The organism is Aliidiomarina sanyensis (assembly GCF_003987175.1).
Lineage (GTDB): Bacteria > Pseudomonadota > Gammaproteobacteria > Enterobacterales > Alteromonadaceae > Aliidiomarina > Aliidiomarina sanyensis.
In genome coordinates, this window is the sequence record NZ_PIPM01000008.1 from 57,013 (window position 1) to 108,377 (window position 51,365).

At 50.8% G+C, this 51,365-nt stretch carries 48 protein-coding genes and 2 tRNA genes (1 of these 50 running past the window's edge); 25 read left to right on the plus strand and 25 right to left on the minus strand.

Translation table 11 applies throughout. The annotated features are described in order from the left end of the window. On the minus strand, positions 1-119 hold the start of the coding sequence (locus CWE11_RS08490; protein ID WP_206750184.1) for an FAD-dependent oxidoreductase. 1,081 nt of this gene lie to the left of the window's left edge; only the first 119 of its 1,200 coding nucleotides appear in the window; its start codon is at positions 117-119; its stop codon lies beyond the left edge, outside the window. Between the two features lie 161 nt (positions 120-280). On the opposite strand from CWE11_RS08490, the gene CWE11_RS08495 reads away from it, so the two are divergent. The 23 genes from CWE11_RS08495 (at position 281) to CWE11_RS08605 (ending at position 24,216) form a co-directional block, all read left to right on the plus strand. After that, positions 281-1,138, plus strand: coding sequence for a DMT family transporter (locus CWE11_RS08495; protein ID WP_275540961.1), 858 nt, complete (start codon positions 281-283; stop codon positions 1,136-1,138). A gap of 106 nt (positions 1,139-1,244) precedes the next feature. Continuing rightward, the gene (gene miaB, locus CWE11_RS08500) at positions 1,245-2,684 is read left to right on the plus strand and encodes a tRNA (N6-isopentenyl adenosine(37)-C2)-methylthiotransferase MiaB (protein WP_126777193.1); all 1,440 of its coding nucleotides are present in this window, start codon (positions 1,245-1,247) and stop codon (positions 2,682-2,684) included. Between the two features lie 18 nt (positions 2,685-2,702). Then, positions 2,703-3,698 (plus strand): PhoH family protein, encoded by a 996-nt coding sequence (locus tag CWE11_RS08505; protein ID WP_126777194.1) that lies wholly within the window; start codon positions 2,703-2,705, stop codon positions 3,696-3,698. Next, on the plus strand, positions 3,695-4,228 hold the full coding sequence (gene ybeY / locus CWE11_RS08510; protein ID WP_241971761.1) for an rRNA maturation RNase YbeY: 534 nt from the start codon (positions 3,695-3,697) through the stop codon (positions 4,226-4,228). Before CWE11_RS08505 ends, ybeY begins: the two co-directional genes overlap by 4 nt. 6 nt (positions 4,229-4,234) lie before the next feature. After that, the gene (gene corC, locus CWE11_RS08515) at positions 4,235-5,089 is read left to right on the plus strand and encodes a CNNM family magnesium/cobalt transport protein CorC (RefSeq protein ID WP_126777195.1); all 855 of its coding nucleotides are present in this window, start codon (positions 4,235-4,237) and stop codon (positions 5,087-5,089) included. A 24-nt stretch (positions 5,090-5,113) separates the two neighbouring features. Further along, the gene (lnt, locus tag CWE11_RS08520) at positions 5,114-6,658 is read left to right on the plus strand and encodes an apolipoprotein N-acyltransferase (protein WP_126777196.1); all 1,545 of its coding nucleotides are present in this window, start codon (positions 5,114-5,116) and stop codon (positions 6,656-6,658) included. Between the two features lie 72 nt (positions 6,659-6,730). After that, on the plus strand, positions 6,731-6,943 hold the full coding sequence (locus CWE11_RS08525; RefSeq protein WP_126777197.1) for a hypothetical protein: 213 nt from the start codon (positions 6,731-6,733) through the stop codon (positions 6,941-6,943). 107 nt (positions 6,944-7,050) lie between these two features. Further along, the gene (leuS, locus tag CWE11_RS08530; protein WP_126777239.1) at positions 7,051-9,633 is read left to right on the plus strand and encodes a leucine--tRNA ligase; all 2,583 of its coding nucleotides are present in this window, start codon (positions 7,051-7,053) and stop codon (positions 9,631-9,633) included. Next, positions 9,623-10,141: an LPS-assembly lipoprotein LptE gene (locus CWE11_RS08535; RefSeq protein WP_126777198.1), complete on the plus strand. Its 519-nt coding sequence runs from the start codon at positions 9,623-9,625 to the stop codon at positions 10,139-10,141. The genes leuS and CWE11_RS08535 overlap by 11 nt, the downstream gene beginning before the upstream one ends. Before the next feature lie 8 nt (positions 10,142-10,149). Further along, the gene (gene holA, locus CWE11_RS08540) at positions 10,150-11,220 is read left to right on the plus strand and encodes a DNA polymerase III subunit delta (protein ID WP_126777199.1); all 1,071 of its coding nucleotides are present in this window, start codon (positions 10,150-10,152) and stop codon (positions 11,218-11,220) included. Next, the gene (gene nadD / locus CWE11_RS08545; RefSeq protein ID WP_126777200.1) at positions 11,210-11,860 is read left to right on the plus strand and encodes a nicotinate-nucleotide adenylyltransferase; all 651 of its coding nucleotides are present in this window, start codon (positions 11,210-11,212) and stop codon (positions 11,858-11,860) included. The genes holA and nadD overlap by 11 nt, the downstream gene beginning before the upstream one ends. Before the next feature lie 66 nt (positions 11,861-11,926). Beyond that, positions 11,927-12,247 (plus strand): ribosome silencing factor, encoded by a 321-nt coding sequence (gene rsfS, locus CWE11_RS08550; RefSeq protein ID WP_126777201.1) that lies wholly within the window; start codon positions 11,927-11,929, stop codon positions 12,245-12,247. Between the two features lie 6 nt (positions 12,248-12,253). Then, positions 12,254-12,724 (plus strand): 23S rRNA (pseudouridine(1915)-N(3))-methyltransferase RlmH, encoded by a 471-nt coding sequence (gene rlmH / locus CWE11_RS08555; protein WP_126777202.1) that lies wholly within the window; start codon positions 12,254-12,256, stop codon positions 12,722-12,724. A 2-nt stretch (positions 12,725-12,726) separates the two neighbouring features. Continuing rightward, entirely contained in the window at positions 12,727-14,643 is a 1,917-nt protein-coding gene (gene mrdA / locus CWE11_RS08560; protein ID WP_126777203.1) for a penicillin-binding protein 2, read from the plus strand. Next, entirely contained in the window at positions 14,630-15,751 is a 1,122-nt protein-coding gene (gene rodA / locus CWE11_RS08565) for a rod shape-determining protein RodA (protein WP_126777204.1), read from the plus strand. Before mrdA ends, rodA begins: the two co-directional genes overlap by 14 nt. Positions 15,752-15,809: 58 nt before the next feature. After that, positions 15,810-16,817, plus strand: a complete 1,008-nt coding sequence (gene mltB, locus CWE11_RS08570; protein ID WP_126777205.1) for a lytic murein transglycosylase B — start codon at positions 15,810-15,812, stop codon at positions 16,815-16,817. Next, complete coding sequence (locus CWE11_RS08575) at positions 16,817-17,596, plus strand: septal ring lytic transglycosylase RlpA family protein (protein WP_126777206.1); 780 nt, start codon at positions 16,817-16,819, stop codon at positions 17,594-17,596. Before mltB ends, CWE11_RS08575 begins: the two co-directional genes overlap by 1 nt. A 118-nt stretch (positions 17,597-17,714) precedes the next feature. Further along, the gene (locus tag CWE11_RS08580; RefSeq protein ID WP_241971762.1) at positions 17,715-18,890 is read left to right on the plus strand and encodes a D-alanyl-D-alanine carboxypeptidase family protein; all 1,176 of its coding nucleotides are present in this window, start codon (positions 17,715-17,717) and stop codon (positions 18,888-18,890) included. Next, positions 18,887-19,756: a D-amino acid aminotransferase gene (locus tag CWE11_RS08585; protein WP_126777207.1), complete on the plus strand. Its 870-nt coding sequence runs from the start codon at positions 18,887-18,889 to the stop codon at positions 19,754-19,756. The genes CWE11_RS08580 and CWE11_RS08585 overlap by 4 nt, the downstream gene beginning before the upstream one ends. Further along, on the plus strand, positions 19,740-20,003 hold the full coding sequence (ybeD, locus tag CWE11_RS08590; protein ID WP_126777208.1) for a DUF493 family protein YbeD: 264 nt from the start codon (positions 19,740-19,742) through the stop codon (positions 20,001-20,003). Before CWE11_RS08585 ends, ybeD begins: the two co-directional genes overlap by 17 nt. A 53-nt stretch (positions 20,004-20,056) precedes the next feature. Continuing rightward, positions 20,057-20,710 carry a lipoyl(octanoyl) transferase LipB gene (gene lipB / locus CWE11_RS08595; RefSeq protein ID WP_126777209.1) on the plus strand — a complete coding sequence of 218 codons (654 nt, stop codon included), beginning with the start codon at positions 20,057-20,059 and terminating at the stop codon, positions 20,708-20,710. After that, positions 20,703-21,668, plus strand: coding sequence for a lipoyl synthase (gene lipA, locus CWE11_RS08600; RefSeq protein ID WP_126777210.1), 966 nt, complete (start codon positions 20,703-20,705; stop codon positions 21,666-21,668). Before lipB ends, lipA begins: the two co-directional genes overlap by 8 nt. A 127-nt stretch (positions 21,669-21,795) precedes the next feature. Further along, positions 21,796-24,216, plus strand: coding sequence for an alpha/beta hydrolase family protein (locus tag CWE11_RS08605; RefSeq protein WP_126777211.1), 2,421 nt, complete (start codon positions 21,796-21,798; stop codon positions 24,214-24,216). Between the two features lie 48 nt (positions 24,217-24,264). Here CWE11_RS08605 and CWE11_RS08610 read toward each other — a convergent pair whose 3' ends face one another. The 17 genes from CWE11_RS08610 to rlmE form a co-directional block, all read right to left on the minus strand. Continuing rightward, a complete protein-coding gene (locus tag CWE11_RS08610) occupies positions 24,265-25,131 on the minus strand; it encodes a hypothetical protein (RefSeq protein ID WP_126777212.1) in 867 nt (288 codons plus the stop codon). A gap of 46 nt (positions 25,132-25,177) precedes the next feature. Next, the gene (gene nlpI, locus CWE11_RS08615) at positions 25,178-26,095 is read right to left on the minus strand and encodes a lipoprotein NlpI (protein WP_126777213.1); all 918 of its coding nucleotides are present in this window, start codon (positions 26,093-26,095) and stop codon (positions 25,178-25,180) included. Between the two features lie 125 nt (positions 26,096-26,220). After that, positions 26,221-28,329 carry a polyribonucleotide nucleotidyltransferase gene (gene pnp / locus CWE11_RS08620; protein WP_126777214.1) on the minus strand — a complete coding sequence of 703 codons (2,109 nt, stop codon included), beginning with the start codon at positions 28,327-28,329 and terminating at the stop codon, positions 26,221-26,223. A 207-nt stretch (positions 28,330-28,536) separates the two neighbouring features. Further along, positions 28,537-28,806, minus strand: coding sequence for a 30S ribosomal protein S15 (gene rpsO, locus CWE11_RS08625; protein ID WP_126777215.1), 270 nt, complete (start codon positions 28,804-28,806; stop codon positions 28,537-28,539). Positions 28,807-28,901: 95 nt separating this feature from the next. Next, a complete protein-coding gene (truB, locus tag CWE11_RS08630; protein ID WP_126777216.1) occupies positions 28,902-29,831 on the minus strand; it encodes a tRNA pseudouridine(55) synthase TruB in 930 nt (309 codons plus the stop codon). A gap of 71 nt (positions 29,832-29,902) precedes the next feature. After that, a complete protein-coding gene (gene rbfA / locus CWE11_RS08635; protein WP_126777217.1) occupies positions 29,903-30,292 on the minus strand; it encodes a 30S ribosome-binding factor RbfA in 390 nt (129 codons plus the stop codon). Positions 30,293-30,357: 65 nt separating this feature from the next. Next, positions 30,358-33,030, minus strand: coding sequence for a translation initiation factor IF-2 (infB, locus tag CWE11_RS08640; RefSeq protein ID WP_126777218.1), 2,673 nt, complete (start codon positions 33,028-33,030; stop codon positions 30,358-30,360). Between the two features lie 23 nt (positions 33,031-33,053). Further along, the gene (gene nusA / locus CWE11_RS08645; RefSeq protein ID WP_126777219.1) at positions 33,054-34,553 is read right to left on the minus strand and encodes a transcription termination factor NusA; all 1,500 of its coding nucleotides are present in this window, start codon (positions 34,551-34,553) and stop codon (positions 33,054-33,056) included. A gap of 24 nt (positions 34,554-34,577) precedes the next feature. Continuing rightward, positions 34,578-35,033 (minus strand): ribosome maturation factor RimP, encoded by a 456-nt coding sequence (rimP, locus tag CWE11_RS08650; protein ID WP_157981329.1) that lies wholly within the window; start codon positions 35,031-35,033, stop codon positions 34,578-34,580. Between the two features lie 191 nt (positions 35,034-35,224). After that, positions 35,225-35,301, minus strand: a tRNA-Met gene (locus tag CWE11_RS08655). 115 nt (positions 35,302-35,416) lie between these two features. Then, a tRNA-Leu gene (locus CWE11_RS08660) sits at positions 35,417-35,503 on the minus strand. Positions 35,504-35,527: 24 nt separating this feature from the next. Then, the gene (gene secG, locus CWE11_RS08665) at positions 35,528-35,842 is read right to left on the minus strand and encodes a preprotein translocase subunit SecG (protein ID WP_126777221.1); all 315 of its coding nucleotides are present in this window, start codon (positions 35,840-35,842) and stop codon (positions 35,528-35,530) included. 8 nt (positions 35,843-35,850) lie between these two features. After that, complete coding sequence (tpiA, locus tag CWE11_RS08670; protein ID WP_126777222.1) at positions 35,851-36,594, minus strand: triose-phosphate isomerase; 744 nt, start codon at positions 36,592-36,594, stop codon at positions 35,851-35,853. A gap of 149 nt (positions 36,595-36,743) precedes the next feature. After that, on the minus strand, positions 36,744-38,078 hold the full coding sequence (gene glmM, locus CWE11_RS08675; RefSeq protein ID WP_126777223.1) for a phosphoglucosamine mutase: 1,335 nt from the start codon (positions 38,076-38,078) through the stop codon (positions 36,744-36,746). 5 nt (positions 38,079-38,083) lie between these two features. Further along, on the minus strand, positions 38,084-38,908 hold the full coding sequence (folP, locus tag CWE11_RS08680; RefSeq protein ID WP_126777224.1) for a dihydropteroate synthase: 825 nt from the start codon (positions 38,906-38,908) through the stop codon (positions 38,084-38,086). A gap of 99 nt (positions 38,909-39,007) precedes the next feature. Continuing rightward, on the minus strand, positions 39,008-40,963 hold the full coding sequence (ftsH, locus tag CWE11_RS08685) for an ATP-dependent zinc metalloprotease FtsH (RefSeq protein WP_126777225.1): 1,956 nt from the start codon (positions 40,961-40,963) through the stop codon (positions 39,008-39,010). Between the two features lie 58 nt (positions 40,964-41,021). Beyond that, positions 41,022-41,651 (minus strand): 23S rRNA (uridine(2552)-2'-O)-methyltransferase RlmE, encoded by a 630-nt coding sequence (gene rlmE, locus CWE11_RS08690; protein ID WP_126777226.1) that lies wholly within the window; start codon positions 41,649-41,651, stop codon positions 41,022-41,024. 150 nt (positions 41,652-41,801) lie between these two features. On the opposite strand from rlmE, the gene yhbY reads away from it, so the two are divergent. After that, positions 41,802-42,098: a ribosome assembly RNA-binding protein YhbY gene (yhbY, locus tag CWE11_RS08695; RefSeq protein WP_126777241.1), complete on the plus strand. Its 297-nt coding sequence runs from the start codon at positions 41,802-41,804 to the stop codon at positions 42,096-42,098. Between the two features lie 56 nt (positions 42,099-42,154). Here yhbY and CWE11_RS08700 read toward each other — a convergent pair whose 3' ends face one another. Then, the gene (locus CWE11_RS08700) at positions 42,155-42,631 is read right to left on the minus strand and encodes a helix-turn-helix domain-containing protein (protein ID WP_126777227.1); all 477 of its coding nucleotides are present in this window, start codon (positions 42,629-42,631) and stop codon (positions 42,155-42,157) included. A 96-nt stretch (positions 42,632-42,727) separates the two neighbouring features. Here CWE11_RS08700 and CWE11_RS08705 point away from each other — a divergent pair, with 96 nt between their 5' ends. Continuing rightward, a complete protein-coding gene (locus tag CWE11_RS08705) occupies positions 42,728-42,997 on the plus strand; it encodes an XRE family transcriptional regulator (RefSeq protein WP_206750185.1) in 270 nt (89 codons plus the stop codon). Positions 42,998-43,069: 72 nt separating this feature from the next. Here CWE11_RS08705 and greA read toward each other — a convergent pair whose 3' ends face one another. The 6 genes from greA to CWE11_RS08735 all read right to left on the minus strand — a co-directional run bounded on the left by greA (position 43,070) and on the right by CWE11_RS08735 (position 51,176). Next, entirely contained in the window at positions 43,070-43,546 is a 477-nt protein-coding gene (gene greA, locus CWE11_RS08710) for a transcription elongation factor GreA (RefSeq protein ID WP_126777229.1), read from the minus strand. Further along, positions 43,543-46,770, minus strand: coding sequence for a carbamoyl-phosphate synthase large subunit (gene carB / locus CWE11_RS08715; protein WP_126777230.1), 3,228 nt, complete (start codon positions 46,768-46,770; stop codon positions 43,543-43,545). The genes greA and carB overlap by 4 nt, the downstream gene beginning before the upstream one ends. 16 nt (positions 46,771-46,786) lie before the next feature. Then, positions 46,787-47,953 (minus strand): glutamine-hydrolyzing carbamoyl-phosphate synthase small subunit, encoded by a 1,167-nt coding sequence (gene carA, locus CWE11_RS08720; protein ID WP_126777231.1) that lies wholly within the window; start codon positions 47,951-47,953, stop codon positions 46,787-46,789. Positions 47,954-48,093: 140 nt separating this feature from the next. Next, positions 48,094-48,909: a 4-hydroxy-tetrahydrodipicolinate reductase gene (gene dapB / locus CWE11_RS08725; protein WP_126777232.1), complete on the minus strand. Its 816-nt coding sequence runs from the start codon at positions 48,907-48,909 to the stop codon at positions 48,094-48,096. Then, a complete protein-coding gene (locus CWE11_RS08730; RefSeq protein ID WP_126777233.1) occupies positions 48,906-50,189 on the minus strand; it encodes a dicarboxylate/amino acid:cation symporter in 1,284 nt (427 codons plus the stop codon). Before CWE11_RS08730 ends, dapB begins: the two co-directional genes overlap by 4 nt. A 150-nt stretch (positions 50,190-50,339) precedes the next feature. Then, a complete protein-coding gene (locus tag CWE11_RS08735) occupies positions 50,340-51,176 on the minus strand; it encodes a M48 family metallopeptidase (protein WP_126777234.1) in 837 nt (278 codons plus the stop codon). Positions 51,177-51,365: the final 189 nt, after the last annotated feature.

Here is a 51,365-nt window from a genome sequence, read left to right on the forward strand (position 1 = left end):
TCTGCCTCTGGCTGAGGCTCAAGAACATCCACAGAAAAGCCCGACTCAGCGAGGGCGAGTGCTGCCGCTGCACCAACCATGCCGCCGCCGACAATGACGATGGGTTTTGTTCTTTGCACCACAGTAAGAATCCTATTCGAAAACCTATATCTCGCCCTATTATGCCTCAATGATCCATTCGCTGCATTGATCACTATCATGCTAAACTCTGCGCACGACCGCAGCAGATACCCGTGTAAAAAGGAGAGTTTTTCTGAATCCGATAGTCGCCGCCTCCCTTCTGCTACTTTTTGCCGAACTTTGCTTCGCCGCCACCAGCGCGATGGTGAAATATCTTGCTCCCGATATCCCCGCGACGCACCTAGTTTTTTTCCGGAATTTTTTTGCACTGATTGTTCTTCTTCCATGGCTATACAAACGCCGCCAAACCGCATTTCGCACCTCTCAACTCAAATTACACCTGTTGCGAGCGGTGACTGGAATCGCGGGTATGTACCTCTTTTTCTACGTGATCACCCAGGTGGCATTAGCGAAAGCTACGTTGGTACTGCTTATGGCTCCATTTATCATTCCCGTCATTAGTTGGTTTTGGCTCAAGGAACGGATCGGCCCTGCCCTCTGGTTTGCAATCGCGCTCGGGTTTTTAGGTGTGTTGATCTTTTTGAATCCGTTTGCAGGCGGATTTCCAGCGGTCATGTTATTTGCATTTCTCGCAGCATTCTTGGCGGCTTGGGCCAAGACTGTAATCCGAAAGCTATCGAAAACCGAATCACCGAGTAAAATTGTGTTTTATTTTTCCTTTTTCGCCACCGTGATGACTGCGATCCCCGTCTTGATCAATTGGCAGCAGCTCTCGTGGCAACTCTGGATGGGTGTGATGTTGATGGGAGTTTTTGCCGTGTTAGGTCAACTCACCATGACCCGTGCATTTAGTATGGCCCCGCCTTCGCAAATTGGCGTATTCACCTATAGTTCGGTGCTGTTTGCTGCATTGATTGGTTACTTAATTTGGGGCGAGGCGTTTACGGTTCATATGCTCGTGGGAACAGCAATCATCATGAGTGCTGGCTATTTGACCATACGGCAAAATCGAAGCCCCGCGATAAAAATCCCGCCAAGCGGTACCACAAATCCCTGATGAGGCCACCAACACACACATTCAATTCGGGACAAAGGTGGCGAGTGCGCGTGGAACAGGGTAAAATATGTGCCCTTGATCACGCGCGGTAAAACGAAGTCAGAGCATGAGTAAAAAAGTCTATATCAAAACTTGGGGCTGTCAGATGAACGAGTATGACTCGGGCAAAATGGCAGATTTACTCCACAGCCATCTAGGCTATGAGTCCGCGGCCGAAGCCGAGGATGCCGATTTGATTTTGCTAAACACCTGCTCCATCCGCGAGAAGGCGCAAGAGAAGGTGTTTCACCAGCTCGGACGTTGGAAGCAGCTCAAACAGCACAAACCTGATCTAGTCATTGGTGTCGGCGGTTGTGTCGCTTCTCAGGAAGGTGCTGCTATCCGTGAACGAGCGCCCTTTGTCGATCTCGTGTTTGGTCCTCAGACGCTCCACCGCTTACCTGCAATGCTGAAAGAATTGGGTGAAGGCAAAGAGTCCGTCATTGATATCTCATTTCCAGAAATTGAAAAATTTGACCGCTTGCCAGATCCGAAAGCCGAAGGACCTACCGCGTTCGTATCCATCATGGAAGGCTGCAGTAAATATTGCACATTCTGCGTGGTGCCATACACCCGTGGTGAAGAAGTCAGTCGTCCACTTGATGACGTCCTTTATGAGATCGCACAACTTGCGGACCAAGGGGTGCGCGAAGTGAACTTACTCGGTCAAAACGTCAATGCGTATCGAGGTGACCGCCACGACGGAACGCTCTGTACCTTTGCCGAACTGCTCCACTATATCGCAGCCATCGATGGCATTGACCGCATTCGCTATACAACATCGCACCCTGTTGAGTTTACCGACGATATCATTGCAGCCTATGCGACGATTCCAGAGCTTGTAAGCCACCTCCATCTGCCGGTGCAAAGCGGTTCTGACCGTATCCTTGCGCTCATGAAGCGAGGCCATACTGCACTCGAGTACAAATCGCAGATTCGCAAACTACGGAAGGTTCGCCCTGACATCGCAATGTCGTCAGATTTTATTATCGGTTTTCCAGGTGAAACCGATGCTGACTTTGAGCAAACCATGGACCTCATACAAGCCGTAGATTTCGATTTGAGCTTTAGCTTTATCTACAGCGCGCGTCCTGGCACACCGGCGGCAGATCTACCGGATGATGTTCCTGAGAGCGTCAAAAAAGAACGTTTACAGCTTCTTCAGCAACGGATTAATCAGCAGGCCCAGCGTCACGCACGGCAAATGCTCAATACTGAACAGCGGATTTTGGTCATCGGCCCTTCACGGAAGAACCCTATGGAGTTGAGTGGTCGAACCGAGAATAATCGGGTCGTGAACTTTGAGGGGCGTCCAGACATGATCGGAAAATTTGTCGATGTCCGAATTACCGAAGCCCTCCCGAATTCACTTCGGGGCGACGTCATTCGTGAAGAGCACGAAATGGGTCTACGTGTTGACACGGCCCCAAAGAGTATTCTGACACGGAATCCTGAGCCGACGCCCGATGCGTTGGGTGTGAGTCAGTTTGATCCCATGCAATCTTAAGCAGAGAGACTTGACCGATTGAGTAAATCAGTAGAAACCATCGACCTCTATTTAGAACCCGCAAACAGTCAACGGTTGGCAAACCTGTGCGGCCCTTTCGACGACAACATTCGCCATCTTGAGCGTCGTTTAGGGGTTGAGGTCGTGTACAAAGACAATCACTTTCGAATTATCGGTCAAGGCGCTCCTGTCCGCGCGACCGAAGACATCCTGAAACACCTGTATGTCGAAACGGCGCCGGTTCGCGGTCGCATGCAAGCCGTTGAGCCCAATCAGGTTCATCTCGCAATCCAAGAAACGCGTGCACTGGAACAAAATGAGGGGCCAGACGACGATGACCCCATGACGTTGATTAAAACCAAGCGTGGGCTCATCAAGCCACGGAATCGGAATCAACAAGAATACGTACGCGCCATCTTGACCAATGACATTAATTTTGGTGTTGGTCCTGCGGGAACCGGAAAAACCTATCTGGCGGTTGCTGCTGCTGTCGACGCGTTAGAGCGCCAAGAAATTCGCCGGATCCTGCTCACACGCCCTGCAGTCGAAGCAGGAGAAAAGCTGGGGTTTCTACCAGGTGATCTCGCACAGAAGGTCGATCCCTACTTACGTCCGTTATACGACGCTCTGTTTGAAATGCTCGGATTTGAAAAAGTCGAAAAACTAATCGAACGGAATGTCATTGAGATTGCGCCCCTCGCCTACATGCGTGGTCGTACCTTGAACGATGCATTTATCCTTTTAGACGAAAGTCAAAACACCACGCAAGAACAAATGAAAATGTTTTTGACGCGGATTGGCTTTAATTCAAAAGCTGTGATCACCGGGGATATTACCCAAATCGATCTTCCCCGCGGACAAAAGTCGGGTTTGCGTCAAGCCATTGAAGTCCTGAATGACGTTGAGGGCATCAGCTTTACCTTCTTCACAGCCAAAGATGTCGTGCGGCATCCGGTCGTCCAGCGGGTTGTTCAAGCCTACGAGTCATTTGAGGCGGAGCAAACCCGCTCGTGAACTACTTCATCGATATCCAAAACGTTGAGCTTCTTCCAGCACGCGAGTCGGACAGCAGCCCTTCATCATCGGACCCTCTGGCTGCGAACGCTGAAGCCATTGTGCAGATTGTCGAACACACCCTCGCCACATTACAAATAGCCGAGGCTGAGTTAACGGTCCGCTTTAGTGATATTTCAGAAGTACAAGCTCTCAATCGCGAGTATCGCGGTAAAGACCGCCCGACCAATGTCCTGTCCTTTCCGTTTGCAGACACGTTGCCTGAAGGTGTTGAGCTTGATGTTCCGTTGCTCGGAGATATCGTTATTTGTGTTCCGGTTGTGGCGGATGAGGCACATGCACAAAACAAGTCGTTTACCCAACATCTGACGCATTTAGTTGTTCATGGAACCTTGCATTTGCTAGGTTATGACCATATAAACGATGATGAAGCCGAGGTCATGGAAGCACTTGAGATACAATTGCTCGGGGAACTTGGCCTTCCGAATCCCTACGTGCATCAACACTTGCCAGACTCGAGGAGTGAGTAACCGTCAATGAGCGATGACAAACCCCAGCCCGGTTCGGGGAACTCAAGGAAATCGTGGGCGCAAAAACTTCTTCAAGCGTTCACAGGAGAACCGACGAGTCGCGAAGAGTTTGTTGACATGATTCAGGACGCGGAGCATCGCGACCTGATTGACCTCGATACGAAAGAAATGATTGAAGGAGTGCTTGATGTCGCCGAGTTAAAAGTTCGCGACATCATGATTCCGCGCTCGCAAATGGTCACCATCGAGAAAGACGCGACCGTCGAAGAGTTCCTTCCCATTGTCATTCAAACTCAACACTCTCGTTATCCGGTCGTCAGTGAAAATAAAGACCATATTGAGGGAATCCTGCTCGCAAAAGACTTACTTGCATTTGGATTTGGACTGGTACAGCAACCCTTTTCTCTTGAGCAAGTCATGCGCCCGGCCGTGATTGTTCCAGAGAGTAAGCGTGTCGACGCGCTGCTCAAAGAGTTTCGATCAAAACGCTATCATATGGCCGTTGTGGTCGATGAATATGGCGGTGTGAGTGGTCTTGTGACAATCGAAGATATCTTAGAAGAAATTGTCGGTGATATCGAGGATGAAACGGACGACGAGGAATCACGTTCAGATATTCGGAAAGTAAGTAATTCGAAGTTCTTGGTGAAGGCTTTAACCACCATCGAAGACTTTAATGACTATTTTCACACCCAATACGGCGATGATGAGTACGATACCATCGGGGGACTCGTAGCGCACACATTCGGCCATCTACCCGAGGTCGGCGAGACCGTCACGATGGGCGAGTTGCATTTTAAGGTCACCGCTGCTGATCGCCGTCGTATTCAACAATTGCAGGTCACGATTCCAAGCGAGTAAGGCTTGGGCTGAGGAGAGAATTTGATGCTCACGTTGATTCGAGCAAAGCTTCTTCATCCGCGGTGGCGTCGTGGGCTCGCTATGCTGCTTGGTGCACTCACGGTGTTTACCTATGCACCTTTTTATCAATCATGGCTTATGCCCATCTTGCTTGCCGGCTGGCTTATTTTGTTGGCGCACGAGCAAGCGCCGAAACCTGCGTTTTGGAACGGATTTTTCTTCGGTTTTGGTTGGTTCGCTGCGGGCATCAGCTGGGTCTACGTCAGTATCGATCAGTTCGGCGGCTTGCCGTTTCTCCTCTCTGTTTTTGTCATGGCACTACTGTGTGCTTATTTGGCGCTATTCCCCGCACTCGCAGCCGCACTTTGGCTAAAAATACGCGCGCGCGCTCGGGCTGCCGCATTGCTTTTTTTCCCACTGATTTGGCTTGTGACGGAGTTTCTCCGAGGGTGGCTTCTCACCGGATTTCCTTGGCTTGGTCTGGGCTACTCACAGACCGGGTCGACACTCGGAAATTTTGCTCCACACATCGGTGAAGTGGGTATTACGGTCATTCTCTGGGCAAGCGCAATTGGACTCGCCTATACATGGCTGCGTAGACGGTTGGAGTGGTTGCTTATTCCCGCTCTGTGCCTTGTTGTGGCGGTCAGCGCCGATCGGTTGAATCCAATGCAACTTACCGGTGAGACGACCCACGTTGCCCTCGTCCAAGGGAATGTGGTGCAAGAGCTGAAATGGAACCCTGATGAACAATGGCCTAACTTTCACACCTACTTGGATTTGACCGAACCGTTTCTCGACCATGATTTGATCATTTGGCCAGAGTCAGCGATCACCTTTATCGAGCCTATGGCACAACCTCAACTCAGCGATCTCGATGCGTACCTTCGTGAAAATCAAACGACGCTTATTAGCGGAATTATTGATATGGATCGTCGCAGTGGCGAGTTCTTTAACAGTATGATTGTTCTCGGAGAGCAATCCGGTGGTCATTGGTATTACGGTCACGCAAATCGCTACAGTAAACACCAACTTCTCCCGATCGGTGAGTTTGTACCTTTTGAGCAAGTACTGCGACCCTTGGCCCCGCTGTTCGATCTTCCCATGTCATCGTTTTCACGAGGACCGTTTATCCAAGAGAATCTCGATGCCAACGGACTCATGATCGCAGCGAATATTTGTTATGAAGTGGTCTTTAGCCGGCAAATACGAGCCAACGTGAACGCCCGCACCGACATGTTACTCACGATCAGTAACGACACATGGTTCGGTAACTCACATGGTCCGCACCAGCACATGGAAATTGCACGCATGCGTGCTCGTGAACTCGGTCGGCCGATGCTTCGCGCCACAAATAACGGGATTACTGGAATCTACAATGAGCAAGGGGTTCGAATCGTGCAGGTACCGCAATTTGAAGCCGCGGTTGCCAGTGCGCACGTCGCGCATGTGACGGGGACAACTTTTTTTAGCCGCTTCGGTGCAGGCCCCGCTTGGTTGCTTTCATTGCTACTTTTTTTCTGTGCCAGGCCGCAAATCATCTCACGAAGCAACGCGAGCAAGGCGTAGTCAAAAAGCCTTAAAAACTATACACTATCGAGCTAGACCAGCCGAATCAGTTCAACTCATAGGAAAACAACCATGAACGAGATATTTGGTGCCATTCTATTCACCGTATTTGTGGCCTCTGCAGGCCTCGGAATTGCAAGTATTGTGTGTGCGGTTTTGCCGTCAACGGTCACAGAGAACGAACAAGAGCGTGCCCGTGATAAAGTCGAGTACGTGTTTTTTGGAGCGGCCGGCGTCATCATTGCGTTGGTGATGGTGCTCGCAATGGTATTTAACGCCAGCTAATCAAAGCACCGAGGGCTGTATCACGCCTCTTTGTTGGACCTTTGACTTTTGATAAAAGCGAAGTTCGAGAAAAAGAATCAACAGGTAGTAATTTAATGACGCGGAAAATCGACGAGCAATATCAACCATCAACTCTAGAAGCTGAAGTTCAGGAGCGCTGGGAACGCGAGCAGGTGTTCTCTGTGCAAGAAGACAGTGCGAAAGAAAAATTTTATTGTCTTTCCATGTTTCCCTACCCAAGTGGCAAACTCCACATGGGTCACGTCAGAAACTACACCCTGAGCGATGTTGTTTCCCGATATCAGCGTCTCCACGGTAAAAACGTGCTGCACCCAATTGGCTGGGACGCGTTTGGATTGCCCGCAGAAAATGCTGCAATTCAACACAAAACAGCACCGGCACACTGGACCTACCAAAATATTTCCGAAATGCGCAAGCAGTTGAAAACGCTTGGGTTTGGCTACGATTGGAGCCGTGAAATTGCAACCTGTCATCCCGAGTATTATCGATGGGAGCAATGGTTCTTCACCAAACTGTATGAGAAGGGGTTGGTCTACAAGAAAAATGCAACCGTGAACTGGGATCCAGTCGATCAAACCGTGCTTGCCAATGAACAGGTGATCGATGGTCGCGGATGGCGCTCAGGAGCGCCTGTTGAGCAGCGCGAAATCCCGCAGTGGTTTGTTCGTATCACCGCCTACGCTGAGGAATTGCTGAATGACTTAGACCAACTCGATGGGTGGCCCGATCAAGTCAAAGCGATGCAGCGCAACTGGATTGGGCGCTCCGAAGGTGTTGAGATCACCTTCCATGTAGACGCCTTAGATCGGGACCTCAAAGTATACACCACACGCCCTGATACCTTTTTCGGGGTGACCTATATGGCCGTGGCAGCTCAGCATCCAGTCGCACAGCATGCTGCACAACAGACACCAGAAGTTGCGGAATTTGTTGAATCCTGTAAGCAACAAAAGGTTGCTGAGGCCGATCTTGCAACCATGGAAAAGCGAGGGATTGCCACTGGATTCACCGCAACCCATCCATTGACCGGCGAGCAAATCCCAATTTTCGTCGCTAACTTTGTCTTGATGGATTACGGGACCGGCGCCGTTATGGCAGTTCCCGCACATGACCAACGAGATTTCGAGTTTGCCACCACCTATCAATTACCCATTAAGGCCGTGATTCAAGGTGAAAGCGAACATGATTACAGCACCGGTGCGATGGTCGAGAAAGGTACCCTCATCAATTCTGATGAATTCGATGGACTCTCGTCTGCAGACGGATTTAACGCGATTGCCGATAAGCTACAAGCAATTGGCAAAGGCGAACGTCAAGTGAACTATCGCCTCCGCGATTGGGGTGTCTCGCGCCAGCGTTATTGGGGCACTCCCATTCCGATGTTGAACTTAGGCAATGGCGAATCTGTCCCAGTACCGGAGCACGATCTGCCGGTTAAACTGCCTGAAGACGTGGTCATGGACGGTGTGACCTCGCCCATTAAAGCAGACCCAGAATGGCGTCAAACCACCTATCAAGGATTGCCAGCAGAGCACGAAACGGACACCTTTGATACCTTTATGGAGTCAAGTTGGTATTACGCGCGCTACTGTTCACCGCGCCATGAAGATGGGATGCTCGATCCAGACAAAGCCAATTATTGGTTGCCGGTCGATCAATACATCGGTGGGATTGAACACGCGATTTTGCATCTTTTGTATGCGCGTTTCTTCCACAAACTCCTGCGTGATACCGGCTTTGTTCAATCCGATGAACCTTTCAAGCGTCTCTTGTGTCAAGGTATGGTGCTTGCTGATAGTTTTTATCGAGAAGACAGTAAGGGTGGTAAAACATGGTTCTCTCCTGCCGATGTTGAGATAACCAAAGGCAATGAGAGAGGGGAAGTCCTCGAAGCGGTCTATGTCAAAGATGGCAAACCTGTATTCCATGCGGGTATCAGTAAGATGTCGAAATCGAAGAACAACGGGATCGATCCGCAAACCATGGTTGATCGGTTTGGGGCTGACACGGTTCGCTTGTTCATGATGTTTGCTGCGCCACCTGAGCTCACGTTGGAATGGTCAGATGCAGGCGTTGAAGGCGCCCATCGCTTCCTTCGCCGTTTGTGGAAATTGGTCTATGACTTCCAAGACTTTGCCGGACATTATCCAGTTGATGCGTCGTTATTGAATAGTGCGCAGAAAGCACTGCGACGGGAAACCCACAAGACCATCGCAAAAGTGAGCGATGACATGGGCCGTCGGCAAAATTTCAATACCGCGATTGCCGCCATTATGGAATTGTCGAATCATCTTCAGAAGGCACCACTTGCAACGGATGCAGATAAAGCGCTCATGCAAGAAGCATTGAATGCGATAGTGGTAATGCTCTCACCGATTACGCCCCATATTTGTGATCACATGTGGCGGGCACTCGGGCATAGCAGTGACCTCAATTTCGCGCAATGGCCAGACGTTGACCAAGATGCATTGATTGAAGATGAGAAGCTCATTGTCCTGCAAATCAATGGGAAAGTTCGCGCGAAGATCACGGTTCCTGCGGATATCGATAAGTCCACCATCGAAACGTTAGCCTTAGAGCAACCGCAGATACAGAAATACACCGCGGAAGGCACGGTACGTAAAGTTATTTATGTACCCGGTAAATTGGTGAATATCGTTGTTGCCTAAACGTCACCCATATTTCATCCAGCAACGAGTAACGCGGATCGGCGCGTTGCTCGCACTGATGTTCTTGCTGGTCGGCTGTGGGTTTCAGCTCCGCGGTGATTATCAAGTATCCGCCCAAATCGAGCAGCTTGCACTGGAGGGGCAACGAGGCAGTGAAATTTTGCTCCGCATTGAAGAAAATTTTGTTCAACGTGGCATCACCTTGGTTGAACCGGCTCCGGGCGTCACCCATGTCGAACTCGGTTCCGACCGGCTTGATCGACGTATCCTTTCCATGTTGTCTTCGGGACAGGTCGCAGAATATGAACTCATCTATGTGTTGCCTGTGACCATCACAACGCAGTCCGGGGACACGCATCAACACGAGATACAAATTCTACGAGACTATCAAGATGACCCTGACTTTGCGTTGGCAAAACACCGGGAGCTCGAGCTGTTAGTTAGCGAGATGAGGAGTGATGCCGCTCGCCGTCTTCTTCTCCTCCTGAATCGAATCACGTGGGAGTAGTGTTGACAATGCAGATACAGGGAACCCAGCTCACCACGCATCTGCAACACGACCTAAAGCCTGTTTATATGGTATTTGGGGATGACCCTTTTTTACTGAATCAAGCCCTCGATACAATTCGCGCAGCCGCCAAACGGCATGGGTTTGACGAGCGTCAACGCTTTACCCAAGACAAAGCGTTCGCTTGGGAACAGCTGAATGAGGCGGGTCAGGTGATGTCCCTCTTCACAACCAAGCAATTAATTGAGCTTGAACTGCCCGATGCCAAACCCGGCCGTGATGGTGGACAAGCATTGCAGGCATTTATCGAACAGCAATCGGAAGACCAATGTCTCTTGGTTTTCGGACCTCGCCTGCGCAAAGATCAGCAAAAAGCAAAGTGGTTTACCTCCTTAAGCCAACGGGGCGTGTTCGTTCCGCTCTATACACCTGAGAGACGCCAACTCCCCCAGTTTATTCGCGAGCGCGCAGCCTTTCACGAAGTTACCTTACTGCCGGACGCCATTGAGCTCCTGAGCGATTGGTACGAAGGCAACTTACTTGCTCTCGATCAAGCGCTCGCGCGGGCCGCCTTGGTCGGTACATCCGAGCCCATCCATGCCGATATTATTCGTAAGACGAATGAAGACAACAGTCGTTTCGATATTTTTGGTTTGCGGGACGCACTGCTTGCAAATCACTATGCGCAATACCTGCATTGTTTAAATCGACTCCTCGAAACAGGCACCGAACCGACGCTTATTCACTGGACATTGCAAAAGTTACACCAAGCGGTGGGAGCAATCCGTCGTGCCCAACTGGCAAACACGCCCTTGCAGTCCTTATGGCAGCAAGAACAAATATGGCCTTCTCAGCAATCGGCATTTCTCGCCTTAGTACAAAAACAAAGTCCCCAAGCACTTCTTGCTCAAAGTCAGTTGCTTGATCGAATTGAACGAGCCATCAAACGCGACTCTGGAGAGAGCATTGCAACGCTGGCAGCCCATTTTGGCCTGATTATGACTCAGCCAAACCTAACGGAGAACTTGGCTCCATTGGCCGGTATTCAGCGAAGCAAAGGGGTAAGATATGCAGAGTAACGCGCCCCGCAAAGTTGCTATTTTAGGGGGAACATTTGATCCGGTGCATTGGGGGCATCTAAAACCCGCGCTCAGACTTGCAGATAGCTGCGGATGGGATGTTATCCATCTGCTACCGACCTGTGCTCCGCCGCATCGACAACAGCCGGAAGTTCTTAATACGCATCGACTCGGTATGCTGGACGCGGCAGCAGGACTGGATCCTCGCCTAGTCGTAAATGATTGGGAGCTTCGTCAAGGCCTTCCTTCTCGTACCTTGCCGACTCTCAAACACTTTCGTGAGCGGTGCCCAAATGCAACGCTGGTCTTTATTATCGGCATGGATAGTTTGTTAAACCTGCCGGATTGGCTTCATTGGGAGCGTTTGTTTGATTATGCTCACTTTGTCGTGATGCCTCGTCCTGGATATACACTCGAAGATGCCCGTCCCGAAGTAGTCGACCTCCTCGCAAAGCGACGCATCAGCATGTCAGAACTTGAGTCAGGGCACGGAGGCATTTTCCTTGCTGAAGCCTATGACGTCCCCATTTCTGCAACGGAACTTCGAGCTCAACTCGCCGGTCAGACAGAATGTCCCGAATTTCTGCCCGAACCTGTGTGGCAGTACATTCAAAAGCACCACCTTTACGGTGTTCGCTAGCTGCACGATAACAACGACTCGTGGTACACTTGCGCGGTTAACAACCCCCATAGGAGAGCATTTGCTTTGCAAACTGAAGAATTACGCGATTTCGTTCTCGATAAGATCGACGATTTAAAAGCCCGGGATGTGCAAACCCTGGATGTACGAGGTAAGACCGATGTCGCCGACTTTCTCGTGATCTGTTCAGGAAATTCAAAAACCCATGTTCGGAGTATCGCCAGCCATGTTGCGGTCGAAGCGAAACATGCGGGAGAAAAACCGCTAGGCGTGGAGGGTGAGTCTGACGGCGAGTGGGTTTTGGTCGATTTCGGAACCGTCGTTGTTCACATCATGCAAGATAGCACACGCGATTTTTACCAACTTGAGAAACTTTGGGGTCATTAAGCGACCATGCGTTTACAGCTCATCGCCGTGGGACAGAAGATGCCCTCATGGATTCATGAGGGATATCATGAGTATGCTCGGCGAATGCCTCCAGAGCTCCCTCTCGACCTCGTCGAGATTGCCGCTGGGAAGCGCAGTAAAAAGGCAGATATTCAGCGTTTGACGGTGCAAGAGGGTGAGAAAATGCTCGCCGCAATCAAGCCAGGAACCCAGGTTGTCGCTCTGGAAGTCGATGGTAAGCCATGGGATACCCACCGGCTATCAGAGCGCATGCAAAAATGGCAACTTGATGGTCGCGACGTCGCGTTTCTCGTGGGTGGTCCAGAGGGTCTGGCCCCAGAGTGTAAAGCACGGGCTGATGAAACATGGTCCTTGTCCCCCCTAACCTTGCCCCACCCGATGGTCCGTGTCATTATCGCTGAAGCGCTCTTTCGGGCGTGGAGTCTTTTAAATAATCATCCGTACCACCGCGAATAATTATGAATAGAAAACGGGTCCCGATACGGAATCATCAGGCAGAAGCAGCACTTTTTACTCGCCGAGCGATTGTATCGATAGGCATCGTTTTTATCGTGTTTGCGGTATTACTGACTAATCTGTACAAATTACAAGTGACCAGTTTTGCAGAGTTTCAAACTCGGTCGAACAGTAATCGCATCACGGTCCTGCCTGTGGCTCCGAACCGCGGTCTCATTTATGACCGTAATGGCGTGCTCCTCGCCGATAATATCCCCGTTTATTCACTCGAGGTTTCCCCGTTAGAGGCCCGCAATTTGCAGGATACCCTGCAGCGGTTGCAAACTCTTCTCGAATTGCCCGAAGGCGTCATTTCTGATTTCAACACGCGGCTGAGACAAGCGCGCCGTTTCCCGAATGTGACCTTTGTCGATAACCTCACGGAAGACCAAGTTGCACGCTTCGCGACCAATCAACATCATTTTCCAGGGGTAACGATTGAAGGCCGTTTGCAACGGTTTTATCCACATCGCGACCTCTTTACGCATACCATCGGTTATGTAGGCCGTATTAATCAACAAGATGTCCAAATGCTCCGTGAACAAGAGCGGTACGCAAACTACGCAGCAACCCGCACCATCGGCAAATTAGGCATTGAGCGGTTTTATGAAACCAAGCTCCACGGCACCGTCGGCTACCAAACGGTTGAGGTAAATAATCGGGGGCGCGTTGTTCGTACACTAGATTTCACGCCACCAAAACCAGGCACAGACCTTCATCTCGAGCTTGATATTGGCATGCAAGAAATTGCCCGCGATCAACTCCGTGACCGGCGTGGCGCCATTGTAGTGATGGATGCCAATACCGGTGGCGTGCTAGCGATGTACTCCAATCCAAGCTACGATCCCAATCTTTTCGTGAGTGGGATCTCGACCGTCGATTATCGCGCCCTGCTGAATAATCCAGCCAACCCATTAATCAATCGCGCAACCCAAGGACGCTACCCACCCGCATCGACAATTAAACCTCACCTCGGATTGTTGGCACTGCACGAGGGCGTTATTACAGCTGAGACCCGTATTTGGGATCCTGGGTACTTTCGGCTCGAAGGGGTCAACCGACGCTTCAGAGATTGGCGGCCTCACGGCCATGGCTGGGTGACCGTGACGCGAGCCATCGCAGAATCTTGCAACGTCTTTTATTACGACGTGGCCAACCAGCTTGGTATCGACTCAATTTCCAGCTTTATGCGCGAGTTTGGCTTTGGTCAACAAACCGGAATTGATATTCGTGAAGAAAGTGCTGCGATCATGCCGGACCGAGGATGGAAGCGTGCGCGGTTTAACGAGCCATGGTATGCCGGAGAAACCTTATCGGTGGGAATCGGTCAGAGTTTTTGGACGGTAACGCCTATTCAACTGGCCTACTCGACCGCTATTTTGGCGACAAACGGCAACCGCCCACAACCCCGCTTGTTGCGAGGAACCGGCGAACGGCTTGTACCTGAGTTAATCGAACCCTATCATCTGCCTCCCATTGAGAACGTGGCAGACCGCCATTGGATGACCATTCGCAAAGGGATGGAGGAAGTCATTACCTCCCGGCAAGGAACCGCTTGGACTGCATATCGTGGTGCAACGTACACAACCGGCGGTAAAACCGGCACGGCACAAGTCGTCCGCATCGGTGACGATGTACAACAGCGTCCCGATGTTGAAGAGGTCGAAGAGCGATTCCGTGATAATGCCACCTATATTGGTTATGCACCTGCGGATAAACCCGAGATTGTCGTGGCCTTAGCTATCGAAAACGTGGGTGGTGGTGGACGCAATGCCGCGCCGGTGGCGCGTGCGGTAATGGATTTTTACTTCGCCGATGAGGCCACGCGACAACTCAAATTACAGGAAATCAGAGCACGGGAGGCGTATGCAAACGACTGAAGAACGGCAACGCAACCCGTGGTTAGCAAAGCTACACATTGATGGCCCACTGCTCTTGGGGATTCTGGCCCTTGGTATCGTCAGCCTATTTGTGATCTATAGTGCCGGAGGCCAAGATGTCGGCCTCGTTTACCGTCAGGCCATTCGCCTCGGCGTCTCGCTTGTGGTTCTCGTCGTGGTTGCTCAAATCTCGCCTCAAACGTGGCGTACATACGCCGTCCCGTTCTACTTAATTGGCGTGGTATTACTCATCCTCGTGTTGTTTTTCGGAGAGGTTGGAAAAGGAGCGCAACGCTGGCTCAATATCGGTATCACACGGATTCAACCCTCTGAGATTCTTAAATTGGCGGTTCCGATGCTTTTGGCTTGGTACTGTTCAAAAAGCCAGATCCCGATTCGTTTCTTCCATGTATTCGCGGGCCTCGTGTTTGCATTGATCCCCACCCTATTGATTGCCCGACAACCGGATCTAGGGACTGCGATTTTGGTCGCGAGTTCTGGGATTTTTGTGCTGTTCCTCGCGGGCATGAGTTGGCGTCTCGTATCTGTGGGCGGTGCACTTGCAGCGGCGAGCTTGCCCCTGTTCTGGTTTTTCTTGCTGAGAGACTATCAACGGCAACGTATCTTGACCTTCTTGAACCCCGAAAGCGACCCTTTAGGGAGTGGCTATCATATTATTCAATCGAAAATCGCAATCGGTTCAGGTGGTCTCGAGGGCAAGGGGTGGCTCCAAGGGACCCAGTCTCAACTCGAATTTCTTCCCGAACGACACACGGATTTTATATTTTCTGTATTCGCTGAGGAATTTGGCTTCTTTGGTGTGGTCGGATTGTTAATCCTATATGGGTTTGTCATTTTTCGTGGCATGCTAATTTCGATGCGAGCACAAAGTAATTTTGGACGTCTGCTTGGGGGCAGTCTTATTCTGACGTTCTTTATCTACGTACTCGTGAACATTGGGATGGTTTCAGGGCTCCTTCCTGTCGTCGGTGTCCCACTTCCGCTGATTAGCTATGGCGGCACATCCATGGTGACCATGATGGCAGGATTTGGCATGTTGATGGGTATTGCGACGCACCGACGTCTGGTTATAAGTCAATCCGGATAGTTCGCGCTCGCAGTCACTTGGCGTTTTAAAAATATAACCATTACAACAAAGGTGAAGTATGAAAGCGTTGCTTGGGGTTTTCGTGGCGACTCTCGCCATCCTATCAATCATGTTTACAGCGTTTCCCGCCTTCGGCGATTGGTCGGAAGCGGAACGTCAATTCATCCAAGAAATGCATGAAAAGCATCAGATTCCTCCAGAAGAAACTGAAGCGTTGCTACGCGCAGCAAACAAGAGCCAGCCGATCCTCGATGCGATTAGTCGTCCTTGGGAAGCGCGTCCTTGGTATGAGTACTACACCATCTTTCTTACTGAGCGTCGGCTCCAAGAAGGGTTAGCCTTCTGGGATAAACATGCGGATACCCTTGAACGAGCCCGTAAAGTGTATGGAGTTCCGGAAGAGGTTATCGTTGCAATTTTAGGGGTAGAGACGTACTACGGCGGTGTCATGGGGCGTCACCGAGTTCTTGATGCACTCTATACCCTTGGCTTCCACTTCCCCCCTCGCCAAACTTTTTTCCGTAGTGAGCTGGCTCAATTTATGCTGCTGACCCGTGAAGAAAATCTTCCGGCCCACGAATTGATGGGATCCTATGCCGGCGCTATGGGATTTGGACAATTTATTTCCTCGAGTTACCGACACTATGCAGTCGATTTTGATGGGGATGGTCAGCGAGATTTATTGACCAACGTGGTCGATGCAATCGGAAGCGTTGCCAACTACTTTGCGCGGCACAACTGGCGTGATGCTCAACCCATTGCAGTGCCGGCCTGGGTAAGCGCTGACACGGACGTGAGTGCCTTGACGAGTGGGCGTGGCACGGTTCTAACGCACACTGTTGATGAACTTCACAAGCAAGGCGTTCGCTTTATCACGGCACTCCCCGGTGAATCACGCGCACGCCTCTTTGCCTTCGCGGAAGAAGACGGCAGCTATTCCTACTGGGTTGGATTTCAGAATTTCTATGCGATCACTCGGTATAACCACAGCCCACTTTATGCCATGGCGGTCTTCCAACTCGCAGAGCAACTGCGTGCGCATCGCGTGACACAGGATGCACAGTAATGCGCGGTATTGGGTGTTTATTTCTATCGTTAGTCGCGCTAGGACTGGTCGGCTGTAGCAGTCAGCCCGAGCAGGGGCGCTATCGTCTTGCAAGCGACGAAGCGCCTCTCAGAACACCGACTGCAGCAGAACTCTATCCTCTGACCCCCCGTCCTGAAGCAATTGGTCGACGTGGCAACCTACCCTATGAAATAAATGGCCAACACTATCGTGTGCTTTCCGATGCGAATGGTTTTGTGGAAGAAGGTATTGCAAGTTGGTATGGCCAAAAATTTCATGGGCACCTGACGTCTCTCGGCGAGCATTACGACATGTATAGCTTGTCAGCAGCACACAAGACGCTTCCTCTGCCCACATGGGTTCGGGTGACCAACCTTGAAAATGGTAAAAGTGTGATTGTGCGTGTGAATGATCGGGGGCCATTTCATAGTGATCGGGTAATCGATCTCTCGTTCTCTGCCGCGTACGCTATCGATATGCATCGACGCGGTACGGCACCGGTTCGCGTTGAGGCCATCACCTTTGATCAGCCTGGTTTTGATGATATCCCCGCGCACTTTATTCAAATTGCTGCAGCGCGCGAGCAATCAAACCTCGAGCGACTTGCAACTCAGTTAAAAGAAAATTATCAACTGAGCGCAACTACCCGGTATCAAAATGGTCTGAATCGTCTGTATATCGGGCCCTTTACTGAGCGACAAACCATACACTGGATAAATCAATTGCAGCAGGACGGGTTTCAAGGCATTTTTCGTGTCCCCGTGGAAAACCTGCCGTAAATACCATGTGAAGACGTTCCGATACAGACCATAAATTGCTATACTCGTGCCCCTTTTATCGCCACATCCACTCGGCAGAAAGGCGCGCAAGAACCTGATTCTAACAATGAGACGAGAGATGAAGACTGACATGAACAGCCGCAAAATTCTGTTTACTCCGCTGGTTGCTATGGTGGCATTCCTATTAAGCGTTTTTACCGTCCATGCGGTTACTCCACCGGTCCCTCCTGTCAATGCGCGCGCGTACGTGATGATGGATTACACGACGGGTCATATCATCGCGAGCGAGAACGCGGACGAACTTCACGGCCCTGCCAGTCTCGTCAAAATGATGACAAGCTACATTATTGGTCGGGAGTTACAGAATGGCCGCATCGCGCTCGATGATACCGTAACCGTCAGCCAAAATGCCTGGGCACGTAACTTTCCAGGCTCGAGCCTGATGTTTATCGAAGTCGGGCGTGAGGTTCAAGTCGAGGACCTAAATCGTGGCATTATCATTGCGTCAGGAAACGATGCCTGTGTCGCGATGGCTGAGCATATTGCAGGGACCGAAGATGGGTTCGTCAATCTTATGAATGCATATGCACGCGAATTAGGCATGACTCAAACTGTATTTTCTAACAGCCACGGTCTGACTAGCGAGGGTCAGCAAACGTCGGCGCGCGATATGGCCATTCTTGCCCGCGCGCTCATCCGCGACGTACCGGAGCAACATGCGCTTTATTCTGAGCGTGAATTTACCTTCAATGGAATCCGTCAGTACAACCGAAACTCACTCCTGTGGGACCGGACGTTGAATGTTGACGGCTTAAAAACTGGTTACACTCGTGAATCAGGGTATCACCTTGTGACAACCGCTACCGAAGGGGATACGCGCCTTATTACTGTCGTCCTTGGGACCGCAAGCGAAACTGTGCGGGCCGCTGAATCGAAAAAATTATTAAACTACGGCTTCCGCTTCTTTGAAACGGTAAAAGCCTACAGTGCGGGCGAGAAACTCGCATCGCAGCGGATTTGGGGCGGCTCGGTTGATGAAATCGCGCTGGGTACGGGTGAGGATGTTGTGGTCACCTTACCACGTGGACAACGTCAGAACGTCCGAGCAAACTTCGTATTAGATCGGAGTCTGGAGGCACCTCTTGCTGCTGGCGAACACGTGGGGACAGTCAACTTGACGCTGGGTGATGAGGACATTGCAAGCTTCCCGTTGGTCACCCTGGTTGAAGTAACCCAAGGAGGGTTCTTTAAACGGATTATGGATAGTATTCGCAAGAGTTTTAGCGACGAATGAGTTATGTCTGGTTAAACGGAGCAATTGTTCCGGCGACTGAAGCAAAAATCTCCGCTTTCGACCGGGGATTTTTGTTTGCCGATGGTATTTATGAAGTGGTGCCTATCTATTCTGGCCAACCATTCTTATTTGATGCGCACATGGAACGTCTCGAGCGGAGTCTTCGCGAAGTTGAGATACCGCAGCCGGTCAGCCGAGCACATTGGCTTGAAATCATTGCACAGTTGCATGCGCATGCCCCTCTTGAGCATGCAGTACTCTACATCCATATTACCCGTGGTGCTGAATTTCCGCGCAATCATTTACCCTCGCCCAATTTACAACCGACCGTGATGGCGACATTATCTGCATTTACCCCGCCGGTCGGCTCAATAGCGCCTGCACGGGCAACATTGATGGAAGATATTCGTTGGCTCCGTTGTGACATTAAAAGTATCAGTCTGCTCGGAAATATTATGGCGAAGATGGCGGCTCAGCAGGACGGTTCAATTGAGCCTTTACTCCATCGAGCTGGTCGTGTGACAGAAGGTGCTTCGAGTAACTATTTCATCGTGAAAGATGACGTGCTGATTACCGCTCCAGCGGATACATTAATTCTGCCTGGCATTACACGAGATTGGGTTCTGAAGCTCGCCAAAAAGAACGGTATTTCCGTTGAAGAGCGGCCATTTTCTGTCGCGGAACTCTATGCCGCTGATGAGTGTTTCCTCACCAGCTCGACCCGTGAAATCGTCCCCATTGGCACTGTGAGCGGTCAACTGATCAACGACGGTCAATGTGGTCCCATCACTGAAAAATTAATGACGTGTTTTCGAAATAGCCGCCCAAAAGCAGTAAAAAAGGTCAAACATGAAAACCAAATTTGATGAATTACTCGAGTTTCCTTGTGACTTCACTTTCAAAGTGATGGGCGTCGCTTCAGGCGATCTCGCCGACCAAGTGATTGAGGTCATTCAGGCACATGCACCCGGCGATTATAGCCCCGAAATCCGTCCCTCAAGTAAAGGCAACTATTACTCCATTTCGGTTTCTGTCGTGGTCAACAGCAAAACCCACATTGAGACGTTGTATCGAGCCCTTGCCGATATTGATGACGTCCGATACGTTTTGTAAGCCCCTACGTTTTGTCCGGTGTTGCGGACGTAAAAGCACGGTATACTAACCCCATGCATAAACTAGTCATTCGACAACTGCATGACATGCCCTATGAGCCGGTGTGGCGTTCTATGCAAGCATTCACCGACGCGCGCGATGAGCATGCACTTGATGAGCTTTGGATCGTGGAGCACCCTCCTGTATTTACGCAGGGGCAAGCAGGCAAGGCGGAACACCTGTTGGCGCCCGGAGATATTCCCGTGGTTCCTGTCGATCGTGGCGGACAGGTGACCTATCATGGTCCAGGACAGCTTGTGGTATACTTTCTGCTCGATATTCGGCGCCGCAAGATTGGCGTGAGAGAGTTGGTCACAGCGATCGAAAGTAGCATTGTCGACGTTTTAAAATCTTATGGGATCGAGTCCGCTCCGCGTGCCGACGCGCCGGGTGTCTATATCGGCGAAGAGAAAGTCTGTTCCGTTGGATTGCGGATCCGTCGGGGTTGCTCATTCCATGGGTTGGCGATGAACGTCAATATGGACCTCTCGCCATTCTTGCGGATCAACCCCTGCGGCTACGCTGGGATGGTCATGACGCAAACGAGTGCTCATGGCGGCCCAACATCGGTCAAAGAGGCCGCAGATAAAGTGGTTGCTGCCTTTGCTCAGCAGCTGAATTACACTGAACTTGATGCAACAACAGGACTTCCTGAAGCCTATGTCTAAAAGTGCAAACATTGAAGCCGGAGTAAAGCTCCGCGACGCCGACAAAATGTCACTCATCCCAGTCAAAGTGGTTCCCACTGAGCGGGAGCAAATGTTGCGCAAACCAGAGTGGCTCAAAGTCAAATTGCCTGCGTCCACTGAAAAGATCGATCACATTAAGAAAGCGATGCGCAAACATGGTCTTCACTCGGTATGTGAAGAAGCAAGCTGTCCTAATTTGCCCGAGTGCTTTAATCACGGGACGGCGACCTTTATGATTTTAGGGGCTATTTGCACACGACGCTGTCCATTCTGTGATGTCGCGCATGGTCGCCCACTCGCCCCAGATCCCGACGAGCCCGTTAAACTCGGGATGACGATTCGCGATATGGGTGTGCGCTATGTGGTGGTGACCTCGGTGGACCGAGATGATCTCCGCGACGGAGGTGCACAACACTTTGCCGACTGTATCCGAGAAATTCGTGCACACTCGCCAAACATTCAGGTTGAAGTACTGGTTCCTGATTTCCGCGGGCGGATGGATATTGCACTCGACATCCTAGAGGCTGAAGCTCCGGATGTATTTAATCACAACCTAGAGACCGTTCCCCGTCTTTATAAAGCGGCACGCCCGGGTGCAAATTACCAATGGTCACTGGATTTGCTGAAGAAATACAAAGCGCGTCGCCCAGACGTTCGGACAAAATCAGGCCTGATGGTGGGGCTCGGTGAAACCAACGAAGAGATTCTTGCCGTCATGGAAGATTTGCGACGTCATGACGTCGACATGTTGACTATCGGTCAGTATTTACAACCGAGCCGTCATCACATCCCGGTCACCCGTTACGTGACTCCGGATGAGTTTGCGATGTTTAAGGAAGCAGCTGATAAAATGGGCTTTACCCAAGCGGCATCAGGCCCACTTGTTCGCTCTTCTTATCACGCCGATTTACAGGCAGCAGGCATTGAAGTCTCTTAATCGTCTCGAATCCACTCGCGACGTTGGGCAATAATCGACTATCACTCCCCGATGGTCGCATTTTGCTGGTAATCAAGCTCCGTTCACGCTGTGATGTAGTTCATTACAGAAGAAACGGAGCTTTTTTATGCGCACGTCTGCACAACGCCTCGCAACGACGCTTGGTATTGCCAGTTTTATCCCGTTGGTTGCTCTCGCGAATCCGGTCAATATCGGTTATCAAGAACCAGCTCAAGAAATCATTGATATCGTCGATGCCGCACCTGCACCCGGTGCAAATCTGAGTCCAGGTGGCGATTTCTTGCTGATACTCGACTACCCCGCACTCCCAACTTTGCGTGATCTTGCCGCACCAGAGTATCGACTTGCCGGTCGACGGATCAACCCCGCGAATAGCACGATCAGCCAAGCACGATATATCGAAGACTTTCGCTTGATTGAAACAGAGTCCGGTGATGCACGAACCATCGAGAATCTGCCAGCCGACTTGCGCGCAATTGGCGTGTCGTGGGCACCATCGGCAGACTATTTTGCTTTTATCCACATGGAAGAAGACGCTGCGACCCTATGGAAAGTCAGCCTAAGAGAGAACCGAGCACGCCAATGGAGCTCGCTTCCCGTCAACAGCGTCTGGGGTACTCAACTCGAGTGGAGTGCGGATAGTCAGAGCATTCTCGTAACACTTGTGGATCCTGCTCGTGGAGCCGAGCCACAGCGCCCCATCGTCCCTGCCGCACCCGTCATCACGGAGACTCGTGGACGCAGCGCGCCCGCGCGTACCTACCAGGATCTTCTGAGTGATGAGCATGACGAGGCCCTGTTTGACTATTATTTCAGCAGTCAAATTGCTCGTGTGCACACCTCCGGCGACGTCGATCTTATCGGGAGTCCGGGGGTCTACAATGACGTTCAATGGTCTCCGGACAATCAATATATTCTTGTGACTGAACTGCAGCGCCCATACTCCTACGCGGTGCCGCAGTTCCGATTTGCGCGGACAACAGATGTTTGGAATTTAAACGGTGAATCCGTCTATCAGGTGGTGGATCAACCGCTCGCTGATAATCTTCCGATCGGGTTTGATGCGGTCGTTGAGTCGCGCCGCAACATCAGCTGGCGGAACGACGCAGATGCAACCTTAGTCTGGGCTGAAGCCGCCGATGGCGGAAATCCGCGCGCTGAAGCAGAAGTACGTGACCGGGTGTATCAACTCGCAGCACCTTTCGAATCAGATCCAAGCCATCTACTCGATTTGAATTTTCGCTTCTCTCGCTTACTCGCAGCAGATGGTGATACCGCATTAGTATGGGAGCGTTGGTGGGCGGATCGCGAAGAACGGGTATGGAACATCAATCCAGATGGTGATCGTGCTCCTGAGCTCGTTTGGGAGCGTTCATGGGAAGACAGTTACAATGACCCCGGAAATCCGCTCATGACGCGGGTTGATGGTCGTCGCGTGTTACTGATCGATGATGGACACATCATTCTCACCGGAACCGGCGCCTCCGACGAGGGCGATCGTCCATTCATCCACCGTCGTCATCTGGGCACTGGAGAAACCGAGCAACTCTGGCGCTCGCAATCCCCTTACTTCGAGCGCCCAGTCGCTCTCATCAATTGGTCTGAGCGTCGTTTTCTGACTCAACGGGAATCAATCAACTCGCCACCCGATTTCTATCTGCGCGAGCTAGGCAATAATGATCTGACCGCTCTCACTGAAACGCCTCACCCAATGCCTGACACCTTGGGGATCTCCCGAGAACTGATTCATTATGAGCGGGAAGATGGACTGCCTATGTCAGCCACGCTGTTTCTTCCTGCCGGATACGATGCCGAACGCGATGGTCCCTTACCAACCATCATTTGGGCCTATCCACGGGAATTCAGAAGTTCAGCGGCCGCAGCCCAGGTCAGCGGTTCTCCCTATGAATTTAATCGGATTAGCTATTGGCGACCGCAGTTCCTTGCGACGCAAGGGTATGCAGTCCTAGATAATGCAACCATGCCCATCGTCGGTGAAGGGGAACAGCTGCCAAATGACACATTTATTGAGCAGTTGATCATGAACTCAAGAGCAGCCATCGACGCGGGCGTTTCCCGCGGCGTCACCGACCCCAATCGAGTGGCTCTCGGTGGGCACAGCTATGGCGCCTTCATGACCGCTAATGTCCTAGCCCATAGCGATCTTTTCCAAGCAGGAATCGCCCGAAGCGGCGCTTATAACCGCTCGCTTACCCCGTTTGGTTTCCAGCGGGAGGAACGGACAATTTGGGATGATCCTGCATTGTACCAACGGATGTCACCGTTCTTTTCTGCCCATCAGATTAAAACACCGTTGTTACTCATTCATGGTGCAGAAGACAACAACTCGGGAACCTTCCCGATGCAAAGCGAACGGATGTATCAGGCGATCAAAGGGAACGGCGGAATTACCCGTCTGGTGATGCTCCCTCTGGAATCACATGGATATCGCGCGCGCGAAAGTGTTCTACATATGCTGTGGGAGACAGTCGAGTGGCTTGACGAGTTCGTCAAACACGCGGAATAGCCTTTCGCTGATAAAAGGCCCCATCCGAACATCACGGATGGGGCTTTTTTATTCGAGCCGTTCGTCGATCAGCTTGAGGTATAAGTCTGGAACCGAACCAAGTTCGTGATGTTCCATGAAAGTCACTTCAGCTAACGGCTTCCACGCGAACGTCGCAGTCGCATCACAGGTCGCGGCGGGAAAAAGTCCAATTTGCTCCTCATACGCTTCCGGTGTTCCGAGAGTCCAGAGCCCATCGTCTCGCTCCGTGGCGATTGGGGCCTCCAGATGAGCAATCCACGGAATACGATTGCGTAGCATTTGCTTCTCTTCGTACGTCATGACATCTGAGGAAGTTAAGACCAAATTGAGCGGTTGAAAGGAAAAGCTGCCGCTACAAAATGCTTCAGCGAGACGGGCTCGCATCGGATATTCATCCGCAAGTCCCAGTGCATGTCCAATTTCATGTTGGAGCAGCAAGCCAGACGCCTGCTCGGGAACGAATACAATCCCATTTCGCGTATTGGCGACTCCACGACCCGAGGCAACCAAAGTCACCGTATGCATGCCTTCCACTGGTTCAGGGAGCGCACTCCAATCGAGGTCGCACTCAACTCGCCGCGAGCTACCATTACATTGCGCAATATCATCTGCAGGAAAATGTGTTGCACAAATTGAGAGCCCGCCATGTGCAAATTGTTCTTGGACGTAAGACAGACGTTCAATAAAGTGCTCCCGACGATGAAGCGGTGCAATCAACTGGAGCTGGAGGCGGCAAGATGTGTCGGAGACCAAGGCTGAGCCATCCATCACAGCTGTTGGTATTGATTCGTCTTCAAATTTAGCGCTGGGTGAAAATTGCCACACTGCAAAGCTCACCGCAGCTGCGAAGAGTGCGGCGGTGATGGCCGCTTCAAGCGGCCCAGATGTTTTCATTTGAGGTGTATCTTGAGTCATAGATGTGCGCGATGGATAACAAACATTATTGAACGCGTAATTGGTCTCGAACTCGATTTAATTCAGTTCGCGCATAACGATGCTCTAAATACGGGAAGACGTTGGTGGATAGGGACAATTTAAAATAATTCATCGCCTGATAGTAAAGCCCCTGCTGTGCAGCAACTTTACCAAGATAAAAATAGGCTTCACAGAGCTTGTAGGCGAGCTCCCGCTGATCCGACGCATTCTCAAAAGCTGCCATCACTAAGGTTTCATCATCAATCTCGCCGACCAAGAACCTTAGAATCATTTGCCCCCATGCGTTGCCATCGGCAAACTCCCATTGTTCGGTGAGCTGCTCATAAGCGCGTCCAGGATTTAATTGATATGCAGCAAAATAATGCCAAATGACACGAAAGGGATCACTCGGCTCTTGAAAGTAGTAATCTGCGAAATCACCGAGCGCAAGTTCATACTGCCCATTGTAATAAGCAGCGAGTCCGCGATTTAAATAGACGAACTCATGATCTGGCTGCAGCTCAATCACACTATCGAATGCTTCGAATGCGCCCTGATACTCGCCGGCCTGCGCATAATAAATTCCCAGTGAGTGGTAGGCTTCCGCCATTCCCGGCTTCAGCTCGAGCGCTTGATTAATATCCACTAGAGCGAGTGTTGGCAAACCAAGATAATCAAAGGTCATCGCTCGTCGATGAAGAAGTTGAGCGCGTTGCTCATCGTCAAGCTCTGCTTTGTACAACAGCTCGGTGAGTTGCAGCAGCTCAAATTCGAGATTCTGATCGGCTGGGAGCGGCTCGACCAAGTATAGTTGGGCCGCTGAATCCCTCACTTCAACTTCGTTTCGATCGGTAACGTCCCGCGCAGGATGATCCGGAGTGGTAGCGCAGGCACTCAACAGAACAACGATACCGCTGGTTATCAATAGTTTTCGCAACAACATGTATTTCGGATACTCCAAGGCGAGGTGATATCTCCATTACATCATATTCAATGTCACTGGCAAAGAGGCAAAAAAATGGCTACCGCAAAGGTAGCCATTTCGAATGGACTGAACAGCCGGAGGATTTATTCTTCCGACGTCGTTTCCTCGGTGCTTTCCTGCGCTTCTTTCATGCTAAGGCGCACACGACCTTGGCGGTCAATTTCCAGAACTTTTACGTTAACCATTTGACCAACAGAGAGGTAATCATTTACGTCCTCAACACGCTTGTCGCTGATCTGAGAAATATGAACCAATCCATCCTTGCCTGGCAGCACGGTGACAAAAGCTCCGAAGTCAACGATACGAGCGACTTTCCCCTCGTAAATACGACCCACTTCTACTTCCGCAGTCAGTGCTTCGATACGTTTTACCGCAGCCTGCGCTGATGCTTCGTCCGTCGCCGCAATCTTGATGGTGCCATCATCGTCAATCTCGATCGAGGTGCCAGTTGACTCGGTCAGCTCACGAATAACCGCTCCCCCTTTTCCGATCACATCCCGGATTTTCTCAGGATTGATTTTCATAATGTGGAAACGAGGAGCAAAGTCAGACACGTCATCACGCGCTGAGCTGATTGCTTGGTCCATAACGGTCAGAATATGCAAACGAGCGGCTTTTGCCTGTGCCAAAGCTTGTTGCATGATATCTTTCGTGATGCCCTCAATTTTAATATCCATTTGTAAGGCGGTCACACCCGTTGCGCTTCCGGCAACTTTAAAGTCCATGTCGCCCAAGTGATCTTCATCACCCAAGATATCCGAAAGGACCACGAACTTGTCGTCTTGCTTCACAAGACCCATTGCGATTCCAGCCACTGATGCCTTGATCGGCACTCCAGCGTCCATCAGCGCAAGCGAAGTGCCACATACTGATGCCATTGAGCTTGAACCATTTGACTCAGTAATCTCAGAGACCACTCGAATGGTATACGGGAATTCTTCCGCAGAGGGCATGACTGCGAGGACGCCACGCTTGGCCAATCGACCATGACCGATCTCACGTCGCTTCGGTGAACCCACCATCCCCGTCTCGCCAACACAGTACGGAGGGAAGTTGTAGTGCAGCATGAAACGATCGGTCCGAGCACCCATGATTTCATCGATATTCTGCGCATCACGCTCCGTTCCAAGCGTTGCGGTAACCAATGCTTGCGTCTCGCCACGGGTAAATACTGATGAACCATGAACACGCGGAAGTACACCGGTCGCAACGTCAAGCGCACGAACCATATCCGGTTCACGACCATCAATACGAGGCTCCCCAGCGAGAATCCGACTGCGAACGACATCCGACTCCAACGCATGGAAAATATCACCGATCTCTTTTTCATCAGCCGCTTCGTCGTTCGCGTGAATTTCTGCAATGACTTCTTTGAGTGCGACAGACAATGCATCGCGACGCTCGGACTTGTCAGTAATGCGATATGCTTCACCGATCTTACTTTCCGCAGCGGCTTTCACAGCAGCAATCAAAGGCTCATTTTTAGGAGCCGGTGACCAATCCCACTTCGGAGTATTTACTTCTGCGGCAAGCTCATTCACAGCAGCAATAACCGCTTGGGATTGCTCGTGACCATATACAACTGCGCCAAGCATCACTTCTTCACTGAGCAGATTCGCTTCTGATTCCACCATCAATACGGCAGATTCGGTGCCTGCGACTACGAGGTCGAGGTCAGAACTTTCAAGTTCAGTTTTCGTGGGGTTCAAAACGTATTCGCCGTTTTGGAAACCTACGCGCGCTGCGCCGATTGGGCCATTGAACGGAATGCCAGAGATTGCCAACGCAGCGGAAGTACCGATTAGCGCAACAATGTCAGGGTTCACTTCTGGGTTCAATGAAACAACGGTCGCGATGACCTGGACTTCGTTATAAAAGCCGTCCGGGAACAAAGGACGGATCGGCCGGTCAATCAAGCGGCTTGTCAATGTTTCGTTTTCTGAGGGACGTCCTTCACGCTTAAAAAATCCACCTGGGATTTTACCTGCAGCGTAAGTACGTTCTTGATAATTTACGGTGAGCGGGAAAAAGTCTTGTCCGGCCTTCGCTTCTTTCTTACCGACAACGGTGACCAACACGGTGGTGTCATCCATGCTTACCATTACAGCACCGTTGGCCTGCCGGGCAATTGCTCCGGTTTCCATCGTGACTGTATGCTGACCATATTTAAACTGTTTAATAATCGGATTCACGTTTACATTTCCTTCAACTTACTTGCGTTTTGCCCGTCGCTTCTCAGGGCCATCTCTTTTTACAACTTGCTTTTAATCTGAACAGTATACCTAAAGGAACACTGACGGGAGAACCGTTTTTTACGATTCGCCCCGTTTTGAAACGATTCTTTCATGTGCCGCGGATTAAAAAAATAAAGGGGCCCTAGGCCCCTTTACCAAAACCGCTTAGCGGCGCAGTTCTAGACGCTGAATCAAGTCAACGTAGCGCGCTTCGTCTTTACGCTTCAGGTAGTCCAACAGCTTACGACGCTGGCTTACCATGCGAAGCAAACCACGACGTGAGTGGTGGTCGTGCTTATGCTCTTTGAAGTGACCTTGCAAGTGGTTGATTTGGGCAGTTAACAGTGCAACCTGAACTTCAGGTGAACCCGTGTCGCCTTCGGCACGTGCATAGTCAGAAACGATTTGTGCTTTTTGAGCTGCAGTTAGTGACATAAATAAACTCCAAAAGGTTAATAATGCTAGAGCCAATCACTAATTCAGCCCCAGCGGAAGCGCGCATTATACGCACCCATGCGTGTAAATACAAGCTAACTCAGGGTTAGCACACGCTTCGGCCAATATCGACCATCGGCACGCAAATAAGCGACCCCAAGAAATCCTTCCGGGCTTTTGACACGAATAAGACCACCGAGATTATCCGTCTCTTCTGCCAGCGGTTGGCCATGCAGTAATCCCTGACCTTGCTCTCGATCGACAAAAACCTCCGGTAATTCAGCAACCGGTGAATCCGTGGGCAATAATAGTGCATCTAACCCACTGTAATCCCAGGTTTCGGGGGTTTCTCGCCCCTGAACCATGGCTTCGAGTGCTTCAAGGGTGTGCATCTGATTCGTCGGATATTGCCCCACTTCCGTTCGGTGCAAAGTTTTGACGTGCGCTCCGCAGCCTAGCGCTTGCCCTAAGTCGTCTACCAGTGACCGGATATATGTGCCTTTACTGCAGCGAACATGCATCGTCACATAAGGCAGATCAACGGATTCCACTTCGATAGAATAGATGGTTATTGCGCGGGCCGGTCGTTCAATTTCAATTCCTTTACGAGCGTATTCATACAAGGGCTTCCCTTGATACTTTAATGCTGAAAACATCGAAGGAATTTGATGAATCGGCCCTTTAAACTGAGCCAAGGCCTGATTCAATTGTTCCGAGGTAAATGTTACCGGGAGCTGAGCAACAATTGTGCCGTCCGCATCACTTGTATTGGTACGAACACCAAACTCCGCAACCACGCGGTACGCCTTGTCCGCATCGAGCAAAAATTGCGCAAACTTCGTCGCTTCACCAAGGCAAATAGGCAACATCCCAGTTGCTAATGGGTCGAGCGCGCCTGTGTGCCCCGCTTTTTGCGCATAAAAAATACGTTTAACTTGCTGTAGAATACGATTGGATGAGGCGCCGGTCGGCTTGTCCACCAAAATAACACCATCAATAGGACGACCTCGCGTTTTTCTTGCCACGGCTGCTCTACCCTCACTTAGAAATTTTTTTCTACACCTAGAAAAACGCCGGAACAAGTCCGGCGTTTTGCTTATTCTTTGTTGTTCGACTCATCCTGTTTGGATTCGTCTCGCTCACGCGCTTCTCGAACCAGCTTAGCCATCCGAATCCCTTCAAGAAGAGAGACATCATGTACAAATCTCAGATCGGGCGTAATTCGTGACTTGATTCGTTTCCCAAGAAGCGAGCGAATGTAACCAGAGGCTTCATTTAACACTTTCAGAGCCACCTTAACCTGCTCTTCATCATCTTGAAGAAACGTCACAAAGACTTTCGCGTACGCCAGGTCTTTTGAAACCTCAACGTCAGAAACCGTGGGCATCACAACACGGGGATCTTTGATCTCCCGTTGCAATATCATCGCGATTTCTCGTTGCATCTGCTGCGAAAAACGGTCGGTACGACTGAATTCTTTCTTCATAATTTCACTCCTATTTCGCAAGCACATCGTGCTGAGCAGTCCATCTGGACTGCTCACACTGCATGTTACAGAGTACGCTCAACCTCGATGGTCTCGAAGACTTCAATCTGGTCACCGACGCGGACATCGTTGTAGTTCTTCACTCCGATACCACACTCCATACCATTTCGAACTTCTTGCACATCATCCTTAAAGCGACGCAACGACTCCAATTCACCCTCATAAATCACGACATTGTCGCGCAGAACGCGAATTGGGGCTGAACGCTTCACGACACCTTCTGTCACCATACAGCCAGCGATTGCGCCAAGTTTTGGTGATTTAAAGACATCGCGAACCTCTGCCAAGCCAATGATGACCTGCTTAAACTCAGGAGCCAACATCCCGGTCATTGCCTGCTTGATTTCATCAATCAAGTCATAGATGACGCTGTAATAACGGAGCTCAATACTCTCGTTTTCACTGATACGACGCGCCGTTGCGTCGGCCCGAACGTTAAAGCCGATTACGATGGCATTCGAGGCACCCGCCAAACTGATATCTGTCTCGGTGATTCCACCAACACCTGAGCCGATGATGTTAACTTTCACTTCATCAGTTGAGAGCTTCGTCAATGATTCAACAATTGCCTCAAGTGATCCTTGAACATCCGCTTTCACCACCAAGTTCAGATCTGAAACGTCACCTTCTTGCATGCTGTTAAACATGTTTTCAAGTTTCGCTTTCTGTTGACGGGCAAGCTTCACTTCGCGATATTTGCCTTGACGATAGTTCGAGACTTCGCGCGCTTTCCGCTCATCTTTCACCACCGTGACTTCGTCACCGGCTTGGGGAACTCCCGACAATCCAAGAATCTCGACCGGGATTGATGGACCTGCGCTTTGAACTTCCTGACCAATTTCATTGCGCATCGCCCGAACACGTCCATACTCCAGACCACACAAAACAATATCACCCCGATTGAGTGTACCGCTTTGCACAAGGACTGTCGCAACGGGTCCGCGACCTTTGTCGAGACGTGATTCAATCACGATACCGTGAGCCATGCCGCCATGCGCTGCTTTCAAATCAAGTAATTCAGACTGAAGCAAAATCGCCTCGAGCAGGCCATCGATGTTCTCGCCTGACTTCGCAGAGACGTGTACAAACTGCGTATCGCCGCCCCATTCCTCAGAGAGGACATTGTGTTGGGCGAGCTCGGATTTCACACGATCAGGATCCGCTTCTGGCTTGTCAATCTTGTTCACCGCAACCACTAGAGGAACGCCGGCAGCTTTCGCGTGTTGAATTGCCTCAACGGTCTGTGGCATCACCCCATCGTCTGCTGCGACCACAAGGATAACGACGTCCGTCGCACTTGCACCACGAGCACGCATCGAAGTAAACGCCGCGTGACCTGGAGTGTCAAGGAACGTAATCATGCCATGACCAGTGTCAACGTGATACGCACCGATGTGCTGCGTAATTCCGCCTGCTTCACCCGCGGCAACCTTCGCCTTCCGGATGTAATCCAGTAATGATGTCTTACCGTGATCAACATGACCCATCACGGTAACAACCGGAGCACGCGCGGTCAGTTCACCGACATCGCCCCGATCTTGAAGGACTGACTGTTCAAGTTCATTGTCATTCACCAAGACGAACTTATGCCCCATCTCTTCAACCAGCAATGATGCAGTCTCCTGATCAAGGACTTGGTTGATGGTCACCATTTCGCCCATTTTCATCATGGTTTTAATGACTTCAGATGCTTTAATAGCCAATCGGTTTGCTAGGTCAGCGACCGTAATCGTCTCCGGAATCCGCACTTCGCGCTCAACTGGAGAGGCAGGCTTATTGAAGCCATGCTGCATCGAACTTGGACTCCGCTTACTGCCCTTACGACGGCGTTCACGACGTGGCGCTTCATCTTTGTCGTCATCTTTACCACGGCGCTTCGTTTTCTTCGCTGTGCGACGGCCACGACGCTCTTCTTCCGTGTCCTGTTGCTCTTCAGCAAATTTCGCGGTGGTCGAGGTCGTAAAGTGGACATCCTCTTCTTCAAGCTTCTTACGACGGGCTTCTTCTTCTTCCCAACGCGCTTGGTTCTCTTCTGCTAAACGACGCGCTTCTTCGGCTTGTCGCTTTGCTTCTTCTTCAACTTTCTTCGCAGTTTCCGCTTCTTGAGCTTGACGTAGACGCTCTGCTTCGACCCGTGCAGCTTCTGCTTTCGCTCGCTCTTCAGGCGACTTTTCTACAGCCGGCTTTGCAGCGGCTTTCTGTTCACCTGCTTTGCGTTTCTCTTCTGCAGCTTTGCGTTCTTCTTCCCGGCGCTTCGCTTCCGCTTCTGCTTTCGCTTTTGCTTCTGCCCGTGCTTTCTCTTCAGCCTCAAGACGCGCTTTTTCTTCAGCTTCTGCGGCTAAACGCTCCTCTTCCTGCTGACGCGCTTCCTCTTCAGGACTCCGCTTCACGTATGTCCGCTTCTTCCGCACTTCAACCTGAACCGCTTTGGCGCGGCCCGGACCTGCGTTAATGCTCAACGTACTGCGTGTTTTCCGCTTTAATGTCATCCGACTCGGTGCAGCATTCCCATCGCCACCATGCGCTTTATTTAAATGCGCTAGGAGGGCCGCTTTTTCGTCTTCTGTTACAGTATCGCCTACCGCTTTCTCAATGCCGGCATCGCTGAACTGCTTCAACAAGCGATCAACGGAGGTTCCGATATCACTGGCAAGTTTTTCAAGTTTGACTTCTGCCATCTAATTCATACCTCACTTTTCAATTATGCTTCATCACTAAACCAGCAAATATTTCGGGCCTTCATGATCAATTCGCCCGCTTGCTCTGGTGTCAGTGACTCAATTCCTTCCAGATCGTCTGTTCCCTGCTCTGCAAGGTCTTCCAAGGTTTTTACACCCATTGCTGCCAGCTCATAAGCGAGGTGACGATCCATACCTTCTAAATCGAGCAACGTTGAATCAGGTTCCGCACCTTCCAACGACTCTTCGGTTTTCAGCGCTTTAGTGGTCAGATAATCACGAGCACGATTCCGCAGCTCTTCAACAATATCTTCGTCCATACCATCGATTGACAAAAGTTCTGCAACCGGGACATAGGCGATCTCCTCAAGCGATGAGAACCCTTCGTCAATCAGGACAGTTGCAAAATCTTCATCGATTTCGAGACCTTCAGTGAATAACTGCAATAAACGCTCTGACTCCGCTTCATTGCGCTCATTGAACGCTTCAACGGTCATCACGTTTAGTTCCCAACCGGTCAACTGACTTGCCAGACGGACATTCTGTCCATTCCGACCGATTGCTTGCGCTAGATTCCCTTCTTCTACTGCGATATCCATGGTCCGAGTTTCCTCGTCCATTACAATCGAGACGACTTCCGCAGGCGCCATTGCATTAATCACGAATTGCGCTGGGTTATCATCCCACAATACGATATCCACACGCTCGCCGCCCAGCTCGCCTGATACGGCTTGAACACGCGCACCGCGCATACCAACACAGGCACCCACAGGATCAATGCGACGGTCATTGCTCTTCACTGCAATTTTGGCTCGCGATCCCGGATCACGCGCAGCACCTTTTACTTCAATCATTTCTTCGCCAATTTCCGGCACTTCAATGCGGAATAGCTCAATTAAGAAGTCTGGGTGGGTCCGGCTCACAAACAATTGAGCACCACGTGCTTCAGGACGAACGGCGAATAGTAACCCACGCACACGGTCCCCTGGACGAACACTCTCACGCGGGAGCATTTCGTCGCGGAAAATAACCGCCTCTGCATTATTGCCCAGGTCGAGAATAATATTATCCCGCGTGGCTTTCTTCACGATCCCACTAATCAGCGTACCCACTTGGTCCTCATACTGCTCAACGACCTGTGCACGTTCGGCTTCACGAACCTTTTGCACAATCACCTGTTTCGCAGTCTGCGTGGTAATCCGATCGAATTGAATCGATTCGATTTGCTCTTCGATGTAGTCACCAACTTTAATTTCGGGATCATCAATCTGAGCCGCAGATAATGAAATCTCCGCGTACGGGTTCTCAAGACCGCCATCCGGATCTTCCACAACACGCCAGCGACGGAATGTATCGAAACCACCGGTGCTCCGATTGATAGCCACCCGAACGTCAATATCCCCGTCGTATTTCTTGCGAGTCGCAGTCGCAATCGCAATTTCTAGGGCCTCAAAAATTTTCTCGCGCGGCACCGCTTTTTCATTCGATACCGCCTCTGCAACCAGCAAAATCTCTTTACTCATCTCTTGCCTCGTCAACGCTGAATCTTAATCAAACTTTGGTACCAGGTTCGCTTTCTTAATCGCGTTGACCGGTACATTCAATGATTCTTCACCTATTTTAAAAGTAACCGAGTCGCCTGTGACGTCCACAATTACCGCTTTGAAATTTCGTTTATTCTGAATCGCTACTGTCAATTGCACCGAAACCTCTTCCCCACGGAAGCGGTCATAGTGACTGATATTGAACAACGGACGATCCATTCCTGGAGAGGACACTTCAAGGTTGTATTCGCTATTAATTGGGTCTTCTACGTCCAAAACTGCACTCACCTGATGGCTAACATCTGCACAGTCATCTACCGTAATGCCATCTTCGTGGTCAATGTACACGCGAAGCGTGGATTGTTTTGCCCGCACGAACTCGATGCCAACAAGTTCATACCCGGCGGCCGAAACCGCGGGTTCAAGCATATTTGTCAACCGTTCTACCAAAGTTGCCAACCTAACCTCCAGAAACAAAAAAAGGGCATAACGCCCAGTTCTCAGGTACCCAATAATTGACTACGAGGGCTAGATAGCAAAAAGCCCCGGACCTTGTCGGGGGCTATTATACAATCGAGCCTATCGACCTGAGCTTACCGGGCTGATGAGAGCGTAATCGCTGCGCATCAATCGTTCCGTTAAACTCGAACTGGTTGCGGGGGCAGGATTTGAACCTACGACCTTCGGGTTATGAGCCCGACGAGCTACCAGACTGCTCCACCCCGCGTCCGATGGTGAGTATTATACCTGCTTCCCTTCTCTTTTCAACCGGCAGCGCCCGTAATATCGCGTTTTCCAAGAAAAAAAGAAGTTTTGAAACAATTGGATATAAACTCATAAATTGGTGCCGAAGACGAGACTTGAACTCGTACGCTCAGAAGAGCACCACCCCCTCAAGATGGCGTGTCTACCAATTCCACCACTTCGGCATAATTTGGATGTGTTTCCAGGTATTAATTCCCTGGAGGCAGATCATTATTCCGTGGTTGTTCACTTGTTGGTACGGTTAGGTCACCAAAATCGTCAACAGAGGTGCGATCAGTTGCAACCATGTTGCCGAGAATCAAGCTCAACAGGAAAAACGTCACTGCAATGATGGCGGTCATCCGCGTCAGGAAGTTACCCGAACCACCTGCACCGAACACCGTGTTTGAAGCGCCTGCTCCAAACGAGGCGCCCATCTCTGCGCCCTTACCTTTTTGCACCAAAATCAAGGCAATCAATGCGATTGCGACGAGAAGGTACAAAACTAATAAAACTTCATACATAAGCTGTATTATCCTTTTGCTGCCTTGCAAATGGCATCAAACTGAACCGGGTCAAGACTTGCACCGCCAATCAGGCCGCCGTCAATATCCGGTTGGCTAAACAATGTCTCTGCGTTTTCCGCTTTCACACTGCCGCCATAAAGAATCTGAATATCTGCTGCTTCTGAGGGCGCAACTTCCGCAACCCACTCACGCACCATCGCGTGAACTTCTTGTGCTTGCTCAGGCGACGCGGTTTTACCGGTCCCAATAGCCCAAACAGGCTCGTACGCAATTACTAGCTGAGAGAAATCCGCATCAGCGAGACCTGCTTCCAACTGACCACGCAGCACAGATTTTACCTCACCTGCCTCGCGTTGTTCCAGTGTTTCACCAATACAAAAAACTGGAATAAGTGCCTCACGTTGTGCTTGAACCACTTTTTTTGCAAGTTCTGCATCTTGCTCCGCAAACAGAGCGCGCCGTTCTGAATGACCTATGAGTACATACTCGGCACCCGAATCACGCAGCATACGTGCACTTATTTCGCCGGTAAACGCCCCTTCAGACTGTGCAGCACAGTTCTGAGCTCCGACTTTCACCTGCGCTGGCGCGAGTGATATCTCCGCCGCTTTCAAATACACCGCAGGGGGGCAGATGACGACTTTTACAGCAGTTTGCACATCATTATTTGCAAATTGCTCGGCCATCTTTTGGATGAGCCCTAAATCACCATTTAGCTTCCAGTTGGCAATCACCAGTGACTGTCTCACGGGATACTCCTGTCCTTCTGTAAGCGGCGCAGATAGTACCCGACATCATGGTGGGATACAAGCACCGCTTTGCAAAAAATTACCGTTCGCTCACATGTTAACCAATTCAGGCAGATGGAGCGAACCCGAGGGGCTAAGGGGTTACTTTATCACGAATCGACCGCACTCACCTCATTCGCGATTTGCTGTGCATAGGCTTTCACCACGCTCGCGTCCTTGCCTTCCACCATGACGCGAATCACTGGTTCGGTCCCAGATTTTCGCAACAGAACGCGACCATCACGACCGAGAGCTTGTTCAACCTCGGAAACCGCGGATGACACATTTTTTTCGTCCAATGGATTCGTACCTGGCTTGAAGCGCACATTCACCAAAACTTGAGGCATTTTATCCATTCCTTGAACCATATCGCGCGCCTTCCTGCCCTCTCGGACCATACCCGAGAGGAACTGAATCGCTGCAAGAATGCCATCTCCCGTGCTGTGATACTTCAAATTAATAATGTGTCCGGAGCCTTCGCCACCGACAAACCATCGCTTCTCTCGCAAGGCTTCCATCACATAACGGTCACCTACATTTGCACGAACAAACGGAACGTTGAGTTTTTCGAGCGCAAGCTCCATGCCGATGTTGCTCATCACCGTACCCACAACACCTCCTTCAAACGTACCGTCTTTGATAGCTTGTTTGACGAGAGCGAAAACAATCTCATCTCCGTCTATGACTGCGCCATTGGCATCGACGATCATCAGGCGGTCACCATCACCATCAAGAGCAATTCCTATATGGGCCTTCTCGGCTGTCACCTTCGCTTGAAGGTTAGCCAAGTTAGTCGCGCCATATCCAGCGTTAATGTTGAGACCATTCGGTTCACAACCGATTTCCACCACATCTGCGCCAAGCTCTCGAAAGACATTCGGCGCGATGTGGTACGTTGCACCGTGGGCACAATCCACCACAATCTTTAGGCCCGCCAAAGAAAGTTCCGATGGAAAAATCGATTTACAGAACTCAATATAGCGTCCTGCTGCATCGTCGATTCGAAACGCGCGACCAAGGGCTTCGCTTGCAACACAATCCAGCTCTTGATCTAGATAAGCTTCGATGGTTTGCTCGACTTCGTCCGTTAACTTGTGACCTGTCTCAGAAAAGAATTTGATTCCATTGTCGTAATAAGGGTTATGTGATGCACTGATTACAACGCCCGCAGCAGCACGAAACGTCCGTGTTAAGTAAGCAACAGCTGGAGTCGGCATGGGTCCAAGAAACTCCACATTGACTCCCGCACTCGAAAAGCCGGCCTCAAGCGCCGATTCCAACATGTAGCCGGAAATCCGTGTGTCCTTTCCGATAAGAACCCGTGTATTTCCTTTCGCTGCGAGTGCTTTTCCTGCCGCCCAGCCGAGCTTCAAAACAAAGTCTGGTGTAATCGGTCGCTCACCAACATGCCCACGAATTCCATCCGTGCCAAAATACTTTCCCATAATTCCTAGCATTCTCCTGTAACGGTTGCAGTCACCACGTGGACCGCATCGCGGGTCGCTCCCACATCGTGAACACGAAGGATGGAGGCCCCTTTTAACATAGCGATGGTTGCGGCTGCGATACTCGCAGGCAAACGCTCATTCACGGGTTTGCCCGTGACATGTCCCAGCATACTCTTTCTTGAAACGCCAACTAGCAATGGTTTTTCAAAATCATGAAATGCTTCGAGCTTTCGCAACAGCTCGTAATTGTGCCCCATGCTCTTGCCAAAACCAAATCCTGGATCAAGGAGAATCGCATCGTGGGAAATGCCCACGGAGCGACAGGCCTCAATACGCGTCGTAAAAAACGCGCGAATATCCGTGATCACATCGTCGTATTGCGGATTGTCTTGCATCGTTCGGGGCAGGCCTTGCATGTGCATTAAACAAACCGCAGAGCCAAATGCCGCGTACATCTCTGCGGCGGCAGTCAATGCGCCGGGCTCTTGCAAAGCACGCACATCATTAATCATCTTTGCCCCCGCTTGAACGGCGGCACGCATCACGGCAGCTTTACTCGTATCGATCGACACCTTTACCGGCAATGTAGCCGAAATTCGCTCAATCACCGGAATCACGCGATCCAGCTCTTCCTGCTCACTCACCGCTGCAGCACCCGGGCGCGTTGATTCACCGCCCACATCAATCCAGTCGGCGCCCTCTTGGCACATGCGGTCCGCCTGCTGAACCGCAGCGTCCAGTGCGACAAACCGCCCACCATCCGAAAACGAGTCGGGCGTGACGTTCAAAATCCCCATAACTTGAGCCGGTTTATATGCTCTGCTCATTGTTTTTCTCCCGAATGCGTGCGGTCGAAACCATCGTTATCTGATCATCACGAAGAAAAATGCCCCGCAAGCGGGGCATTCTTAACCAAGGACATCCGCCTATTTCGCTGGAGAGCTATCCGGCTCTTCATCGATGTCGAGGCGATCATCGTCGACAGCTTTCGGTTTTTTTACATCATCTGTTTTCGATGCGCTGCCAGATTTTGGCTTACCGTCATTATCGTGCCAGCTCGTTGGCTCTCGCACCTCACGACGTGCCATCAAATCATCGATTTGTCCGGCATCGAGGGTTTCGTACTTCATCAACGCATCTTTCATTGAATGCAAGATATCGACATTTTCTTCGAGAATCTTGTACGCACGTTCATAGTTGCGATCAATCAACTGACGAACTTCCGCATCAATTGCGCGAAGTGTTTCGTCGGACATGGTCTTGTTCTGCGCAACAGAGCGGCCCAAGAACACTTGCCCTTCTTCTTCTGCGTACAACAGCGGTCCCATCTTCGACGATAAGCCCCACTGGGTTACCATTTTCCGTGCAATCGATGTTGCCCGTTCGATGTCGTTTGAAGCGCCGGTCGTAACGTGGTCATCGCCATAAATCAGCTGCTCCGCAATCCGTCCACCATAGAGACTCGAGAGCATACTCTCAAGATGCTGTTTACTGTGACTCACCCGATCTTGTTCAGGCAAATACATCGTCACACCGAGTGCCCGTCCTCGCGGAATAATCGAGACCTTGTAGACTGGATCGTGGTCAGGAACCAGACGGCCGACGATTGCATGCCCTGCTTCATGATAAGCAGTCATTGCTTTCTCGTCTTCGGTCATCACCATCGACTTGCGCTCAGAGCCCATCAGAATTTTATCTTTCGCCTTCTCGAACTCAGCCATTGATACCATACGACGATTTTCGCGTGCGGCGAACAATGCGGCTTCATTCACGAGGTTTGCCAAGTCAGCGCCAGAGAAACCAGGCGTGCCGCGAGCGATCAGCGCAGGCTCCACATCGTCAGCAATTGGCACCTTGCGCATGTGCACTTTGAGAATTTGTTCACGTCCACGAACGTCCGGTAAACCCACAGTCACCTGACGGTCAAAACGTCCGGGCCGCAGCAGCGCTGGATCCAGTACATCTGGACGGTTTGTCGCAGCGATGACAATGATGCCTTCGTTCCCTTCAAATCCGTCCATTTCGACCAGCATTTGGTTTAACGTTTGCTCGCGCTCGTCATGTCCGCCGCCAAGGCCTGCGCCCCGCTGACGACCCACAGCATCGATCTCATCAATAAAGATAATGCAAGGTGCCGCTTTCTTCGCCTGCTCAAACATGTCGCGCACACGGGATGCACCAACACCAACAAACATCTCGACGAAATCAGAACCTGAAATCGTGAAGAATGGAACTTTCGCCTCACCCGCGACCGCTTTCGCAAGTAATGTTTTACCTGTACCCGGTGGTCCAACCATGAGAACCCCTTTCGGAATCCGGCCACCGAGGCGTTGGAATTTCGTCGGATCGCGCAAGAAATCAACTAACTCCGCGACCTCTTCTTTAGCTTCTTCACAGCCTGCCACGTCCGCGAGCGTCGTTTTGACTTGGTCTTCGCTCATTAAGCGCGCCTTGCTCTTGCCAAAAGTCATCGCGCCGCGACCACCGCCACCTTGCATTTGTCGCATGAAGAAAATCCACACGGCAATCAGCAGCAGCATCGGGAACCAGGAGATAAAGATCGTCCCGAGAAGACTACGCGACTCAGGCTCCAAATAGCGGACTTGGACATTCCCCTGGCTCAGCAGCTCGTTCAAGAGCTCTGGATCTTGCGCAGGTTTAACCGTGCGAAACTGTTCGCCGCTTCGACGGACACCTTCAATGGTCCGCTGGGATTCGTTAATCGTTACCTCACGAATGTCACCACGATTTACATCGCGTACAAACTCAGAGTACGAATAGACCCGTTGCTCACTACTTCCCGGGTTGATGCCTTGAGCCACACTAAACAGTACGACTGCGATCACCAACCAAAGAATGAGATTTTTTGCCATGTCGCTCAACGTTGTTACCTCTCAACATGTAGGCAGGAAATCCTGCGATCGCTATCCTTTCAGGGTACTACAATTTGTAACCTGTCGCTACCAGATAGACTTCTCGAGAGCGCGCTCGCGAGGAGTCAGGCTTCCTTACTTTTACGCTCGAAAATGCATTTCGGACGTCTTTTAGAAATTGATCCGAACCTTCTCCCTGAAATACTTTGACGACAAAAGCGCCGCCAGGTTTCAAAACTTCATGACACATTTCGAGTGCAAGCTCGACTAAGTACATGGAGCGTGGTTGGTCCACTGCATCGGTTCCACTGAAGTTTGGTGCCATATCGGAGAGCAAAACATCCACTGTTTTGCCACCAATCCGTTGCTTGAGTGCATCAAGAACCGCCTCTTCGCGAAAATCCCCTTGCAAGAAATCGACGCCCGCGATCGGATCCATCTCAAGAATATCGCAGGCAATGACCTCGCCCTCTCCGTTCTGCAAATCGGCAACTAATTGTGACCAACCTCCAGGCGCAGCACCCAAATCAACCACGGTTTGTCCCGGACGTAAAATCCGATCCCGTTTCTGAATTTCTTCCAATTTGAAGACCGCTCGAGACCGCAGTCCCTGTTTCTGCGCTTTTTGCACATAGTGGTCGTCAAAGTGTTCCTTAAGCCAGCGTGAGCTGCTTGCTGAACGTTTCTTCTTGGTCATGAATCCTCGACTAATCGCTTTCTATACTGGCTCGAATCTATAGATGGCGTTAGAATACAGGAAATTCAAGTGATTCGCTCGTATAGCCAAGACGATTTTACCGATTACGGCGTTCACCCCCTTGGTTCAACCGGAATTCGGAAAATAGACATGCAACTATCCAACAAACAAAAACAGTTTTTGAAAGGCTTGGCCCACCCGCTGAAGCCCGTCGTTCTCCTTGGAGCAAATGGGCTCACCGAAGGCGTAATCGCTGAGATCGACAGTGCACTTGAGCACCATGAGTTGATTAAAGTCAAAGTTCCCGAAGAGGAGCGTGAGATGCGTGTGGCGATCAATGAGGCGATTCTCCGTGAAACCGCTGCGTTACACGTTCAAACGATCGGCAAAACGTTAATTCTATATCGTCCGGCGCGAGAGCCGAAGATTCGCCTGCCAAAGGGCTAAACAACATGAAAAAAACGCGCTGAACAGCGCGTTTTTTGTTGGAAGCCCGCCACCAATTACGCCATGCCTTCATCGTCTGCAAGTACGGTAGCCAGCCCATGGATTGCCCGTTCTCGCTCACTTGCGTCATGCACCGCCGTGTACACTGCATACAAATAATTTAAGTTACGTTCGTTCACAAGTGCGCCGCGTTCCTGCAGTACATGCGTGAGGTGCTCAACAATCGACGGGATATCACTGAGCTTTTCGGCAATTCCCGACGGGCCCGCAGCCAGAATCTTGTCATAGTCAATGGTTGGCCGGCGAAACGCGACGTCCGGGGCAAAAAACCAATCAAGCGATACGCGATGCTCGACCAATGCAGGCACAACCGATTTGTATGGAATGGTGCCGCGCACCTTCCAATTGTTCATACTCGATTTGCTCACCCCAAGCCAACGCCCTAAGTCAGCATCTTGCGACTTGCCTGAAGCTTGCGCTGCCCGTTGGAGAACATCAGCCAGTGTAAGAGAGAATTTCTTGCTATTTGCCATGTGCTATGTTTTTATCTCGATTCCTCAAATGAGCACTTTTGAGTTCACATTTGAGTTCAATTTGAGTTGGTTTTGACTTGATATAAGATGACAAAAATGGACAAAAATCAATTAAAAAAGGAACTCGCCCTGCGCGGATACGATTTTAGTATGCTCGCAGAGGCGCTCGACAGAAGTCCGTCACTTATATCAAAAGTGGCCTCACGCCAGGCAACATCGCGGTTTGTAGCAGACGCTTTTGCAAAAATTATTGGAAAACCCGTCGCTGAGGTTTTCCCCGACGTACCCGAGTATCAAAAGCCGGCAAAAACTACATCTGAGCAGCGACTGCAGAAAAAAGATGAGCTTAAAAAGCTGCTCGATTGATCTGTTTTAACAGCGCTTCAAAAACAAAAAAACCGGCACAAGCCGGTTTTTTTGTATGGAACCTATCAGACGTTAGATGTATTCCACCTGAACAACTTCGTACTCAACCTCACCACTGGGTGTTGCAACAACAGCCACGTCATCCACCATCTTACCAATCAGCGCACGGGAAATGGGCGAGTTGACCGAGATTAAATTCTTCTTAATATCCGCCTCGTCGTCACCGACGATACGATAGGTCACCTCTTCCTCAGTCTTGGTATTATAAACTGTCACTGTGGCGCCAAAAATAACCTTTCCTTCATTGGTTAGTTTTGTGACATCAATGACTTGCGCATTCGCAAGCTTGGCTTCAATCTCTTGGATACGTCCTTCACAGAAGCTTTGCTGCTCTCGTGCAGCGTGGTACTCAGCATTTTCTTTCAGATCACCATGTTCGCGCGCATCGGCTATTGCTTCGATGATGCGCGGTCGTTCTTCTGTCTTCAAACGCTTCAACTCGGCGCGGAGTGCATCCGCACCCGCGACCGTCATTGGAATATTTGTCATTGGTTTAAAATCCTCTTATGCAGTTCCTGCACTGAGCTGACGCGAGCACGATCATTGACCGTGTGTGCCTTCACAGCTGCAAACCCTGCATTAAGTGTGGTGGTATAACTCACGTTATTCAAGAGAGCCTCGCGACGAATGTAAACCGAGTCCTCAATGGCTTGCCGACCTTCCACCGTATTAATGATGTAGCTGTACTCTCCATTTTTCACAGCATCCACAATATTGGGACGCCCTTCTTGGAGCTTATTGACTACGCTACATTGAATCCCTTGCTCCTGTAAAGCCTTTGCAGTTCCACGAGTTGCTTCAACCGTGAAGCCGAGAGCTGTCAATCCGCGAGCCAAGTCAATCACACGTTTTTTATCACCCTCACGGACCGACAATAAAGCCTTTCCTTTTGCGGGAAGCGCTTGACCGGCACCTAGGTTGGCTTTGGCATAAGCCTCTTCAAAGCTTTCCCCTACGCCCATCACTTCACCCGTCGAGCGCATTTCCGGTCCACGAATGGGATCAACACCTTGGAACTTCGCGAATGGAACGACCACCTCTTTCACTGAGAAATAGGGTGGAATGATCTCCTGCAAGCAATTCTGCTGCTTCAATGACTGTCCAGCCATAACACGTGCAGCGATTTTCGCGAGCTGCAAACCGGTTGCTTTGGAGACAAAAGGCACAGTCCGAGCAGCACGTGGATTCACTTCAATCAAATAGATTTCGTTGTTTTGAATTGCAAACTGGGTATTCATGAGCCCGCGAACATTCAACTCAAATGCGAGTTTTGCCACTTGATCGCGCAACTCCGCTTGAATCATATCGCTCAATGAATAAGGTGGAAGCGAACAAGCTGAGTCACCGGAGTGAACGCCCGCTTGCTCGATGTGCTGCATAATACCGCCAATTAGAACATTCTCACCATCACAGATCGCATCAATATCCACTTCAATCGCATTATCAAGGAAACGATCCAGCAAGACGGGTGCCGAGTTCGAGACTTTTACAGCCTCATTCAAATAGCGGCGCAAATCAGCCTCGTCGTAAACAATCTCCATGGCTCGACCACCGAGCACGTAGGAAGGACGCACAACCAAGGGGAAACCAATCCGCTGAGATTCTGTCATTGCTTGCTCAATGGTGGTGACGGTCGCGTTCTCGGGTTGCTTCAAGCCAAGGCGTGTGACAGCCGTCTGGAACCGCTCCCGATCTTCGGCGCGGTCAATCGCATCCGGTGAAGTTCCAATCACCGGAACACCATTTGCTTCGAGCGCACGTGCCAATTTTAATGGAGTCTGTCCTCCGTACTGAACGATCACGCCTTTCGGCTTCTCAATCCGCACGATCTCAAGCACATCTTCCAATGTGATCGGTTCAAAATACAACCGGTCCGACGTGTCATAATCGGTGGAAACAGTTTCGGGGTTGCAATTCACCATGATGGTTTCATAACCATCTTCGCGCATCGCAAGCGCCGCGTGCACGCAACAATAATCGAACTCGATGCCTTGACCGATCCGGTTGGGGCCGCCGCCAATAACCATGATTTTTTCACGGTCTGAAGGACGCGCCTCACACTCCTCATCGTACGTGGAATACATATAGGCCGTTTCTGAAGCGAACTCAGCCGCACAGGTATCGACGCGCTTGTATACTGGAAAAATCTTAAATTCTTCACGACGCTTGCGAATTTCACTTTCGTTTACATCTAATACATGCGCCAAGCGTTCATCAGAGAACCCCTTACGCTTCAGATAGCGCAAACTATCCGCATCGAGACCGGCAAGACCGTTCTGGGCAACTTCTTGCTCCAGGGTGACAATTTCTTCGAGCTGGATAAGGAACCAACGATCGATCTTGGTTAATTCAAACACCTCATCCACACTCATCCCCAAACGGAACGCATCACCGATGAACCAAATACGTTCAGCTCCAGGTTCCTTGAGTTCACGGATAATACGAGTACGGGCTTCCTCGGGCTCATTTAAGTCCACCACCGAATCGAGCCCCGTCATTCCGAGCTCAAGTCCACGTAGTGCTTTTTGCATCGATTCTTGCTGATTACGCCCAATCGCCATCACTTCACCGACAGATTTCATCTGAGTTGTCAGCCGATCATTCGCACCTGCGAATTTCTCAAAGTTGAAGCGTGGGATCTTCGTAACAACATAGTCAATCGCTGGCTCAAACGAGGCTGGCGTGACGCCACCTGTGATGTCGTTGCTCAGTTCATCGAGGGTGTATCCTACGGCAAGCTTAGCCGCTACTTTGGCGATTGGAAATCCGGTTGCCTTTGATGCCAACGCGGAAGAACGGCTCACCCGGGGGTTCATCTCAATAATGACCATGCGACCCGTATCAGGACAAATACCAAACTGTACGTTTGAACCACCGGTTTCGACACCAATTTCACGCAACACCGCCATCGAGGCGTTCCGCATGATTTGATACTCTTTATCCGTCAGTGTTTGTGCGGGAGCCACCGTGATGGAATCGCCGGTATGGACGCCCATCGGGTCAAAATTCTCAATTGCACAGACAATGATGCAGTTATCATTTTTGTCCCGCACCACTTCCATTTCGTACTCTTTCCAGCCAATCAATGACTCGTCGATCAAAAGTTCATTGGTCCGAGACAAGGCCAAACCACGACGACAAATTTCTTCAAACTCATCGCGGTTATACGCAATGCCACCACCGCTTCCGCCCATGGTAAATGAGGGACGGATAATGCACGGAAACCCAATACGCTCAAGAACGTCAAAGGCCTCATCCATACTGTGGGCTATTTCGGCACGCGGTGTTTCGAGTCCAATCGCTTTCATTGCTTTATCAAAGCGATCACGGTCCTCCGCTTTATCAATCGCATCGGCCGTTGCACCGATCATTTCAACATTGTACTTCTCGAGAATCCCCCGTGAATCGAGCTCAAGAGCACAATTCAATGCGGTTTGACCACCCATGGTCGGGAGGATCGCATCGGGACGCTCGCGCTCAATGATCTTCTCTACAACTTCCCAGTGGATCGGCTCAATGTATGTCGCATCGGCCATCTCGGGATCCGTCATGATGGTCGCGGGATTCGAATTCACAAGAATCACGCGATACCCTTCCTCACGCAACGCTTTACATGCTTGCGCACCGGAATAGTCGAATTCACAGGCCTGGCCGATTACGATCGGGCCGGCACCGATAATCAAGATACTTTTGATGTCTGTACGTTTTGGCATGGTGACGACACGTCCTTTAATTCTGAGCCGAGTGAGTTTCCATTAGTTCGATAAAATGATCGAACAATGGTGCTGCATCATGCGGGCCGGGGCTCGCTTCAGGATGCCCTTGGAAACTAAATGCGGGCAATGACGTGTGATGAATTCCTTGCAACGAACCATCAAACAATGATTTGTGCGTCGCTCTCAAGTGGCTTGGGAGACTGCTCTCCTCGACCGCAAACCCGTGATTTTGACTGGTAATCATCACCACATTTGAATCCAAGTCTTGCACCGGATGGTTTGCACCGTGATGACCGAATTTCATTTTAGCCGTTTTCGCGCCAGCAGCGAGAGCAAGCAGCTGATGACCAAGACAGATCCCAAAAATGGGAAGCTTTTTCTCAAGGAAGACTTGAATCGCTTGAATTGCATAGTCACAGGGTGCAGGGTCGCCCGGTCCGTTTGATAAAAACACACCATCGGGATTGAGCGCCAACACCTCTTCTGCAGAAGTTTGGGCGGGAACGACGGTGACTTTACACGCACGGTCCACGAGCATCCGGAGGATGTTTTGCTTAACCCCAAAATCGTAGGCAACCACGTGGAAACGTGTCCCTTCTTTCACGGTATGCCCTGCTCCGAGCACCCAGGAACCTTCACGCCACGGATAGGTTGACTGACAGGTTGCGACTTTCGCGAGATCCATTCCTGCGAGTCCCGGAAACTCTTGTGCTGCCGCGAGGGCTTGCGCCACAGGCGCTTCTGAATCGGCAGAATACGTCATGATACAACCATTCTGGGCGCCCGTTTCGCGCAAGCGATTGGTTAATCGACGCGTGTCGATATCAGCAATTCCGAGAATATTTTGGCTTTTCAGAAAGTCACTTAACGATTGGGTGGAGCGGAAATTACTGGCTAACGGGGAGAGATCACGAATCACGAGGCCTTTTGCCCAGATTTTGGAAGACTCGCTGTCCTCCGGATTTGTTCCGTAATTGCCAATGTGGGGATAAGTGAGAGTAACGATCTGTTCTGCGTAAGAGGGGTCTGTCAAAATTTCCTGGTAACCGGTCATTGCTGTATTAAAAACAACTTCACCAACGGCTTGGCCTTCTGCACCGATTGCGATGCCGTGAAAAACAGTGCCGTCAGCGAGGACCAGGACCGCTCTGGTTGCGGTTTTTCTCGCCGAAATACTCAAGGGTACCTCCGAACATAAAAAAACGGGCAAGTGATTGGCTACTTCCCCGCTTTACACCGAATCATGCACAGCTCTCTTCAGAGGCTGCACCTGTGCTTGCCGGCGTTCGGCAAATTGGCGATATATTACAGAAAATCGGACTATGCGTCCAGACCAAGGGCATCCTTCATCGTATAAAATCCTGCAGTTTTTTGTTCGGCAAGCCAACACGCAGCTCGCACAGCCCCCTCCGCAAAGGTGCTGCGTTTCGCGACCCGATGGGTCAATTCCAATCGCTCGCCACCGACCATCAAATATACTGTGTGCTCACCTACGATATCCCCCCCGCGTAAGGTAGCGAAGCCGATACTTCCTTGCTCATAGCGATGCTCCGGCGCATTTCGGTTCATTTCCGCAACATCCGCAAGACGCTGGCCACGCCCTCGTGCAGCGGCCTCTCCCAATAGCAATGCGGTTCCCGATGGTGCATCGAGCTTACGGGTGTGGTGGGCTTCGAGAATCTCGATATCAGCCGTCCTTCCGAGAACACGGGCCGCCTTCTCGGTCAGGGCGCTCAAGAGATTGATTCCAACACTCGTGTTCGCTGCATAGAGTAATGGAATATGCCGAGCAAGCTCGGTCATTTGTTGCTGCTGTAACGCGCTTAATCCTGTGACACACAGGACAACAGGCCGCCCAGCGGCACGATAGTCTTTAAAGCGCTCCTCAAGCCCATCTGTAAGTCCAAAATCGATAATCACATCGGCCTGAGACCATGCTTCAGTCGATGCGCTGACAAGAATTTTATTTTCCTTACCATTAGCGAGAATACCGCTGTCTTGCGCAAGATGGCGTGAATCTGCGTGTGTCCATGCAAATGAAAGCGCTGCCGAATCGTGTGCCTGTAGCAGCGTTACCACTTCCTTGCCCATCCGACCGGTCGCACCGACCAGTCCGACTTTTATTTTTGTCGTCATACGTTTCTCATTTCTATTGGTTGCGGCGTCGCGCTGTGGTCTTCGAACTCACCGCGCATTCCGGCTGCCAGTTTCTCTTGATCCACCATCCCTTCCGATTGTGCGACCACTAAAGAAACAGTCATATCACCAGTCACGTTAGTTGCTGTTCGCATCATATCAATAATTCGGTCGACTGCAGCAATAAATGCAATCCCTTCCAGCGGCAGTCCAACTGCGGAGAGCGTTACCGTCAACATAACCATGGCCGAGCCGGGTACCCCTGCGGTTCCAATTGAGGCCAACGTCGCAGTCATCATAATGATTGCATACTCTGTCACGCCAAGCGGGATGCCATACAGGTGTGCAATAAAAATTGCCGCGATTGCGGGATAAATTCCGCCACATCCATCCATATTGATCGTAGCACCCAGCGGGAGTGAGAAACTTGCATATTCCTTGTGAACACCCAAGCGCTCAGTCGTCGTCTTTAACGTCGACGGCAAGGTTCCAAAACTGCTTGATGTGGAATAGGCAATCAGCTGAGTCGGGAAAATTGCTCGAAAAAATTGCCAAGGACGTACTTTAGCCCCCAACCGAACCAAACCGCCATAGACGAAGATAATGTGAATCAAGCAAGCCACATAAATCGCCGCAATAAACTTTCCAAGTGGGAGTAGCATTTCAAGACCATGGGTTCCAACAACCCAGGCCATCAAACCAAACACACCGATTGGCGTTAACTCGAGTACATAGCGAGTGATTTGATACATGACTTCCGCTCCAGCTTGGAAAAAGTCACGTACGGGCGCGGCTTTCTCTTTCAAGGCGTTCAGTGCCAATGCGAGCACCACAGAGAACGTGATGATCTGCAACACGTTCCCCTCGACCAAGGCGGCGAACGGATTGGTTGGAATCACCGAAAGGAGAACCTGCGAAACCGGAGGGATATCTCGCTCGCGGACCTCGCCCGCTGTGAGTTCAACCGCTGGTGCAAGATCCCATAGGGTGGCAACCGTTAAGCCAATAGCACTGGCAATAAATGCTGTCACTAAAAACAGGCCCACGGTCTTGCCCGCTAACACACCTAATCTCGACTGGGTCTGCATACTGGTGATGCTCGAGACGATCGCGAACAAAATCAGTGGCGCAACTAACATTTGAATGGCGCGGATAAACAACTGCCCTAATGGCTGCATTGCAACGGCCACATCAGCCGCAACAACGCCTAATAAACCACCAAGAATGAAGGCACCGAGGACTCGTTGCCAAAATGGAATGCGGAACCAAGCTTGAAACATGTACAACCCTTTTTGTATTTGGCGTCAGCAGCTTCCCTGTGGACGTTCGCCGCACACAAAAAAACCGCCACTTTGTCATAGTTCAACAAAGTAACGGTTTTCCTTCAAGAATGGTTCGTTCTGACTTAGAACGAAACGCACTAGATGGCGTTAACTACCTGAGGGCCGGTCAAGTTTTGCCGGCCGTGGGCAGTTAGCCGGCCCATGACTCGCTAAGCGCGCTTCATACAGTGGCATTACTTCAGGTAATTGTCGCGTTAAGGCGCGGATCCGCGTTTGTGGTGAGGGATGCGTCGAGAGTAACTCTGGGGGTGAACTGCCCGCATCTCGGGACATATTCTCCCACAGCTTTGGTGCTTCACGAGGATCGAAGCCTGCTCGAGCCATCAGGTCCATTCCGATTTCATCCGCCTCAGATTCATGGGTTCGGCTGTAGGGCAGCATCACACCGATCTGCGCACCAAGGCCTAAGCCCGCCATAATCATGGCCCGTTGTTGAGGGGTCCGGTCTGAAAACGCAATATCCGCACCTATCAAAGCTCCGGAAATCAACAGATTCGTTGAGAGACGCTCACTGCTATGGTCCGCAATGACGTGGCCTACTTCATGCCCCATGACGGCAGCAAGCTGGTGCTCATTTTCTGCAACCCGCATAATTCCCGTGTAAAACCCCATGTAGCCACCGGGCAAGGCGAATGCATTCACGGTATCCGATTCAAATACCGCCACCTCCCATTCACGCCCTTGAAATTGCTCCGGTAAGACGGCCACGATCGCATCAGCAAGACATTGCGCATAAGCATTAAGCTCACGATCATCGGAAACACGCTCTTGCTGCTTTATTTCCGCAAACGATTGCGCGCCAAGACTATTCAATGCACTCCCAGAAAACAGATTCAACTGAGAACGTCCCGTCGGGGATGTTGTACAGGCCACGATTAAACTCGCGACCACTGCCGCCAACGTAAATTTAAGAAGTCGCTTCATAGATACTCCATCCGTTTGATATCGCACTAAAGTATAGACCGAAGTTGCAAAAATGCGTTCATCCTGAATTCAGATAATAACCGCAACACTCATGTAATGGGATAGGTCGAAAGGAGGTCAGCTACCGACATGTGGTAGTCTTACTTTTCGACCAAAAAAAGTGAGTTCCAACATGAGTTATCGGCAGCT

What these genes read in the sequence shown, in the direction of transcription:
- miaB (WP_126777193.1), top strand. Translation starts at nt 1,245, where the DNA reads ATGAGTAAAAAAGTCTATATCAAAACTTGGGGCTGTCAGATGAACGAG.
- corC (WP_126777195.1), top strand. Translation starts at nt 4,235, where the DNA reads ATGAGCGATGACAAACCCCAGCCCGGTTCGGGGAACTCAAGGAAATCG.
- lnt (WP_126777196.1), top strand. Translation starts at nt 5,114, where the DNA reads ATGCTCACGTTGATTCGAGCAAAGCTTCTTCATCCGCGGTGGCGTCGT.
- CWE11_RS08525 (WP_126777197.1), top strand. Translation starts at nt 6,731, where the DNA reads ATGAACGAGATATTTGGTGCCATTCTATTCACCGTATTTGTGGCCTCT.
- holA (WP_126777199.1), top strand. Translation starts at nt 10,150, where the DNA reads ATGCAGATACAGGGAACCCAGCTCACCACGCATCTGCAACACGACCTA.
- nadD (WP_126777200.1), top strand. Translation starts at nt 11,210, where the DNA reads ATGCAGAGTAACGCGCCCCGCAAAGTTGCTATTTTAGGGGGAACATTT.
- rlmH (WP_126777202.1), top strand. Translation starts at nt 12,254, where the DNA reads ATGCGTTTACAGCTCATCGCCGTGGGACAGAAGATGCCCTCATGGATT.
- mrdA (WP_126777203.1), top strand. Translation starts at nt 12,727, where the DNA reads ATGAATAGAAAACGGGTCCCGATACGGAATCATCAGGCAGAAGCAGCA.
- rodA (WP_126777204.1), top strand. Translation starts at nt 14,630, where the DNA reads ATGCAAACGACTGAAGAACGGCAACGCAACCCGTGGTTAGCAAAGCTA.
- mltB (WP_126777205.1), top strand. Translation starts at nt 15,810, where the DNA reads ATGAAAGCGTTGCTTGGGGTTTTCGTGGCGACTCTCGCCATCCTATCA.
- CWE11_RS08575 (WP_126777206.1), top strand. Translation starts at nt 16,817, where the DNA reads ATGCGCGGTATTGGGTGTTTATTTCTATCGTTAGTCGCGCTAGGACTG.
- CWE11_RS08580 (WP_241971762.1), top strand. Translation starts at nt 17,715, where the DNA reads ATGAAGACTGACATGAACAGCCGCAAAATTCTGTTTACTCCGCTGGTT.
- CWE11_RS08585 (WP_126777207.1), top strand. Translation starts at nt 18,887, where the DNA reads ATGAGTTATGTCTGGTTAAACGGAGCAATTGTTCCGGCGACTGAAGCA.
- ybeD (WP_126777208.1), top strand. Translation starts at nt 19,740, where the DNA reads ATGAAAACCAAATTTGATGAATTACTCGAGTTTCCTTGTGACTTCACT.
- lipB (WP_126777209.1), top strand. Translation starts at nt 20,057, where the DNA reads ATGCATAAACTAGTCATTCGACAACTGCATGACATGCCCTATGAGCCG.
- lipA (WP_126777210.1), top strand. Translation starts at nt 20,703, where the DNA reads ATGTCTAAAAGTGCAAACATTGAAGCCGGAGTAAAGCTCCGCGACGCC.
- CWE11_RS08605 (WP_126777211.1), top strand. Translation starts at nt 21,796, where the DNA reads ATGCGCACGTCTGCACAACGCCTCGCAACGACGCTTGGTATTGCCAGT.
- CWE11_RS08610 (WP_126777212.1), bottom strand. Translation starts at nt 25,131, where the DNA reads ATGAAAACATCTGGGCCGCTTGAAGCGGCCATCACCGCCGCACTCTTC.
- nlpI (WP_126777213.1), bottom strand. Translation starts at nt 26,095, where the DNA reads ATGTTGTTGCGAAAACTATTGATAACCAGCGGTATCGTTGTTCTGTTG.
- rpsO (WP_126777215.1), bottom strand. Translation starts at nt 28,806, where the DNA reads ATGTCACTAACTGCAGCTCAAAAAGCACAAATCGTTTCTGACTATGCA.
- rbfA (WP_126777217.1), bottom strand. Translation starts at nt 30,292, where the DNA reads ATGAAGAAAGAATTCAGTCGTACCGACCGTTTTTCGCAGCAGATGCAA.
- infB (WP_126777218.1), bottom strand. Translation starts at nt 33,030, where the DNA reads ATGGCAGAAGTCAAACTTGAAAAACTTGCCAGTGATATCGGAACCTCC.
- nusA (WP_126777219.1), bottom strand. Translation starts at nt 34,553, where the DNA reads ATGAGTAAAGAGATTTTGCTGGTTGCAGAGGCGGTATCGAATGAAAAA.
- secG (WP_126777221.1), bottom strand. Translation starts at nt 35,842, where the DNA reads ATGTATGAAGTTTTATTAGTTTTGTACCTTCTCGTCGCAATCGCATTG.
- glmM (WP_126777223.1), bottom strand. Translation starts at nt 38,078, where the DNA reads ATGGGAAAGTATTTTGGCACGGATGGAATTCGTGGGCATGTTGGTGAG.
- folP (WP_126777224.1), bottom strand. Translation starts at nt 38,908, where the DNA reads ATGAGCAGAGCATATAAACCGGCTCAAGTTATGGGGATTTTGAACGTC.
- rlmE (WP_126777226.1), bottom strand. Translation starts at nt 41,651, where the DNA reads ATGACCAAGAAGAAACGTTCAGCAAGCAGCTCACGCTGGCTTAAGGAA.
- yhbY (WP_126777241.1), top strand. Translation starts at nt 41,802, where the DNA reads ATGCAACTATCCAACAAACAAAAACAGTTTTTGAAAGGCTTGGCCCAC.
- CWE11_RS08700 (WP_126777227.1), bottom strand. Translation starts at nt 42,631, where the DNA reads ATGGCAAATAGCAAGAAATTCTCTCTTACACTGGCTGATGTTCTCCAA.
- CWE11_RS08705 (WP_206750185.1), top strand. Translation starts at nt 42,728, where the DNA reads ATGGACAAAAATCAATTAAAAAAGGAACTCGCCCTGCGCGGATACGAT.
- greA (WP_126777229.1), bottom strand. Translation starts at nt 43,546, where the DNA reads ATGACAAATATTCCAATGACGGTCGCGGGTGCGGATGCACTCCGCGCC.
- carB (WP_126777230.1), bottom strand. Translation starts at nt 46,770, where the DNA reads ATGCCAAAACGTACAGACATCAAAAGTATCTTGATTATCGGTGCCGGC.
- dapB (WP_126777232.1), bottom strand. Translation starts at nt 48,909, where the DNA reads ATGACGACAAAAATAAAAGTCGGACTGGTCGGTGCGACCGGTCGGATG.
- CWE11_RS08730 (WP_126777233.1), bottom strand. Translation starts at nt 50,189, where the DNA reads ATGTTTCAAGCTTGGTTCCGCATTCCATTTTGGCAACGAGTCCTCGGT.
- CWE11_RS08735 (WP_126777234.1), bottom strand. Translation starts at nt 51,176, where the DNA reads ATGAAGCGACTTCTTAAATTTACGTTGGCGGCAGTGGTCGCGAGTTTA.